Raw genomic sequence first — 45,528 nt, 5'->3', positions numbered from 1 at the left:
AAACAGCAGCCCCCTGCACGGCAGGGGGCTGCTGTTTTTTTGTTCGCAAGAAAAATCAGTCCAGAATCTGGTCGATGAAGCCGCCGCCCAGTACCAGGCCGCCGCCGTAGAACACGGCGCTCTGGCCGGGGGCGGGGGCGCGGGCAGGCTCTTCAAAACGTACCAGGCCCTTGCCGTCGTAGTGGCAGGGCACGGGCTTCGCGGCGCTGCGGATCTTCACCAGATAATCCCCGGCGGGCAGTTCGCCCCCGGCGGCGCAGCACACGTCCCGCAGGGTCATGCCGGAGAAGAACTCCTCACCGGCCCAGCCCAGCTCCACATCGCCGTTTTCCCGGATGGCCTTCACGAAGGCGGGCTTGCCCAGTGCCAGGCCCAGGCCCTTGCGCTGGCCCAGGGTGTAGTGCATTACGCCCTTGTGGGGGCCCAGGTCCTTCCCGTCCGGCGCGATGAAGCGGCCGGGCTTATCCTCCAGACCCCGGCCCCGGATGAAGGCGGCGTAGTCGCCGTCCGGAATGAAGCAGATCTCCATGCTGTCCGGGCTGTCGGCACAGGGCAGACCCAGGTCGCGAGCGATCTGGCGGATGTCCTCCTTTTCAAACTCACCCAGCGGCAGGCACAGGCGGGACAGAATGTCCTGCCCCAGGCGGTAGAGCATGTAGCTCTGGTCCCGGGCCACGCTGGCGGGCTGGGCAATGTGGTACTGCCCGGCGGCGGTCTGCTCCACCCGGGCGTAGTGGCCGGTGGCGATGAAGGGGATGCCCAGCTCATCGGCACGGGCGGCCAGCAGCTTGAGCTTTACGGTGGGGTTGCACAGCACGCAGGGGTTGGGGGTACGTCCGGCGCAGTAGGCCTGGCAGAAGGGCTCCACCACCTGGCGCTCGAACTCCTCGCCCGCCTCGATGATCTCCAGCGGAATACCCAGGGCAGCGGCTGCCTTGCGGGCCTCCTCCACCGCTTTGTCGTGGGCGGGGGAGAAGCGGATCACCGCGCCGGTCACCGCAAAGCCCTGCTCCCGCAGAATGTGCACGCACACCGCGGAATCCACACCGCCGGACACGCCCACCAGCACCTTGTCCTGCTTCTCAAAGGTGGAAAAATCGTTGCCGGGGAATAAAATATCGCTCATAATCGTTGCTCCTTATTATGCTCGGAATAGTCGTCAGGCCTGGCGGCCGCCGTACTTTTTGCTCTGCTCCACCGCCAGCCGGTCACAGCGCTCGTTCTCCGGGTGGCCGGCGTGGCCCTTGATCCATTTGTAGTGGATCACATGCCCCTCGCACAGGTCCAGAAGACGGCCCCACAGGTCCGGGTTGAGGGCGGGGGATTTGTCGCTCTTTTTCCAGCCCCGGGCCCGCCAGCCCTTGGCCCAGCCCTTTTCCAGCCCGTCGATCACGTATTTGGAATCGCTGCACAGGGTGATTTCGCAGGGCTCCTTCAGCTGTTCCAGCGCCCGGATAAAGGCGGTGAGCTCCATCCGGTTGTTGGTGGTCTCGGCCTCGCCGCCGGAAAGCTCCTTTTCAAACTGTTTATAGCGCAGCACCGCGCCCCAGCCGCCGGGGCCGGGGTTGCCGCTGCAGGCGCCGTCGGTAAAAATCTCGATCTGTTTCATTGCTGTCCTCCTGCCCGCGGAAAGGCGGGCGTTCTGTTCCGGGCGCAAACAGCCGGTCGACGCCCAATGGCATTATTATACCGGGTTTGTCCGTTGGCGGCAAGTGTAAGCGGACCCGGGCCCGCCTATACTGAACAAAGACCCCACCCCGGATTATTTTGCCCCGCTCCGGGCACTTTGTTGACAGAAAGCATACAAAGAGGGTATAATAAAACTAACTTTAGGTTGGAGAAGTTTGCCAGCCTTGGCCGAGCAGCGGCCCGTCGCCGCCGCTCTGTGTGCGTGATCCGTCCGGGGCCCGGTCGCATTGAACAAATGGACCCGTCGTGCCCAACACCACAAGCATTTTCAAACTGAATCAATCGTGCGCCCGGCCGTTTTTGCATCGGAACGAAAAACGGGTTTTTCCGGCGTACGCAATTTTACGGAGGAGATCTATGACTCAACAGAAAAACGCAAAGGAAAAAGAACCCAAAAAACCGCGCGCTGCCCATAAGCCGGCCGCGCCCAAGGCCGAGAACGCGGGCGCGCAGCAGCCCGCCCAGCGCCGCCGCCCCTTCTATTCCCGGGGCCGCAAGCCCGCTGCCAAGAACCACGCCAAGCAGGAAGAGGCTGTGCCGGTGCACATCATTCCCCTGGGCGGCCTGGGCGAAGTGGGCAAGAACATCACCCTGTATGAATGCCAGGGCGATATGCTGATCGTGGACTGCGGCCTGGTCTTCCCGGACAGCGACATGTTCGGCATCGACCTGGTCATCCCGGACTTCACCTATGTGGTGCAGAACAAGGATAAGATCAAGGGCGTGGTCATCACCCACGGCCACGAGGACCACATCGGCGCGCTGCCCTACCTGCTCAAGCAGGTGAATCTGCCCATCTACGCCACCAAGCTGACCATCGGCCTGATCAAGAACAAGCTGGAAGAGCACAATCTGCTGGGCCGCACCAAGCTGGTGGAGATCCATCCCCGCCACAAGTTCAAGCTGGGCTGCTTTACCATCGAGCCCATCCATGTGAACCACTCCATTCCGGACGCGGTGGCCCTGGCCATCGACTGCCCGGCGGGCGTGATCATCCAGACCGGCGACTTCAAGATCGACTACACCCCGCTGTCTGCCGGGCCCACCGACCTGGTGACCATTGCGGAATACGGCAAGAAGGGCGTGCTGGCCCTGCTGAGCGACTCCACCAACGCCGAGCGGCCGGGCTTTACCGCCACCGAGCACAAGGTGGCCGACAGCTTTGCCAACCTGTTCCGCCGGGCGGACAAACAGCGCATCATCATTGCAACCTTCGCATCCAACATCTACCGGGTGCAGCAGATCATCGACCTGGCGGTGGAAAACGGCCGCAAGGTGGCGGTGTCCGGCCGGAGCATGGCCAACAATACCCAGATGGCCCTGGAGCTGGGCTACCTGCATGCGCCGGAGGGCGTGCTCATCGACCTGGAGCAGATCAACAAATATCCGCCGGAGCAGATCGTGCTGATCACCACCGGCAGCCAGGGCGAGCCGCTGAGCGCTCTGTCCCGCATGGCAAGCGCCAGCCACCGCAACGTGCGTGTGGGCCCCGGCGACTTCATCATCATCTCCGCCACCCCCATCCCCGGCAATGAAAAGATGGTCACCAAGGTGGTGAACGGTCTGCTGCTGCTGGGCGCGGAGGTCATTTATGAATCCATGTACGACGTGCATGTGTCCGGCCACGCCTGCCAGGAGGAGCAGAAGCTGATGCTCACGCTGGCGGCGCCCAAGTACTTCCTGCCGGTGCACGGCGAGTACAAGCAGCTGAAAAAGCATGCCATCACCGCCGAGAAGCTGGGCATCCCCCCGAAGAACATCCACATCGCCGAGATCGGCCAGGACATCATCCTCTCGGCCGACGGTCTTTCCACCGGTGAGCCGGTGCCTGCGGGCGCCGTGATGGTGGACGGTCTGGGCGTGGGCGACGTGGGCAACGTGGTCCTGCGGGATCGCCGTCATCTGTCTGAGGACGGTCTGGTGATCGTGGTGGCCACCGTCAACTCCCGCACCGGCCAGGTGATGGCTGGGCCGGATCTGGTCTCCCGCGGCTTCGTGTATGTGCGCGAGAGTGAGCAGCTGATGGATGAGGCACGCCGTCTGGTGACCCAGTGCTTTGAGAAGTGTGCCGCCGAGAATGTGCGGGACTGGAACAGCGTGAAGACCCGCGTGCGGGAGGCTCTATCGTCCTACATCTACCGCAAGACCAAGCGCAGCCCCATGATCCTGCCCATCCTCATGGAGGTCTGACCCCAAACGCAAAGGAGGCTGTTGGGCCATGGATCTGAAACCCCGTTTCACACTGGAGGTATTCGCCGGAGGGATGGTGGTGCTGAGTGCGCTGCTGGCCATTCTGGTGGGCCTGCTGGAGCCGCGGCTGCTCTGGGTGCTGATCCCTCTGGCGGCCCTGGTGGCGCTGGCTGTTCTGCTGCTGGCACGGCGGATGCGCCGTGGGTTTGCCCGGGTGCTGCAGTGCGAGAGCTTTGAAAACAGCCAGGCCCAGCTGAGCCTGGGCGCGCTGGCGCTGCCGGTGGCGCTGCTCAGCGGCAAGACCCTGGTGTGGTACAACACCCCCTTCCGCCAGCGCATTCTGGCGGACGAGGACCGCCTGCTTGCTCCGGTGGGCAAGGTGCTCTGCGGGCTGGACCTGCATCAGTGCGGCGAGCCCGCGGGCCAGGTGCTGGAGCACGAGGGCCGCAAATACAATATCTTTGCGTCGGCCACCGCCGGGCGGGAGGCACTTACCGTGCTGTACCTGGTGGACGAGACCGATCTGCGCCAGCGGGCGGCGGAATACGAAGCCACCCGTCCGGCGTATATGATCATCGAGATCGACGCCTACGCCGAGCAGCTGGCCGAGCTTAAGGACTCGGAGAAGGCCCGGGTGCTGGAAGGCATCAACCGGGTGCTGGAAACCTACATCGGCCGCACCACCGGTTTTCTGCAGCGGGTGAGCAACGCCCGCTACATAGCGGTGGTGGAGGAACGCCACATGAAGGAAATGGTGGCGGCAAAATTCGATGTGCTGGACAAGATCCGCGCCCTGGAGGGCGAGGTGAACGTGACACTGTCCATCGGCGTGGGCCGGGGCGGCGACACTCTGCGCCAGTGCGAGGAGATGGCCCGTCAGTCGCTGGACATGGCCCTGGGCCGGGGCGGCGACCAGGCGGCGGTGAAAACCCCCGAGGGCTTTGCCTTCTACGGCGGCGTGTCCCGCAGTGTGGAAAAGCGCAGCCGGGTCAAGAGCCGCATCGTGGCCAAGGCTCTGTGCGATCTGATCCGCCAGGCGGACAGCGTGCTCATCATGGGTCACCGGATGAGCGACCTGGACTGCGTGGGTGCGGCCATCGGTGTGCTGCGCATCTGCAAAGGGCTGGACGCCCCCGCCGCCATTGTGGTGCGGCGAGAGGCCACGCTGGCCCAGAGCGTGCTGGAGGAATTCCAGGCCGCGGGCCTGGGCGAGGACTTCATCTCGCCGGAGGTGGCGCTGGACGGCATGACCGACAATACCCTGCTTTTGGTGGTGGACACCCACATCAAGGGTCTGCTGGAAAGCGGCGATGTGTACCGCAAATGCCGTCAGGTGGCGGTGATTGACCATCACCGCAAGGCGGTGGGACACATCGACAACGCGGTGCTGTTCTTCCATGAACCCTATGCCTCCTCCACCTGTGAGCTGGTGAGTGAGCTGCTGCAGTACGTGGAGGGGCAGCAGTTCCGCCCCACCTCTCTGGAGGCGGAGGCCCTGCTGGCCGGCATCATGCTGGATACCCGCAACTTCGGCATTCACACCGGCGTGCGCACCTTTGAGGCGGCGGCCTATCTGCGCCGCATGGGCGCCATGACCGAGCGGGTGAAGCTGCTGTTCAATTCCAGCCTGCAGGAATACACCGCCAAGTCCAATCTGGTGGAAAACGCCGATATCTATATGGGCTGTGCGGTGTCGGTCTCCGGCGAGCTGCCGCCGGATATGGCGGTGGCAGTGCCCCAGGCGGCCAACGACCTGCTCACCATCCAGGGGGTGGGAGCAAGCTTCGTGGCGGTGCAGCAGGGCAGCGGGGTGAACATCTCGGCCCGCAGCATGGGCGCCGTGAACGTGCAGGTCATCATGGAGCAGCTGGGCGGCGGCGGTCATCTGACCATGGCGGGCGCGCAGCTGAAGGATACCACCATCGACGAGGCGGAAAAGCGCATCCGTCAGGCCATTGCCCGCTACCGGCAGGAGCAGGCCGAGGAAGAGGCACGCTCCGGCAAAAAACGATAAACCCGGCCCCCGCGGCCGGCCAAAATACGCGGCGCTTGTAAGCAGGCACCGCGCACATAAGGAGAGAGATACCAATGAAGGTCATTCTGAAGCAGGATGTGAAGAACATCGGCAAAAAGGACGAGATCCACGAAGTGTCGGACGGCTACGCCCGCAACTTCCTGTTCCCCCGGGGCCTGGCCGCCGAGGCGGACGCCAGCGCACTGAACCTGGTGCGCACCAAGAACGAGGCCAAGGAGCATCACGCTGCCGAGGCTCTGGCCGCTGCCCAGCAGCTGGCCGCCACCATCAAGGACAAGACCGTTGTGATCAAGAGCAAGGGCAACGGCGGCCGTCTGTTCGGTAAGATCACCTCCAAGGAGGTGGCCCAGCACCTGAGCCAGATGGTGGGCACCGAGATCGACAAGCGCAAGGTGGAGCTGGAGCGGGACATCAAGGAGTTCGGCACCACCAACGCCACCGTGAAGCTGCACCCCGGCGTGACCAGCACCTTTAAGGTAAAGGTCGAGGAGCAGTAAAAAGCGGAACTGCTGCGCCCAGTGGGGCGGCCATGGGGAAGAATGGCCCCGAAGGCTGCGCCCGCTGGGCGCTGCTTGCTGAAAGGCAGGCGGCGGCAAAAAGTTGCAAAAGCCTGCCTGAAAAACCAACCGTAGCGAAAGGGAACGATGCCTGATGCAGGATACAAATTTTGAGCTGGACAGCATGAACCTGGCCGAGCCGTATAATATGGAGGCGGAGCAGTCGGTGCTGGGCGCTGCCCTGCTGGACAGCGAGCGGGTGATGCCCGCGCTGATCAATACCCTCAAGCCGGAGATGTTCTACTCCCGCCAGAATGCCGAGATCTTCAGCCAGATGGTGGAGCTGTATTCCGGCACCGAGCAGCTGGACGCGGTGACCCTGATCGACGCGGTGGCCTCCACCGGCGTGTTCGAGAGCATGGAGGCCGCCAAGGTCTACATTGCCCGTCTAGGTGAGGTGGTGCCCTCCATCAGCAACTTCTCCGCCTATGCTCGCATCGTGGAGGAGAAATACCTCACCCGCCAGGTGATGCAGCTGGCCCAGAACATTCTCAAGCAGTCCAGCGCCCAGCCGGACGCAGATATGCTGCTGGAGAGCGTGGAGCAGCGCCTGACCGACATCCGCTCCAACCAGAAGCGGGAGGAGCTGACCAAACTGTCCGACGCGTTCCTGGAGACCATGGCCACCCTGCAGAAGATCGCGGGCCCCAACAAGGACAAATACGCCGGTATCCCCACCGGCTTTACCTATCTGGATTCCATCCTCACCGGTCTGGGCCGGTCCGACCTGATCATCCTGGCCGCCCGCCCCGGTATGGGCAAGACTAGCTTTGCGCTGAACATCGCCACCAACGTGGCAAAAAAGAGCCACATCCCGGTGGCCATCTTCAGCCTGGAAATGAGTAAGGAGCAGCTGACCAACCGTATCCTCTCCGCCGAGGCCGGTGTGGACAGCCACTCCTTCCGCTCCGGCGCGCTGAGCGGCAACGACTGGGACGACCTGGCCCATGCCATGGACGTGCTGCACGATGTGCCCATCTTCATGGACGACACCTCCGGCATCACCATCCCCGAGGTGAAGGCCAAGATCCGCAAGATCAACCAGGACCCGGAGAAGACCCCCATCGGCCTGGTGGTCATCGACTACTTACAGCTGATGACCAGCGGCAAGCGCACCGAGAACCGTGTGCAGGAGATCAGTGACATCACCCGAAACCTGAAGATCATGGCGAAGGAGCTGAACGTGCCGGTCATAGCCCTGTCCCAGCTGTCCCGTGCGGCGGAAAAGAGCAGCGGCCGGTCCGACCACCGGCCCCAGCTGTCCGACCTGCGTGACTCCGGCTCCATCGAGCAGGACGCCGACATCGTGCTGTTTTTGTACCGCGAGGGCTACTACACCTCCATGAGCGGCGAGAGCCTGGAGGAGAGCGATTCCAGCACCGCCGAGTGCATCATTGCCAAGAACCGTCACGGCGAGACCGGCAAGGTGGACCTGGGCTGGGACGGCGCGCACACCCGCTTTGTGAACGTGGATTACAACCATGCGGGATGAGTATACGGAGCCGCAGGCCTTTGAGGAGCAGGTGCTGGAGAGCATCCGCAGTCTGAATCTGCTGCAGCCCGGCGACCGGGTGATCGCGGCGGTGTCCGGCGGGGCGGATTCCATGGCGCTTCTGCGCTTTTTCCTGCGTCGGGGCCGGGAGCTGGGCATCACGCTGGAGGCGGCTCACGTGAACCACGGACTGCGGGACGCGGCAGACGCGGACGAGGCCTTTGTGGCGGAATTCTGTGCAAAAGAGGGCGTGCCGCTGCACTGCCACCGGGCCGAGCGGCAGACCGAACGGCGCAGTGAGGAATGGGCAAGGCAGCTACGCTATGATTTCTTTGAACAGCTGACGGGAAAAGACCCGGCGGTGAAGATCGCCACCGCCCACACCCTCACCGATCAGGCGGAAACGCTGCTGTTCCGGCTGGCCCGGGGCACCGGGCTGGCGGGGGCGGCGGGCATTCCGCCGGTGCGGGGACCCTTCATCCGGCCGCTGCTGGAGCTGCCCCGCCAGGCAACCGAGGCCTATTGCCGGGCCACCGGCACCCCCTTCGTGCTGGACGAGACAAACGCCAGCGACGAATACGCCCGCAACCGGCTGCGCAATCAGGTGCTGCCCCAGCTGGAGCAGATCAACCCGGAGGCCCAGCGGGCACTGGGGGAATATTGCCGCCGGGCCCAGGGCTGGCTGCAATATTTTCGCCGCCAGGGGGAACACTTGCTGCAAACGGCCCGCTGCGGCGACGGCTGGAGCGTTTCGGTGCTGCAAAAGGCGGACCCGGTGCTCCGGGCTGAGGCGCTGCGCTGCCTGGTGGAGGAAAAAACCACCCTGCGCCAGGCGGACCTGCCCAAGCTGGAGGCACTGATCGCGGGCAGCAGCCGTGCGGCCCAGCTGGCCGGCGGCGTGCGCGTTGAGCGGTGCGCCGGGGTGCTGCGCTGGGCGCAAGGCACCGAAGAGCAGCCCGCCCCCCCACAGCCCGCCGAGCCGGGGGAATACCGGCTGCCCGGCGGCTACCGGCTGCGGCTGGAGCTGGCGGAAGGCGAAGAATGTGAACAAATCAAAAAATTTGCCAGGGGCCGGAAAAAAGGCTTAACCAATTGTGTGGATTATGATAGAATAAGGAGTAGTTTGTCTCTGCGTACCCGCCAGCCGGGCGATCGGTTCCAGCCGGAGGGGCGCAGTGGGAGCAAAAGCCTGAAAAAATACTTCAACGAGGCGGGAACACCCGGTGCACAGCGTGCGCTGGCGCCCCTTCTGGCCCAGGGCAGTCAGGTGGTCTGGCTGTGGGGCGGCGGCGTGGCCCAGGGGTATGCCCCCACAAATGCCACCAGCCGCATCCTGGTGATCCGCCCGCTGGAACCAACCGACAAGGAGCAGTGAATAACAATGAGTCAGAGCAACGATATCCTGCAGGTATTACTCACCGAAGAGCAGCTGAAGGCCAAGTGCGCCGAGATGGGCGCCCAGATCACCAAGGATTACCAGGGCAAGAACCTGCTGCTGGTTACCGTGCTGAAGGGCGCGGTGGTCTACCTGGCCGACCTGATGCGCTGCATCGATCTGCCCTGCGCCATCGACTTCATGGTCGTTTCCTCTTACGGCAGCGGCGTGAAGACCAGCGGCGTGGTGAAGATCGTGAAGGACCTGGATCAGGACCTGTCCGGCAAGGACATCCTGATTGTGGAGGACATTCTGGACTCCGGCATGACCCTGAGCTATCTGAAGGGTCTGCTGCAGGGCCGCAACCCCGCCAGCATCCGCATTGCCACCCTGCTGGATAAGCCCAGCCGCCGCAAGGTTGACCTGCAGGCGGACTATGTGGGCTACGAAGTGCCGGACGAGTTCGTGGTGGGCTATGGCCTGGACTACGACGAAAAGTATCGCAACCTGCCCTACGTGGGCATTCTGAAGCCCGAAGTGTACACCAAATAACATGCGCACGGGAGCGCGAAGCAACGGCCGAACCGCGGCCGGGCTCCCGTGCGGAATAGGAGATGAAGTCTTTGCAGCGTAAACCAAAATTCAACGGCATGATCATCGTCGTGCTGCTGGCGCTGAGCGTGTTGGCTCTGAATCTGTGGAGCCTGATGAACACCTCCACCACCACCATGAGCTACTCCCGGGTGCTCAGCTACTTCCAGTCCCAGCAGGTGGTCGGTTTCGAGATGGACCTGAACACCGGCGACATCAAGCTGGCGCTGGTGGAGGGCGACGTGGAGCTGCCCTCCAACGCGGTGGATACCGGCAAGCAGCCAGCCACCCGCGGCCAGCTGGCCCAGGGCGGCATGTTTGATCTGATCCGCAGCCAGAGCCAGAGCACCACCGATGCCAAGGAGACCGTGGATCAGCTGCCCAGCGGCGAGGGCATCTGGCAGGTGGAATACCGCGTGCCCTATTTCAGCATTTTCTACGAAGAGGTGCAGCCCTACGTCCAGGCCTACAACGAGGCCCATCCGGACGCCCCCATGTATCAGGATTACACCCCGGTGAAGAGCAGTGTGCCCATCTGGGACATCATGATGATGGTGGTCATGGTGGGCAGCATGATCTTCATTTTCTACGTGATGTTCAAGGGCAACCAGGGCGGCAACATCATGAATGTGGGCCGTGCCAAGGTGAAGGACCAGAACGACGACAAGCGCAAGACCACCTTTGCCGATGTGGCCGGTGCGGATGAGGAAAAGGCCGAGCTGGAAGAGATCGTGCAGTTCCTCAAAAACCCCAGCCAGTTCAACAGCCTGGGCGCCCGCATCCCCCACGGCGTGCTGCTGGTGGGCCCTCCGGGTACCGGTAAGACTCTGCTGGCCCGTGCCTGCGCAGGCGAGGCGGGCGTGCCCTTCTACTCCATCTCCGGCTCCGATTTCGTGGAGATGTATGTGGGCGTGGGCGCCTCCCGCGTGCGCGATCTGTTCGACAAGGCCAAGAAGACCGCGCCCAGCATCATCTTCATCGATGAGATCGACGCGGTGGGCCGCCAGCGCGGCACCGGTCTGGGCGGCGGTCATGACGAGCGCGAGCAGACCCTGAACCAGATGCTGGTGGAGATGGACGGCTTCGGTGCAAACGAGGGCGTTATCGTCATCGCGGCCACCAACCGTGCCGACATCCTGGACCACGCGCTGCTGCGCCCCGGCCGGTTCGACCGTCAGGTCTATGTGGGCCTGCCGGACGTGAAGGGCCGTGAGGAGATTCTGAAGGTACACACCCGCAAGAAGCCTCTGGCTCCGGATGTGAACCTGAAGACCATTGCTCAGTCCACCGCCGGTTTCGCCGGTGCGGACCTGGAGAACCTGGTGAACGAGGCGGCCCTGCTGGCTGCCCGCCGGGGCAAGAAGGCCATCACGGAAAAGGAAATTGAGGAAGCCTCCATCAAGGTGGTGGCCGGCCCCGAGAAGAAGAGCCGTGTGGTCACCGAGAAGGAGAAGAAGCTCACCGCATACCACGAGGCAGGCCACGCCATCACCAGCTGGTTCTGCCCCACCAACGACCCGGTGCATCAGATCAGCATCATTCCCCGCGGCCAGGCGGGCGGCTACACCATGTACCTGCCCGACAAGGACGCCAGCTACGTGACCAAGACCGCTATGCAGGAGCGCATCGTGAGCCTGCTGGGCGGCCGCGTGGCCGAGAGCCTGGTGCTGGATGATATCTCCACCGGCGCGTCCAACGACCTGGAGCGCGCCACCCAGACCGCCCGCAGCATGGTTACCCGCTACGGCTTCTCCGAGCGGCTGGGCCCTGTGGTGTACGGTTCCGACCCGGAGGAGACCTTCCTGGGCCGTGATTTCAGCCAGGGCAAGGGCTATTCCGATTCTATCGCTGCCGAGATCGACAGCGAGATCCGGGACATCGTGGACGAAGCCTACGAGAGAGCCCGCCGCATCCTGAGCGACAACATGGATAAGCTGCATGTGGTGGCCGCCGAGCTGATCAAACGGGAGAAGCTGTCCGGCGAGGAGTTCAAGACCCTGATGGAGGGCGGCACCCTGCCCGAGGCCGAGCAGTCCGCACCGGCGGCAGCACCCGCCGAGCCTGCGCAGCCCGCAGAGCCCGCCCAGGCTGCTGAGCCTGCACAGCCCGCCGAACCTGCCCAGCCCGCTGAACCTGCGGAGACTGCCGAGCCTCTGCCGGAGCAGCCGGACCAGGGCGAAAAGCCCGAGGGCTCCCTGTAACAGGAAAGGAGTAACGCTCTTATGGAAGAGAATTTCGACCTTTTGGCCCAATCCCGCGCCAACTATTACACCAAGGGCAGCCCCATTCAGTTCGTGAAGGTGGAGCTGCTGAAGGGTGACCAGAGCGGCGACATCGCGGTTTGCCTGTCCTTCAAAAACATTTCCAGCCAGCCGGTCACCGGCCTGCTGGTGGAGTTCAAGTGCAAGGACCGCACCGGCACCGTGGTCTGCCAGGACCGGTTTGAATACCAGGGCCTGAACGCCGCCAATGGCCAGATTTTCGGCTCGGACGATGCGGTTTACATCAGTCAGGCTCCCGTGGGCAGTGTTGAAGTGGACCTGCTCGAGGCCTACCTGGCCGACGGTACCGCTCTGGATCTGACCGGTTATGTGCGCACCCGCCTGCCTGCGCCGAAAAAGCTGCCGGAGGACCTGGCCCAGAAGCTGAGCGAGCGCACCGGCAAGGAGGGGCTGCAGTTTGTGCCCCAGGTGCTGGATCAGGGCTGGTACTGCGCCTGCGGTGCCTTCCATCCCCGTGAGGAAAGCGGCGTGTGGTGCAGCGAGTGCGGCTCCGACCGCATCCTGCTGCAGAACACCCTGTCCAGCATGCTGCAGGCGGCGCAGACCGCCCCGCATCCTGCGGCGGACCAGCAGCCCACCCGCATGGTACCCCCGGTTCCCCCGGAGGAGCCCACCCGCGCGGTGCCCCCGCTGCGCAACCAGCCGGACCCCAGCTACGATGTGCCTCCGCTGCATCCCGACGAAGAGGATGACTCGGACATGACCCTGGCCGATGGCCGGGGCCGCGGCCGCTATGCTGCTTCCCGTCTGGGCTTCCATGAACAGGATGCCTATGAGGACGAGAACGGCTACGAGGAGGAGTACGAGGAATACGAGGACGAGGAGATGGACCCCCGGGACGTGATCGCAGAAAAGATCATCCGCTGGGCCCCGCCCATCACCGCCGTGCTGTGTGCCATCGTGGCGCTGATCGGCTTTCTGCTGGCCTGATTTCGGCGCTGAATCATCGAAAAAGAAAAAAGACCTTCCGCATTGCAGTGCGCAGTGCGGGAGGTCTTTCTTTCGCTGTGGAAGAGGTTCAGTGCATGGGCAGACCGGCCACCGAACGGCGTGGAACGCCTGAGAAAAGAAGCGAAATGCAGAGCCGAAAGTCCGGAAAACCGCTGCCCGATGGCCTGCAAACGGCCCGGCAGAGCGCTCCGCCGGGCCCGGCCTGCCTTGACATTTTCCGCCGGGGCGTGGTTAAATAATATGGTATGCATTCAAGAAAATAAGAAAATCCCCGGTGCGCGAGGGCTTGCCTGCGGCGCAGACAGAGGGGGAGAACGGGGGAGAGAAGCCCCAAAACCAACAGGAGGTAGAACAGGTTGGCCAAAAAACAGGAATATGGCAACGACAGTATTTCCAGCCTGAAGGGCGCGGACCGGGTGCGCAAACGCCCTGCCGTTATCTTTGGCTCGGACGGCGTGGAGGGCTGTGCCCATTCCATCTTCGAGATCCTTTCCAACTCCATCGACGAAGCCCGCGAGGGCTACGGCGAGAAGATTCTGCTCACCCGCTTTGCGGACGGCAGCATCCAGGTGGAGGATTTTGGCCGGGGCATCCCGGTGGACTATAACCCCAAGGAGCAGCGCTACAACTGGGAGCTGGTGTTCTGCGAGATGTACGCCGGCGGCAAGTACTCTGCCGGGGAGGACAACTACGAGTATTCCCTGGGCCTGAATGGCCTGGGCCTGTGCGCCACCCAGTACGCCAGCGAGTGGATGACCGCCGACATTTACCGGGACGGCTTCCACTATCATCTGGACTTCAAGCAGGGCGAGCCCGCGGGCGAGATGGTGAAGGAGCCCTTCAAGGGCCGCCGCACCGGCAGTATCATCCGCTGGAAGCCGGACACCCAGGTGTTCACCGACGTGAACGTGCCCACCGAGTATTTCACCGACACCATGAAGCGGCAGGCAGTGGTCAATGCGGGCCTGGATCTTGTCTTTGTGGACCAGACCGGACCGGAAAAGCAGACCATCGAGTTCCGCTATGAAAAGGGCATCGAGGACTATGTGAACGAGACCGTGGGTCTGGATTACATCACCCCCACCCGCTACTGCGAGTCTACCGCCACCGGCCGGGACCGGGAGGACCAGCCGGACTACCGGGTGAAGATGAGCGCCGCCTTCTGCTTCTCCAACAAGGTGCAGATGCTGGAATACTACCACAACTCCAGCTGGCTGGAGCACGGCGGCAGCCCGGACCGTGCGGTGCGCACCGCCTTTGTGAACCAGATCGATAACTTTTTGAAGACCAAGGGCCTGTACAAAAAGAACGAGAGCAAGATCACCTTTGCCGACGTGCAGGACTGCCTGGTGTATGTGTCCAGCACCTTCTCCACCCGCACCAGCTACGAGAACCAGACCAAAAAGGCCATCACCAACAAGTTCGTGGCCCAGGCCATGACTGAGTTTTTGAAGCACAATCTGGAGGTCTACTTCCTGGAGAACCCGGAAGAGGCCCAGAAAATCTGCCAGCAGGTGCTCATCAACAAGCAGAGCCGCGAGCATGCGGAAAAGACCCGCCAGAGCATCAAGAAGACGATGACCAGCCAGATCGACATCGCCAACCGGGTGCAGAAGTTCGTGGACTGCCGCACCAAGGATGTGAGCCGCCGCGAGCTGTACATCGTGGAGGGTGATTCCGCCATGGGCGCGGTCAAGACCAGCCGGGACTCCGAGTTCCAGGGCATTATGCCGGTGCGCGGCAAGATTCTGAACTGCCTGAAGGCGGACTATGACCGCATTTTCAAGTCCGATGTTATCACCGATCTGATCAAGGTGCTGGGCTGCGGCGTGGAGCTGGGCGGCAAGGCCAAAAAGGACCTGGCCACCTTCAACCTGGAAAACCTGCGCTGGAACAAGGTGGTCATCTGTACCGACGCCGACGTGGACGGTTACCAGATCCGCACCCTGATCCTGACCATGCTCTACCGGCTCACCCCTACCCTGATCAACGAGGGCTATGTGTACATCGCCGAAAGCCCGCTGTACGAGATCAATACCAAAAACAAGACCTACTTTGCCTACACCGAGCCGGAAAAGGCGAACATCCTTTCCCGCATCGGCAAGGAGAAGTATACCATCCAGCGCTCCAAGGGTCTTGGTGAGAACGACCCGGAGATGATGTGGCTCACCACCATGAACCCGGAGAGCCGCCGTCTGATCAAGGTGAACCCGGAGGACGTGGAGCACACCGCCGCCGTGTTCGATCTGCTGCTGGGCGACAACCTGGCCGGCCGTAAGGAGCACATTGCCCAGCACGGCGTGGAATACCTGGACGACCTGGATCTTTCGTAAGGGGAGGAGAGAAGAGCAATGGCAAAAAAACAGACCAAACGCGCCACCCCCGCCCGGCCCCAGCTGGGCGATAACGTGGAGATCCTGGACGCGGGCGTTGTAATTCAGAGCCCCATCACCGAGACCCTGGAAAAGAACTACATGCCCTACGCCATGAGCGTCATCGTCTCCCGCGCATTGCCGGAGATCGACGGCTTCAAGCCCGCCCATCGCAAGCTTTTGTACACCATGTACGGCATGGGCCTGTTAAAGGGCGCCCGCACCAAGAGCGCCAACATCGTGGGCAGCACCATGCACCTGAACCCCCACGGCGACGCGGCCATCTACGAAACCATGGTGCGCATGGGCCGGGGCAACGAGAGCCTGCTGGTGCCCTTTGTGGATTCCAAGGGCAACTTCGGCAAGGCCTACAGCCGGGATATGGCCTACGCCGCCAGCCGATACACCGAAGCCAAGCTGGAAGCAGTGTGCGAGGAGCTGTTCCGGGACATCGACAAGGAGACCGTGGACTTTGTGCCCAACTACGACGGCACCACCACCGAGCCCACCCTGCTGCCGGTGACCTTCCCCACCATTCTGGCCAACAACACCCTGGGCATCGCCGTGGGCATGGCCTCCAACATCTGCTCCTTCAACCTGGCGGAGCTGTGCGAGACCACCGTGGCCCTGATGCGCCACCCGGATCACGACCTGCTCACCACCCTGCCCGCTCCGGATTTTGTGGGCGGCGGTGAGATTCTGTACAACGAGGCCGAGCTGCGCAAGATCTACGAGACCGGCCGCGGCAGCGTGCGGGTGCGCGCCCAGTACCGTTACGAGAAGGACGGCAACATGCTGGAGATCACCCGCATTCCTCCCACCACCACGGTGGAGGCGGTGATGGACAAGATCGCCGAGCTGGTGAAGACCGGCAAGATCAAGGAAATCAGCGACATGCGCGACGAGACCGACCTGAACGGCCTCAAGCTGACCATTGATCTGAAGCGCGGCCAGGACCCGGACAAGCTGATGCAGAAGCTGTTCCGCACCACCCCTTTGGAGGACAGCTTTGCCTGCAACTTCAACCTGCTCATCGGCGGCCAGCCCCGAGTGCTGGGCGTGCGGCAGATTCTGAACGAGTGGGTGGCCTTCCGGGTGGAATGTGTGCGCCGCCGCACCTATCACGACCTGCAGGGCAAGCAGAAGCGCCTGCACCTTTTGAAGGGCCTGGAGGCCATTTTGCTGGACATCGACAAGGCCATCCGCATCGTGCGGGAGACCGAGGAGGACGCCGAGGTGGTGCCCAACCTGATGATCGGCTTCGGCATCGACGAGACCCAGGCCGAGTACGTGGCCGAGATCAAGCTGCGCCATCTGAACCGGGAATACATCCTCAAGCGCACCCAGGAGATTGCTGACCTGGAGGCCGAGATCGCCCGCCTGGAGGACATTCTGAAATCCGAGGCCAAGATCCGCCGCATCATCATTGACGAGCTGAACGCGGTGGCCAAGAAATACGGCCAGCCCCGCCGCTGCACGATTCTGTACGACGTGGAGACCGCGGACTCCACCGCCGAGGAGGAGAGCCTGCCGGATTACCCGGTCACCGTCTTCTTCACCCGGGAGGGCTACTTCAAGAAGATCACCCCCCAGTCGCTGCGCATGAGCGGCGAGCAGAAGCTCAAGGAGGGCGACGAGGTGGTGCAGCAGATCGAAACCCGCAACGACGCCTGGCTGCTGTTCTTCACCGACCAGCGGCAGGTGTACAAGTGCCGCGCGGCGGATTTTGCCGACACCAAGGCCAGCGTGATGGGCGAGTTCGTGGCGGCCAGCCTGGGCATGGACGAGGGCGAGCTGCCGGTCTACATGGCGGTCACCCTGGATTACAAGGGCTACATGCTGTTCGCCTATGCCAACGGCAAGTTCGCCAAGATCCCCATGAACAGCTACGCCACCAAGCAGAACCGGAAAAAGCTGCTCAAGGCCTACAGCGACAAGGAGCAGCTGGCCTGCATGGTGCAGCTGCCCGAGGAGACCGAGCTGGCGGTTCGCACCAGCGGCGGCCGGATGCTGCTGGCCCACACCACCCAGATCGCCGAAAAGCAGACCCGCGACACCGCGGGCGTGGCGGTGATCACCCTGAAGAAAAACCAGCACATCGAATGGGTCAAGCCCGCCGCTGAGCTGGAGCTGGCCAACCCCCACCGTTACCGGGTGCGCAGCCTGCCCGCCGCAGGCGCTCTGGTGCGGGAGGAGGACGTGGCTGAGCAGCTGCAGCTGGGCCAGTAAAACCGGGTAAAACCCTTGCATTTTGCGGGTCTGTGTGGTATCATCATACTTGCATATTAGCGTGTATAAAAAGCGGAGGAGCGTTTACACTATGAGTATCATCGAGATCATCAGCGGTGTCGTGCTGATTCTGGCCGCCATCGTGATCGTATTTTTAACCCTGTCCCAGGAGTCCAAGGGCCGCGGCCTGTCTGGCGCCATCGCCGGTGAGGGCGGCATGATGGAAGCCGGCCGTACCCGTGCCAAGGACGTGAAGCTCGCCAAGTACACCAAGATCGTGGGCATCGTTTTCTTTGTTGTCATGATCGCGGTCAGCGTGCTGAGCGTTATGAGCATGAACTAACAAGCAAGAGGGCCCGCATTGCGCGGGCCCTTTTTGTCTTTACATGGCCCGGCGCGAGGGGCGCAGGGCCCAGAGAGGGAGGGAAACGCCATGTCCATTCGATCCAAAATCCTGCGGGAGCTGGAGAAAAAGCCCAGGCGTCTCAAAGAACTGAAGGACAAGCTGGGCAACGACAAAAAGGTGCAGCAGACCGTGGAGGAGCTGCAGAAAAAGGGCAAGATCCGCCAGAAGAGCGGCGCCTATTTCCTGGCGAAGGACACCAAGGCCGAGGGCACGCTGGAGTGCGTGCTGGTCAAGCTGGGGCCCAGCTTTGGCTTTGCCGCGCCGGAAAACGACCAGAAGGGCGATATCTTCATTCCCGGCCGGGCGCTGTGCGGCGCACTGCCCGGCGACCGGGTGCTGGTGAAGCTGTTCGACCGGCCCAAGGTGCCCGGCTCCCGGGAGGGCGAGATTCTGGCAGTGGTGCAGCCCCGCAAAAACTTTGTGGGCACCATTGTGCGGGAGAAGGAGCGGCTGTATCTTTTGCCGGACGAATGCCCCTTTGTGCGTTTGCAGGTGAAAAAGAGCGCCGCGGGCGGCGCATCGGACGGCGACAAGGCAGCGGTGGAGCTGCTGAGCCGGGGCGAGGACTATGAGGACCACCGAGTGGGTGTGGCACTGCGCTTCGGTAGTGCCCAGGCCGCCAAAAACTGCGCCAAGGCCCTGCTGTATGCCGCCGGTGTGGGCCGGCACTTCCCTGAAAGGGTGAAGGCCGAGGCCCGCAAGCTGGAGGGCATCCAGCCCTCGGACCTGAAAAAGCGCACCGATCTGCGCAGCTGGCCCATCTTCACCATCGACGCCGCCTCCACCAAGGACATCGACGATGCCATTTCGCTGCTGGCGGTGGAAAACGGCTGGGAGCTGGGGGTGCACATCGCGGATGTGAGCCATTATGTGAAGCCGGGCAGCGAGCTGAACAAGGAGGCCATGCGCCGGGGCACCTCCATCTATTATGCGGACAGCGTGATTCCCATGCTGCCCCGCCAGCTCTCCAACGGGCTGTGCAGCCTGAACCCGGGCGAGGACCGGCTGGCTTTCTCCTGCATCATGCAGCTGACCGAGGATGGACAGCTGCGGGATTTCCGGTTTGAAAAGACCGTGATCCGCAGCCGGGTCAAGGGCGTTTACAGTGAGCTGAACCAGCTGCTGGCCGGGGACGAGACCCCCGAGCTGGTGGAAAAATACGAGGAGGTGTGGCCTCAGCTGCCTCTGATGCAAAAGCTCTATGAGCAGCGGGCAAAGCTGCACCGGGAGCGGGGCGGCATCGAGCTGGAGACCGAGGAGGCCAAGCTGGTGCTGGACGAGGAGGGCCGCTGCGTGGACATCCAGCGGCGCAGCCGCGGGGTGACCGAGTGCATGATCGAGGAATTCATGCTGCTGGCCAACCAGTGCGCGGCACAGCTGGCCCGCCGCAATCAGCTGCCCTTCGTCTACCGGGTGCACGAGGCCCCCAACCCGGAGCGGGTGGAGCGGCTGACCGGTATGCTGCGGGTCTGTGGCCTGCCGGACCATTTTGCCGGTGAGGCGCCCACCCAGAAGGAGCTGGCCGCCCTGCTGGATTCCACCCGGGGCACCGACCTGCAGCCGGTGGTGCACACCGGTGTGCTGCGGGCCATGGCCAAGGCCTGCTATGAGCCCGAGCCCAAGGGCCATTACGGCCTGGCGCTGGAGGATTACACCCACTTTACCAGCCCCATCCGCCGTTATCCGGACCTGGCCATCCAACGTATCCTCAGTGACTGGCTGGGCGGCACCAGCCTGGAGGAGCTGAACCGGCGCTATGCCTGGTTTGCCCGGGAGGCCAGCGCCCAGTCCAGCGCCTGCGAGGTGGCGGCCATGCAGCTGGAGCGCTCCACCGAGGCCTGCTATAAGGCGGAATACATGCACGCCCATCTGGGCGAGGTGTTCGAGGGCGTGGTCTGCGGCGTGGCACCCCAGGGCATCTATGTGGAGCTGGAGAACACCGTGGAGGGCCTGGTGCACGCCGAGAGCATCTGCAAGGGCGAGCCCCAGCTGATCGAATCCATGCGTCTGAAGGACCCGGTGAGCGGCCGCCAGTGGAGCCTGGGCGACCGGGTCCGTGTCCGGGTGGACCGGGCGGACGTGGCTCTGGGCCGGGTGGATTTTGCCCTGGAAGAAACCGAGTAACCCCAAATGCGGGCGGACCAAACAGGCCCGCCCGTTTTCTGTGACGGATGTCCTTGCCCGTTCGGGCCCCGGTTGTGTTAGAATGGGACACAGAGGAAAGAGCGGCAGAATCCGCCGCACCACCCCCAACAAAGGAGAAGCATTGATGAAGCGTACCCCCTTGAAGGTGGCCATTGCGGCCATTTGTTTTGTGAATCTGCTGTATATGATCCCGTCGGTGGCAGTGTCCGGCATGGTGGCTGCCTTTCCGGACCAGCCCCAGAACACGGTGCTGCTGTTGCTCACGCTGCCCAACCTGACCGGCATCGCGGGCATTGTGGCCGAGCCCTGGCTGGAGAAACGGTTCAGCCGCCGCCAGCTTTCCATCACGGCGCTGGCTGTGTTTTTCGGCTCGGGCCTTGCAAGCTTTGTGCTGCGGGAAAATCTGCCCGCCCTGATCGCCGCCAGCGTGGTCATGGGCGCGGCCTACGGCATGCAGGCCACCCTCTATCCGCTGCTGGTGAACGACGGTTTTGAAGGCGAGGAGCGCAGCCGGGTGATGGGCATGGTCACCGGTATGCTGCAGCTGGGCCGTGTGGCCGCCACTCTGGTGGGCGGCGTGCTGGCCCGCAGCGGCTGGTACAATGTGTACCTGTGCTTTCTGGCGGTGCTGGTGCCGCTGGTGCTGGCGGTGCTGTTCCTGCCCCGTCAGAGCCACAGCCAGGAGCTCCCGCAGGAAGAAGGCGACTGGTTCAGCCTGTCCGGCGCGGTGCGTCTGGCAGTGGAGGGCTTTGCCTTCGCGGCTTTGTTCTATATGGTAAACACCCACCTTTCCCTGTATGTGGAGGGCTACGGCCTGGGCGATACCGCCCTCACCGGTGTGATCAGCGCGGCGGGCTGCGTGCTGGCGGGGCTGATTTCCACCGGCTTTGCCTGGTTCGAGCGCCGCACCGGCCGCTTTACCATGACCTGGGCCTTCGGCATTCTGGGTGCGCTGTATCTGGCGGGCAGCCTGTGGATCAGCCTGCCCGGCGCAGTGCTGTGCGTGGCGGGTGCGTTTCTGGGCATGGGCCTGTTCAGCCCCAACCTGATGCTGGGCTTCTCCCGCTGCGCGGGACCCCGCCGCCTGGCCGCCGTCACCGCCGCAGTGCTCACGGTGGTGAACGTGGGCTATTTCGCCTCGCCCTACATCACCGGCTTTCTGGCAGGCTTTGTGGGTGAGAACCCGGCGGATGTATTCCGCGTCGCGGGTGTGCTGGGCCTTGTCTGTGCGCTGGGCTCGGCGCTGGCCAGCCGCAAGCCCCAGGCGCCGCTGCAGGCCGCGCAGGAGCAGATGAGGTAAAGGATGGAAAACAGGCAGGACCGGCTGGAACAATACTGGAAGCAGCTGGAGGATTTTGGGCTGGAGCGGAAGGATTACCCGGATGCCCGCCTGCGCCAATACCGGCGGGGGGATTTCCTCTGCCGTCAGGGCTGCCCCATGGAGGAGCTGCTCTTCGTGGTGGAGGGCCGGGTGAAGGTGTGTGCAGTTACCCCGGCGGACAAGACCCTGCTGTTCTGCTACAACGGGCCCGGTACCCTGGTGGGTGAGGTGGAGCTGATGACCGGCGAGGCCGTCACCACCAGCCTGCAGGCGGACAGCACCGTGCGCTGCGTGGCGCTGCCCATGCAAAAATACGCCGCCAGCCTGCGGGGGAACATCCGGTTCATGAACCGGGTGGCCCACATGCTGGCCCAGATCGTGGCCCGCAACGCGGTGAACGATACCCTCAATATTCTGGCACCGCTGGAAGCCCGGCTGCGGGCCTATATCGCCCGAAGCCAGCGGGAGGGCGTGTTCACCGGCCGACTCACCGAGACCGCCGAATATCTGGGGGTGAGCTACCGTCACCTTCTGCGCACCATGAACGAGCTGTGCGCCCGGGGCATCCTGGAAAAGACCCGGGGCGGTTACCGCATCCTGCAGCCGCTGGAGCTGGACCGGCAGCAGGAGGAAGGGGAATGGAGCGTTCCCCGCACCAAAGAGTAAAAAATAACCGCTTGCTTTGCAACACACAAAGCGAGCGGTTATTTTTTGTATGCAGACGGAATCGAACCGGGTCTACCGGGCCATACTGGAAGCATATCCATAAACAGGAAGGATTCGAAGGGAGTGGATCGCCAATGATGGAAGCTGCCGCCAAACGGCCACCCGCCCTGCAGCGGGTGGCCCGGGCCCTGACCGAGGACCGGCAGGAGCGGCTGGACCGGGAGGCATGCCGGGTGCTGCCGTTAGAAGAGCAGCTGCGTCGCTGCCTTGCGCAGATGCGTCAGAACCAGATGTGCTTTGATCTGGAGACGGAACCGGAATTGATCGACGCGCTGATCTATGAGTATCAGGCCATCCAAAGCCGCTACCGCTACTACCAGCGCAAGGCCCGGGCCCAGGGGCTGCGGGCCATTCTGTGACGGCGCTGGCCCTGGGAGCAGCCGTGCTGCTGGTGGCGGTGGGGCTGGCCGCGGGGCGCAGCCGCCGCCCGCTGCGCACGGCTCTGAGTGCGGCGCTCACCGGAATGGGGGCGCTGGGGGCGGTGAACCTGCTGGCGCCGGTCACCGGGGTGAGCCTGGCGCTGAACTGGGCCACCAGCTTCATGGCGGTGGTGCTGGGCGCGCCGGGGGTCATCACCCTGCTGCTGCTGGACCTGCTTTTAGGGCTTTGAACGTCAAAAAGGGCGTGTTTCCCAAACGGGAAACACGCCCTTTTTGATAGAAAACGACCGGACCGTAAGCCGGGTTCTGTATTAAACGGCAATCTGTCTAGACCCTGCGTTGCCGCAGGGTTCATGCCACCTCCGGGGCGCGCGGGGAGCGCTGTATGCCCCATACGGGTGTTGCTTCTGGTAGGGTTTACATAGCCGCAAAGTCGCCAGTGCGCTGGTGAGCTCTTACCTCGCCTTTCCATCCTTACCGCAAAACGCGGCGGTTTCTTTCTGTTGCACTATCCCTGGGGTCGCCCCCGGCTGCCGTTAGCAGTTACCATTCCCCTGTGAAGCCCGGACTTTCCTCAAAGCGAACGCAATGCCGCCCCGCTGCCGTATGTTCCACTCGTTTTCCGTTCCATATTGTATCACACAACGGCTTTGGGCGCAAGCCCGGACCGAAAACCCGGCCCTTTTGGGAAAAGTATGACTGATTTGCCAAAGCGTTTTGTGAATTTGCACAAAAAATATTGGCCGGGGTGCCGGAAAAACTGCTTTGCCGGGAAAAGTTTTTTCTTGCAAACACTTTAATACGGTTTTATAATAAAATGCATAGCAGTGCAGCAGGGCTTTGGCCCTGATCGATAAACGCGATAGATCTGATCCGCTGCCTATCAATGATGATCGTTTGAAAGGGGAAGTACGTTATGTTCAAAAACGATTACCTGGCCCGTGTATATGCACAGGTGGAAGCCCGCAACCCCAACGAGCCTGAGTTCCTGCAGGCTGTGCGCGAGGTTCTGGAGAGCCTGCAGACCCTGGTGGAAAAGCACCCGGAGTATGAGAAGAACGGCGTTCTGGAGCGCATGGTGGAGCCCGAGCGCTTCATCCAGTTCCGTGTTTCCTGGGTGGACGACGCCGGTAAGGTCCAGGTGAACCGTGGCTACCGCGTTCAGTTCAACAGCGCCATCGGCCCCTACAAGGGCGGCCTGCGCCTGCATCCCAGCGTGAACGCCTCGGTCATCAAGTTCCTGGGCTTCGAGCAGACCTTCAAGAACAGCCTGACCGGCCTGCCCATGGGCGGCGGCAAGGGCGGCTCCGACTTCGACCCCAAGGGCAAGAGCGATGCGGAGATCATGCGCTTCTGCCAGAGCTTCATGACCGAGCTGAGCAAGCACATCGGCCAGTTCACCGACGTTCCCGCCGGCGATATCGGCGTGGGCGGCCGTGAGATCGGCTACATGTACGGCCAGTACAAGCGCCTGCGCAACGAGTTCACCGGCGTGCTCACCGGCAAGGGCCTGAACTGGGGCGGCAGCCTGGCCCGCACCGAGGCTACCGGCTACGGCCTGTGCTACTTCACCCAGGAAGCCCTGCAGTGCATGCGGTCCGACAGCTTCGAGGGCAAGACCGTTGTGATCAGCGGCAGCGGCAACGTGGCCATCTACGCCTGCCAGAAGGCCACCGAGCTGGGCGCCAAGGTAGTCGCCATGAGCGATTCCACCGGCTATGTATACGATCCCAACGGCATTGATCTGGACCTGATGAAGGACATCAAGGAGGTCCGCCGCGCCCGCATCGTGGAGTACGCCAACGCCAAGGAGAGCGCTACCTTCACAGAGGGCTGCAAGGGCATCTGGACCATCCCCTGCGACATCGCCCTGCCCTGCGCCACCCAGAATGAGCTGGACGGCGAGAGCGCCAAGGCTCTGGTTGCCAACGGCTGCACCGTGGTGTGCGAGGGCGCCAACATGCCCAGCACCCCCGAAGCCATCGAGATCTTCCTGGCCAACAACGTGCTGTATGGTCCCGCCAAGGCGGCCAACGCCGGCGGTGTTGCCACCAGCGGCCTGGAGATGAGCCAGAACAGCCTGCGCCTGTCCTGGACCTTCGAGGAAGTGGACGAGCGCCTGAAGGGCATCATGAAGGGCATCTTCCACGCTGCCTACGATGCTTCCGTAGCCTGCGACGCCCCCGGCAACCTGATGGTGGGCGCCAACGTGGCCGGCTTCATCAAGGTGGCCGACAGCATGATCGCTCAGGGCATCGCCTACTAATCATTGCATTTTCTTTGGGGCACCCCGCGCGGGTGCCCCTTTTTGTTTGCCCGACAGTGCGGGAAAATGCTATAATGCCAGTACAACAGCAAAACCAACGAAAGAGGGAAAGGACCCCATGGAACTGAGCTTTATTGTGCCGCCCCGCTTTGAGGGCGGCTGCCTGCGGGATTTTCTGCGGGCCAGCGGCGTGTCGGCCACGCTGATCAAGGCGGTGAAAAACGAGACCGGCGGCTTCTGGGTGGAGGACGGCCCCGCCCGTACCTGTGACACGGTGCACGCCGGGCAGATGGTCACCTTTGTGCTGCCGCCGGAAAAGCCCACCACCGTGGAGCCCCAGGACATCCCGCTGACCATCGCCTACGAGAGCCAGCACGTGATGGTGCTGGAAAAGCCCGCGGGCATGGCAGTGCATCCCACCCTGAATTATGCGGACGGCACGCTGGCCAATGCCTATATGGGCCTGCTGCGTCAGCGGGGGCAACAGAGCATGTTCCGGCCGGTGAACCGCATTGATAAGGATACCTCCGGCCTGGTGCTCTGCGCCAAAAACGCCTATGCCGCTCCGCTGCTGGCCAAAGGGGTGAGCAAGGTGTACCGGGCGGTACTGGAGGGGTGCCCGACCCAGAAAGAGGGGCAGATCGACGCGCCCATCGCCCGGGCGCCGGGGAGCATCATCCTGCGGCAGGTGGCTCCGGAGGGCAAGCCCAGCCACACCCGCTATCAGGTGGAGCAGGAGAAAAACGGCCTGTGCCTGGTGGCGGCGGTTCCGATCACCGGACGCACCCATCAGCTGCGGGTGCACTTTGCCCACATCGGCTGCCCGCTGGCCGGGGATGAGCTGTACGGTGGAAGCCGGGAGCGCATCGGCCGTCAGGCGCTGCACTGCGCCCGGATGGAGTTCACCGAGCCGGGCACCCAAAAAACCGTGGTGGTGGAAAGCCCGCTTCCGCCGGATATGCAGAGCCTGCTGGAATAAAATCACAAGGGCGGCGCGTCCCCGCAGAGGGGCTGCGCCGCCCTTTGCTCTGCCGAAAAAAGTTTGAAAACCCTGTGAAAATGGCTGCCCGCCGGTTGCCTTTTGTTCTACAAGTTGTCTATAATGATATTGTACAATTTGTAGAAGAAAGGCGGAGGGCGCTTTTTTATGGCACAATGCGTGGAAAACAAAACCCCGAACGGGCAGAAAAACGGCAGAGAGCGGTGGCTCCGGCTGCGGGCGGCGGCGGTCCGCCTGGCAAAGCGGCTGCGCTTTGGCCGGGGTGCGGCGGTGCTGGGGCAGTTTCTCTACGATGTGGGGTTCTGGGGAGAATATACCGCCCGGCGGCTGGTACGGGGAATCTGGAAGGCCTGCTGCTTTCTGGGGCGGCGCTGCGTCCTGGTCTGGAAGCGGGCATCCGGTCTGGTAACCGGCGCGCTGAAAACCGGTGTGCAGGATATGACCGCGCCGTTCACCCGCATGGCCAGCGGTGCGAAAAACATCCGCGCCCATGTGCAGGAGGAAAAGCAGGCAGGCACGGCCCATGCGGCCAAGGAGGGCCTGCGGTACTTTGCCCTGGGCGTACACAGATATTTCCCGCTTTTGGGCCGTGCGGCTGCCTATGTGCTGCCGGTGGCGGCGCTGGCGGTGTTCGGCTATACGGTACATACCGTGCTGGAATACAACTATGTTCTGGCGGTGGAAGTGAACGGCAGCGTGGTGGGCTATGTGCAGACCGAGCAGGTGTTCGACTCCGCCAGGGAAGAGGTGGCCCAGCGCATCAACTATGCGGGCGCGGGGGAAGAGAGCTGGACCGTGGAACCCTCCTACCAGATTGCGGTGGGGGAGCAGGTGCTGGACGAAAACCAGATGGCGGATGCCATTCTGCAAAGCTCCAGCAATGAAATTCAGAACGCCACCGGTCTGTATGTGAACGGCGAACTGGTGGCGGTGACCACCGAGGGCGACCGGCTGCGCCAGGAGCTGGACAGCATGACCTCCCCCTACGAGGACCCGGACAACCCGAATCTGACCGTGGCCTTCAACAAGGAGGTGCGCTGCGAGGACAGCATTTATTTCACCAGCACCCTGGTGCCGGTGGAACAGATCATCGAGAAGCTGCACGGCGAGGAGCAGGGGGCGGTGTATTACACCATCCAGGACGGGGATACCCCCTGGACCGTGGCGGGCAGCTTCGGCATCAGTGTGGACGAGCTGCAGGCACAGAACCCGGACCGGGATTTTTCCTCCAGCTCCGGCTTCCCGGTGGGCGGGCAGCTGACCATCAGCCAGGCCATGCCCTACCTGCAGGTGAAGCGCACGCTGGTGAGCACCTATCAGGAAAGCATTCCCTACGACACCGAGGAGCAGCAGGACCCCACCCTGCCCATGGGCACCGTGCAGGTGGTGCAGGAGGGGGCCGAGGGCGTGGCCGAAATCACCCAGCAGCAGGTGTTCTACGGGGATTCCGACACCCCCAGCGAGACCACGGTCATCGATCGGGTGGTGGTGCAGCAGCCGGTGACCCGTATCGTGGCCATGGGCCAGTACGTCCCGGCGGAAAACATCGCCTACCTTTCCGACGGCAGCACCCTGATCTGGCCGGTGCCCGCCTACCGGGGCATCAGCCGGTGGATGCTGGGCGCGGGTGGCAAGATTCACGGAGGCGTGGATATCCGAGCCAATTACGGCACCGAGATTCTGGCGTCGGCCTCCGGCCAGGTTACGGTGGCAGGGTATCACTGGAGCTACGGCAACTATGTGGTCATCAACCACGGCAACGGTTACCAGACCCTGTACGCCCATGCCAGCAGTCTGGCGGTGCGGGCGGGGCAGACCGTGACGCAGGGCCAGGTGATCGCCTATGTGGGGTCCACCGGTATATCCAGCGGAAACCATTGCCATTTCGAGATTCGGCTGAACGGTGCGCGCCAGCAGCCGAGAGACTTTTTCCCAAATAAATAATTTTAGGCAACCCCGCACAATTCACGCCTGACGGCTCAGGCGGCGTATCGCGCCAAAATTTTCCGTGCTATTTTCCAAAAATGCTCGCCAAGCCACCAAGGCTTGGCTGTGCTTTTTGGTTCATATCACAAAAAATTTCCGGCGCGCTCCACTACCTGGAATTGTGCGGGATTGCCTTTGCTTTTTGCTTGTATTTTTCCACCGGATTTGAAAGGAGTGTGAAAAAAACTGCCAAATCCTTGCCCTTTTGCCCCTTTTCGCGCTATAATGGGGGATGTATAAAAGCAAGGAAGGAGGGCGGTCAGGCTGGCGATTTTGGAAAAGACCCCGGAAACGGAAGAAAAGAACAACCAACAAGAGCAGCAGACCGGCTCCCCCTCTCCCGGCAAAGGCCCGGGCAGATGGGAAGCGATCAAACAGAAAATCCTGCAGAAGGCTGGCCCCTGGATCGAGCGGGCCAAACGGCACCCGGAAACAGCGGTGCTGGGGCAGTTTTTATATAACGTAGGCTTTTGGGGCGAATATACCGCCCGGCGGATGGTGCGTTTCGCATGGAACTGCATCCGGAAGGCGGGCGAGCGTATTGCCTGGATCTGGGGCCGGGTGGCAGGCCTGGTCAAGGGCGCGCTGAAAACCGGCGCGCAGGACCTGACGGCACCCTTTGCCCGCATGGCAAACGGCGCGAAGAACATCCGCGCCCGGGTGCAGGAGGAAAAGCAGGTAGGCACAGCCCACGCGGCCAAGGAGGGCCTGCGGTACTTTGCCTCCGGCGTACACAAATATTTCCCGCTTTTGGGCCGTGCGGCTGCCTATGTGCTGCCGGTGGCGGCACTGGCGGTGTTCGGCTATACGGTACATACCGTGCTGGAATACAACTATGTTCTGGCGGTGGAAGTGAACGGCAGCGTGGTGGGCTATGTGCAGACCGAGCAGGTGTTCGACTCCGCCAAGGAAGAGGTGGCCCAGCGTATCAACTATGCGGGCACCGACCGGGAAGGCTGGACCGTAGAGCCCTCCTACCAGATCGCCGTGGGCGAGGATGTGATGGATGAAAACCAGATGGCGGCCGCCATTCTGGAAAGCTCCAGCGACGAGATCCAGAACGCCACCGGTGTTTACGTGAACGATGAGCTGGTGGCGGTGACCACCGAGGGCGATGTGCTGCAGGCGGACCTGGACAGCATGACGGCCCCCTATGAGGACCCGGACAATCCGAACCTGACGGTGGAATTCACCAAGGATATCCGGCTGGAAAACAGCCTCTATTTCACCGACACCATTGTGCCGGTGGAGGATATCATCGAAAAGTTCCACGGAGAAGAGCAGGGCGCTGTTTACTACACAGTGCAGCAGGGTGATACCCCCTGGACCGTGGCAGGCAGCTTCGGCATCAGTGTGGACGAGCTGCAGGCGCAGAACCCCCAGCAGGATTTCTCCAGCAGCTTCTATGTGGGCGATGTGCTGACCATCAGTCAGGCCATGCCTTATCTGCAGGTGAAGCGGACCCTCATCAGCACCTATCAGGAGACCATCCCCTACAGCACCGAGGAGCAGGAGGACAACGAGCTGGCCTTCGGTTCCACCAAGATCATTCAGGATGGTGCGGAGGGCCTGGCTGAGGTGACCCAGCAGCAGGTGTTCTACGGCGATTCCTCCACCCCCAGCGAGACCACCATCATCGACCGGGTGGTGGTGCAGGAGCCGGTGACCAAGATCATTGCCAAGGGCAAGAAGCTTGCCAATGGCGACCTGGCCAGTACCGGCAGCGGCAGCCTCATGTGGCCGGTGCCCGGCTACAGCTACGTGAGCCGCTGGATGAGCAGCTACCACAAGGGCGCGGACATCTGCGCCCCCTACGGTACCCCCATTTACGCAGCGGACAGCGGTGTTGTGACCACTGCAGGCTACCATTACAGCTACGGCAACTACGTCATCATTAACCACGGCAACGGCTACCAGACCCTGTACGCCCATGCCAGCCGGTTGAACGTGCATGTGGGCCAGGCGGTAAGCCAGGGCGATGTGATCGCCTATGTGGGCTCCACCGGTAATTCCACCGGTAACCACTGCCACTTTGAGGTGTATGTGAACGGCGTGCGCCGCTCCGCCCGTGAGTGGTTCCCCTACAAATAAGTGGAAAACCGGTTGAAAACCCGCAAAAAGGCTTGCACTAAGCCGAAAAAACTGCTATGATTAACCTCGGACTTTTCTGGGATTCCCCAGTAAAGTCCGGGGTTTTTTTGCGGAAATTCCGGTGCTTGGTTAAAAAAGGTGCCTTTCTGCGAAAAACATTGTTTGAACCAAAACATAGTTCCCGGATACGTGTGCGCAGCTGGCGCATAGAGGTTACAAAATGCGTAAATACTACTCTCAAACCTTTCATTCCGCGGAAATCCGGTGTATAATATAACAGTTGTGATGCAGTTGAAGCAGAACGCCTCAAAGCGCGCAAAGGAGAGTTATCGTGGAGAAATTTGTTATCAACGGGGGTAAGCCCCTTCAGGGTGAAGTGACCATCAGCGGTGCAAAGAACGCGGTGGTAGCCATTTTGCCCGCCACTATCCTGGCAGCCGATAAATGTGTGATCGAGAACGTGCCCGCCATCAGCGACGTGGCCGTCTCGCTGGAGATCCTCACCGCCCTGGGCGCTAAGGTGCGGATGCTCAATAAAAATACCTACGAGATCGACACCACCCACATCAGCAGCACCGAGGTGCCGGACGATCTGTCCCGTCAGATGCGGGCGAGCTATTACTTCCTGGGTGCTTTGCTGGGCCGTTTCGGTTCCGGCCAGGTCGCCATGCCCGGCGGCTGCAACCTGGGCCCCCGTCCCATTGACCAGCACCTGAAGGCCTTCAGCGCCCTGGGTGCGGGCGATTCCGTGGAGTACGGCATGATCAAGGTGAGCGGCAGCCCCCTGAAGGGCGCGCATGTGTTCTTTGACAATGTGTCGGTGGGCGCCACCATGAACGCCATGCTCAGTGCTGTGCTGGCCGAGGGCCAGACCGTGCTGGAGAACGTGGCCAAGGAGCCCCACATCGTGGACCTGGCCAACTTTTTGAACATGATGGGCGCCGACGTGCGCGGCGCGGGCACCGACGTGATCCGCATCCGCGGCAAGAAGAGCATGCACGGCTGCACCTATTCCATTATCCCTGACCAGATCGAGGCCGGCAGCTACATGGTGGCCGCCGCCATCACCGGGGGCAACGTGCTCATCAAGAACGTGATCCCCAAGCATCTGGAGCCCATCACCGCAAAGATGGAGCTGGCTGGCGTGACCGTGGAGGAATATGACGACTCCATCCGGGTATGCCGTACCGGCGACCTGCTGCCCTTGAAGATTAAGACCATGCCCCATCCGGGCTTCCCCACCGATATGCAGCCTCTGATGACCGTGCTGCTCACCACTGCCAAGGGTACCTCCATCGTGACCGAGGGCATCTGGGAGAACCGCTTCCGCTATGTGGATGAGCTGGTGCGCATGGGCGCGAACATCCAGGTGGACGGCCAGGTGGCCGTGATCGAGGGGGTGCCCGAGCTGCAGCCTGCGCCGCTGCGCGCTTCCGACCTGCGGGCAGGTGCCGCGCTGGTCATGGCCGCGCTGAGCGCCAAGGGCACCAGCGAGGTTTCGGAGATCGCGCACATCGAGCGCGGCTACGAGGATCTGGTGGAAAAGCTGCAGGGTCTGGGCGCAGACATCCGTCGGGTGGAAAAGCCCGCTACCGGTCTGCCGCAGGCACTGTAACCCACATCTGACCGAAGAAGAAAAAGGCCGCGGAGCTGCGTTTTCCGCGGCCTTTTGTATACATATAGGAGAATTCATGGCATTTTTTACTTCTCTTTATTCCGGTTCCTCCGGAAACTGCTCGGTGGTGCGCTGCGAAGGCAAGTATCTGCTCATTGATATGGGCAAAAGCTGCCGCACCACCCTGAACGCCCTGAAGGAGATGGGGCTGGCCGTGGCGGACATGCAGGGCATTCTGGTCACCCACGAGCATTCCGACCACATCCAGGGCCTGCGGGTGTTTTTGAAGCATTATAATGTGCCGGTCTACGGCTGCAGCGCCACGCTGGACAACCTGCTGGACATGGAGCTGGTGCCCCCGGCGGCTGAGCTGATCGCCATCGAGGGGCGGCCGGAGGAGATCGGCGGCTTTGTGGTGGAGGCGTTTCCCACCAGCCACGACGTGCCCTGCTGTGGTTACCGCATCCGCACGCCGGACGGCGGGATCATGGCCATCGCCACCGACCTGGGCGTGCTCACGCCCCAGGTGCACCAGGCGCTGGCCGGGGTAAAGCTGGCGGCGCTGGAATCCAACTACGACCGTAACTGCCTGATGATGGGGTCCTATCCTTATCATCTGAAGCGGCGCATCCAGTCCGACCGGGGCCACCTGGACAATGCGGAGTGTGCCGCCAAGGTGCTGGAGCTGCTGCAGGACGGCTGCGAGAAGATCGCCCTGTGCCACCTGAGCCGGGAGAACAACACCCCTGAGCTGGCGCTGGCCACAGTGCGGGAGGCGATTCTGTGCGCGGGACTCAAGCCCGGCGAGAATGTGGTCATCCAGGCCCAGAAGCGCAACGAGCCCAGTGATTGGATGGAGTTTTAACGAGTATGCAAAAGATCGATTTGATTTGTATCGGCAAGCTGAATGCCAGCTATTTTGCCGCGGGCGTGGCCGAGTACCAGAAGCGGCTGGGAGCCTTCTGTGAATTCCGCATCATCGAGCTGCCGGAGGAGACCATCAGCGAGAAGAACGCCAGCCAGGCAGTGATCGACAAGGCTCTGGAGAAGGAGGGCCGGGCAATTTTGGCCAATGTGCGCAAGGGCGCGGCCCTGGTGGCGTTGTGCGTGGAGGGCAAGCTGGTTTCCAGCGAGGAGCTGGCAGCGGCCATTGCGGACCGGGCCATGAGCGGCGCGGGGGATATGGCCTTTGTGATTGGCTCCTCCCATGGTCTGGCCCCTATGGTAAAGCAGGCGGCGGCCATGAAGATCAGCCTGGGACGCATCACGCTGCCCCACCAGCTGGCCCGTCTGGTGCTCACCGAGCAGCTCTACCGGGCGTTTGCCATCAACAACCATATTAAGTATCATAAGTAACAAAAGCGGCCTGCCGGAACCGGCAGGCTGCTTTACGTTTCAAAAGTTTCCGTTTTTGAAAAATTCACAGTTTCGTGGTACAATAACAAAAACCCGGCCCGCACTGCAACAGCGCGCAGGGCCATCACAGAGAGGAGAATCCCCCTTGAATAAAAAATGGATCGCCGCCGCGCTGGCGGTGTGCCTGGCGGCGAGCTTTACCGCCTGCAAAAAAGCAAACGATGGCTACGATGTGACCGAGATCGGCCCGGAAAAGACCAGCGCGCCTTCCACCGTGCAGCCCCAGGCCAGCGCAGCGCCAACCGCTACCCCCAAGCCCCAGGCGGGCTTTGTGGTGGGACCGGTGAAGGATATCGACATCGTGACCTCGCTGGCGGACTATTCTGCGCCCTCTCAGACTCAGCTGAGCCTGGAGGAGCGGGAACAGCTGGCCTTCTTCACTCAGAACGGAAAAACCGGCGTGATCGACTTGAAGGGGAATATCGTGATCCCGGCGGAAAAGGATGTGCACTGGTGCCCGGTGTGCGGTATCACCAACGAGGGCGAGACCGAAATTTATAATGCCAAGGGTGAGGTGATCGGCTCCGGCGGGCATGGCCAGTTCGAGAGCCCCATCTATTACGACACCAAGACCAAGGCCCTGTACCTGGAAAACATGGAGACGCTGGTCTCCTGGAACCAGGAGATGTTGAACACGCTGGAGCCGGTGATCGCCACTGTGGTGACCATCACCCCCACCACCCAGGAGGATGCAAACTGGAAGGGGAGCTTTTTGAACGACGAGTCCGCCCCGGTGATCGTGGGTGAGACCGAGGGCTATATGCTCTTCAAGCCGGACGGCACTGCACTGAACAATCAGGTCTATGAAGAAATCCAGCGGGCCAGCACCGGCACCTTCGCGGTGAAGCAGAACGGCCTGTGGGGCTATGTGAACCAGGAGACCGGCGAAGAGATGGTGAAGTGCCAGTATCTGGAGGCCCTGCCCTTCAACGGCGACCGGGCCGCGGTAAAGGCAGAGAGCGGCTGGGGTTACATCAGCCTGACCGGCCGCCAGAAGACCAGCATGGACTTCCTGGGCGCGGCCAGTGCAGCGGATGAGTCCACCGCATGGGTGCGCACCGCCGAAGGCTGGGGCGTGGTGAATCTGAGTGATTATCCCCCGCAGGCCAGCTGAGCAGAACGGAATTAAAAAAGCAAAAGCCCACCGGTGAAAATTCGCGCCGGTGGGCTTTTCTGCTGCGGAATGGGGGGCAACCTGAAACAAAAGAAAAAGACCTGAAACCGAAGTTTCAGGTCTTTCTGGTGGAGATAAGCGGGATCGAACCGCTGACCTCTTGAATGCCATTCAAGCGCTCTCCCAGCTGAGCTATACCCCCAGATATTTGCTGCCGTTTTGCGACTGCTTGATTATTATAGCAGGAAATGTGGGACGTGTCAACAGAAAAAGAAAAGTTTTTTCAATAAAATGAAAAAAAGCGAACGGCCCTTCAGAAAGGGACAAACGGTAGCCTTTTCACGGTGGAATGTCTGCTGCCCCGGATTGGTTTTCCACCATGAAGAGGATTCATGGTGGAAAAGAAAAAGACCTGAAACCGAAGTTTCAGGTCTTCTGGTGGAGATAAGCGGGATCGAACCGCTGACCTCTTGAATGCCATTCAAGCGCTCTCCCAGCTGAGCTATACCCCCAGATGTTCGCTGCCGTCTTGCGACCGCTTGATTATTATAGCAGGACTTATGCCAATCGTCAATACCAAATTTGAAAAAATTTTACTTTTTTCGACGCAGGGCCGGAAAAGCTCCAGTTGTGCTGTTTGGAGCAAAGCGGTACCAGGGGGAATGGGCCAAGGTTACAAAAATCCCGTGCAAGGATTTGATGGACGGTTATGGTGACATCCTGTATGATAATACCATAAGGTTAGTTATTGCTAACTGTGGGAGATTAACCACCGGCTTCCGGGGATGCCGCTTTGCGGCGGGCCGGGGTCTGATCCGCTCCGATTCCATAACCTTCCATAACGAAAAACGCCAGAGGGCGGCGCCGGTTTTGTTTCCGGCGCCGCCCTCGGCGTTTATAGCATATGCGGAACAATCAGAACAGCCGCTGGCCCTGCACGTACTTGGCGCAGGGAGCGCCGTCGCCCAGGTAGACCATCCGCTCCAGCCGCTCGGGCAGGCTGCACAGCCGGGTGGTGGGCAGGTTGGAATCGTCCATCACAATGGCGTCGAACTCATAGCCGGGCTCAAAGCTGCCCACCTTGCCGAAGAAGGCGCCGCCGCCCTTGGTGGCCAGATACAGCACATCGGGCATGGTCAGGGCGGGAGTGCTCTGGTCCACCAGACGCCAGCGCAGCTTGGAGCACTGGATGGCGTCGGTCATGGCACGGAAGATGGACAGATGCGCGCCGCCTGCCACGTCGCTGCCCAGCCCCACCTTCTGGCCCTCCAGCAGGTAGCTCTTGATGGGGGCAATGCCGGAGGAAACGTTCATGTTGGACTGGGGGCAGTGGGCGATGAACACGCCGTTGGCCTTCATGCGGGCACGCTCTTCCGCGCCGCTCCATACGCAGTGGGCCATCACGGTGGGGCACTCGCCGCCGAACAGACCAAACTGCTCATAGGCCTCGCCGTAGAACCGGGTGCCGGGGCACAGCTCGCTCACCCACTTGATCTCGGAAAGGTTCTCCGACAGGTGGGACTGCATGGGCACGCCGAACTCCTTCTGCAGCTTGCCCAGACCGGCCATCAGCTCGTCGGTGCAGCTGGGGGTGAAGCGGGGGGTGAGCATGGGTTTGCTCTTGGTGAAGGCGGCGCTGTCCAGCAGCCACTGGCGGGTCTCCGCCAGGGATTCCGCGCAGGTTTCCCGCAGGATGTCAGGGCTGTTGCGGTCCATGTTCACCTTGCCCACATAGCAGCACAGGCCGGCCTTCTCCAGCAGCTCCATCAGCTTGAGGGTTGCGGGCCGGTGAATGGTGGCAAAGATGCAGGCGCGGGTGGTGGCGCTGTGCAGCAGCTGCTGGGTGAAGATGCCGTAAGCCTTCTCTGCATATTCCGGGTCAGCAAACTTGCTCTCTTCGGGAAAGGCGTTGGCCTCCAGCCACTGCAGCAGCTCCATGTCCATGCCCAGGCCCCGGTAGGCGTACTGGCTGGCGTGCACGTGCAGATCCACCAGGCCGGGCAGGATCAGCTTGCCGCTGTGGTCCTCCACGGGCAGGTCCTTGTACTGCTCGGGCAGCTGGGCGAACACGCCCGCCACCTTCTGCTCCACGCATACCAGATAACTCTCGGGATAGATGGCCAGCTGGCCGGGAGCGGGGGTGAAGAAGATATTGCCCTTCAGGGCAAACGAGGTCTTGTTCATGAAGTACTCCTTATAATTACATTATATATGCAAAAAAACATCTTAGAAAACGGCCGCCGAATATTATAACGGAATTCACGCAAAAGGGCAAGGGGAAAATGCAACAGAAAATCTCTTGCATTTATGGTGGTTTTATTATATAATAGCACTGTTCGGACAGAGCCAAAACGGTGCGCTGTTCGGCATACGGATGCGGGCCCTGTGCGATGGGGCCCCATGAACCATGTCAGGCGGGGAACCGAGCAGCATTAAGTGGTCTGCCCTGTGCGCCGCAGGCAGCCTGCATCCGTATGCCAAGCAGCGCAAAGGCAGGCGCATTGGCGCTTGCGGGCCTGTCCGTTTTTTGTACCGGCAGAAAGGAGGGCACGGCAGGATGTATCGGGCGCTTTACCGCAAATGGCGGCCCCGCACCTTCGAGGACGTGGTGGGCCAGCAGGGCATTGTGTCGGCCCTGAAAAACCAGATCGCCACCGGCCGGGTGGGCCACGCCTACCTGTTCACCGGTACCCGGGGCACCGGCAAGACCACCTGCGCCAAGATCTTCGCCAAGGCGGTGAACTGTCAGGACAAGACCAGCCCGGACCCCTGCGGCGTCTGCCAAATCTGCAAAGGCATCGATGACGGCTCCATCCTGGACGTGGTGGAGATCGACGCCGCATCCAACAACGGCGTGGACAACATCCGCGACCTGCGGGACGAGACCGCCTATACCCCCAGCGCCTGTGCCTATAAAGTATATATCATCGACGAGGTGCACATGCTTTCCATTGCGGCGTTCAACGCGCTGCTCAAAATCATGGAGGAGCCGCCCAGTCATGTGATCTTCATTCTGGCCACCACCGAAATTCACAAGGTGCCGGCCACCATTCTGTCCCGCTGCCAGCGGTATGACTTCGGCCGCATCAAGCCGGAGGACATCGCCGCCCGGGTGAGCTACGTGGCCGCCCAGGAGCAGCTGGAGCTGACCGAGGGCGCGGCGGCGCTGATCGCCCGCCTGGCGGACGGCGCGCTCCGTGACGCGCTGTCCATTCTGGACACTTGCGCCGGTGTCTCCACCCAGATCGACGAGGAGCTGGTGCGGCGGATGGCCGGTGTGACCGACCGCAGCTACCTGTTCCGGATCAGCGAGGCGCTGCACAACAAAAACGCCACCGAGGCTCTGGCCGAGGTGGCCCAGCTGCGCCAGCAGTCGGTGGACATGAAGCGCCTGTGCGAGGAGCTGATCGCCCATTACCGCAACCTGATGCTGGCGGCGCTTCCCGGCGGCAAGGCCCTGCTCAGCGGGGTGGCCCCGGAGGAGGAAGCCCAGTATCTGCAAACTGCCGAAACCATCCGCCAGGGCGAGAGCGTGCGGGCCGTGCGCCTGCTGGGCTCCGCGCTGGAAAAGATGGGCCGGGGGACCGACCAGCGCATCGAGCTGGAGTTGGCCCTCTTTGCTCTGACCGAAACACCGCAGGCTGCCCAGCAGCCGGTGCAGGCCGCCCCGGTGCAGACAGCAACGGCCCAGCAGCAGGCCCCGGCCTTTGGCCAGCAGAGCGCGGCCCCCTTTGCGGCAGCACCCTTTGCCGCCGCCGATCCCGCTCCCTTCGCGGTGCGCCAGCCGGAAGCCTCGGCCCCGGCGGCAGCCGCCCCCAAGGCGGCAGCGCAAAGTGCCGCGCCCCAGAGCCAGGACCTTCCGCCCTGGGAGCTGGATGCGCCCCCTGTGAGCGCAAAGGAGGCCCGGGAAATGGCAAAACCGGCGGACGCGCCCATTGCGGCGGCCCAACAGCCGGAACCCCTGCCCTGGGAGGCAGAGCCTATCCAGCAAAAGGAGGTTCCGCCCCCGGTGGAGCAGGCCCAGCCCAAGCGGCAGAGCCTTGCGGCCCCCGCCAAGGGCGAGCCGCCCCAGCCCTTTGAGCCCTGGCCCCAGGTGGTCGCCCTTCTGGAAACCCGGGACCGGCAGCTCTATTCCCACCTTCACAAGTCCCGCGCCGTGTACGATGGCCGCCGGGTGCTGATCGAAGGCGGTCCAACCTTCCGAGACTTCATCCGCGTGAACAAGGAATCCCAGGAGATCTTGAAACAGATCATCCAGGAGGTGACCGGCGTGCGCTGCGGCATTGGCCCTTATGTGGACAAGTCCAAGGCAAACGGTGTGTCTCACACGGTGGAGGATACTTTAAAAGAACTCGCGGCCCAAGGGGTCGACGTGGTCTACAATGACAAATAAGCTAAGGAGAGAACAACCATGAAAGCAAGACTGCCCCAGGGCTTTGGCAAGCCCGACGTGAACGCCCTGATGCGCCAGGCCCAGAAGATGCAGGAAGAAATGAAGGCCAAGCAGGAGGAGCTGGAGAACACCGAGTACCAGGCTTCCGCTGGCGGCGGCATGGTTCAGATCACCATGACCGGCAAGCACGAGATCACCTCCATCAAGATCAATCCTGAGATCGTGGACAAGGACGACATCGAGATGCTGGAGGATATGGTGGCCGCTGCCGTGAACGAGGCTGTTCGCGTGGTGGACGCTGACTCCGACAAGGCCATGCAGGAGCTGACCGGCAACGCCAACTTCCCCGGCCTGTAAGGAGCGATCAGCATGGGATACAACGCCGCGCCGCTGGAGCGGCTGGTGGAACAGTTTTCCAAATTCCCCGGCATCGGGCGCAAAGGCGCCACCCGCATGGCCTATCAGGTGCTGAGCATGCCCGCCGCCGAGGCGGCCGAGCTGGCCAAGGCCATTGAGGAGGCGCATACCAAGCTGCACCGGTGCAAAATCTGCCAGGATTACACCGAGAACGACCTGTGCAAGGTCTGTTCCTCGCCCAAGCGGGATCATTCGGTGATCTGCGTGGTGGAAAGCCCCCGGGATGTGACCGCCTTCGAGCGTACCCGGGAGTATAATGGATTGTACCACGTGCTGCACGGCTTGATTTCGCCCATGGATGGCATCGGCGCCGATCAGCTTTGTGTGAAGGAGCTGCTGGCCCGCCTGCATGACGGCGAGGTGAAGGAGGTCATCATGGCCACCAACCCCACCGTGGAGGGCGAAGCCACCGCCATGTATCTGGCGAAGCTCATCAAGCCCCTGGGCATCAAGACCACCCGCCTGGCCTATGGCCTGCCGGTGGGCTCCAGCCTGGAATACGCCGACGAGACCACTCTGTATAAGGCGCTCAGCGGCCGGGGAGAGCTGTGACCGGCTTGACAAAGCCGGTCGCAGCGGGTTATACTTTGTAAACAGAAACCAAGGGCGCACAACAGAGGAGGTGACGAAATGCCCGAGCAGGTGAAAACCAAACAGATCGCCGCCAACCGGCAGGCACGGCACGAGTATTTCGTCATGGAAAGCCTGGAAACGGGCATCGAGCTGGTGGGCACCGAGGTGAAAAGTCTCCGCATGGGCCAGGTGAACATGAAGGACTCCTGGGTGGATGTGGAGAACGGGCAGCTGATCGTGTACGGAATGCACATCAGCCCCTATGAAAAAGGCAATATCTTCAATCGGGACCCGTTGCGGCCCCGGCGGCTGCTGGCTCATAAAAATGAGATCCGCAAGCTGGCGCAGGAGATCAAATTGCAGGGCTATACCCTGATTCCGCTTTCGCTTTATTTCAAGCATGGCAGGGTAAAGCTGGAGCTTGGCCTGTGCAAGGGCAAAAAGCTGTACGACAAGCGGGCCACCGCGGCCCAGCGCGCCGCCCAGCGGGACATTGACCGGGCCATGAAAACACAGCGGCGGTAAGGCCGCAAACCAAAAGCGCACATTCGCTTTCCGGGCGGAATTTCCGCCCTTTTATGGGGATGTAAAGGTTTCGACGGGGAGAGGAAAGCGCGAGCAGCGGGTAGTGGATGGGGGCCACACTCTAAACGCCTCCGAAAAAATAGCTAACAACAATAAATTAGCTGTCGCTGCCTAATTATAGGCGGCTGTCCTGCCTGTCTTAGTACCGAACAGGGCCAGGGCATCGATTAGGTACTGAACGTGAGCAGCCTTAAGCTTTGCGGGCGGCCATGAACTCATGAAGCTACCAATGTGTCGGCCTGTTTGCCGGCCTGGCACAAAGGAAATGTTGTAGACAAACTGCACCCGGAGATACTCTCGTGGACTTCTTTTCGGACGCGGGTTCGATTCCCGCCATCTCCACCATAAAACGCCCGAATGCCGATGGCATTCGGGCGTTTTCCTTTTTCACTGTTCACTCTTCTCTTTTCACTTGTTTTGCGTACCTGCACGGAAGCTTTCGGTTGGGTTCAAAGCGCCCTCTTTTGCGCAATCAGCTGTGCAAACTCTTTTTCCAGCTCTTCTTTATCCGAACAGTTCGGGAGTGACAGCCGCGAAATCACTTCGGCCAGCCGCAGCTCCAAAAGAACTTTATCAATTTTCTTTTCGGATTTTGCCTCGGCCTGCTTATTCTCCCAGGCAGTAAGGTTACCATCAAAGGCGAGGAGCTTTCTGTCCTCGATCCGCAGAATCCGAGTGGCGCAGGCATCCGAAAACGCCCGGTCATGGGAGACAAACAGGATGGTTCCTTCGTAGTCCTGCACCATTTTCTGCAGCGCCTCAATGGCGGGCATGTCCAGAAAGTTCGTGGGCTCATCCAGCAAAAGCAGGTTGGCAGGGGAACCGAACAGCTTGGCAAAGGCAAGTTTGACCCGTTCGCCGCCGCTCAGGACACCCGTTTTTTTGAACACATCCTCCCGGCGGATCAAAAGCCGGGCCAGAATACCACGCATAGTGCTTTCGCTCTGGACCGAGGTTTCCATCACGTTTTCCAAAACCGTTTTGTCCGGGTCCAGGGCATCCAGGCTTTGTTGGAAGTATCCGATTTTTGCTTTGGGAACCAGGCGGATTCCCGGTGCGCCGGAGCGGATCAATTCCATGAGGGTGGTTTTTCCTGCTCCGTTCGGCCCGATCAGGGCTGTTTTGCTCCCGTTAGGAAGTGAGAACGAGGCGTTTTCAAAAATAAGACTGTTCCCATAGCCGAAGGTGAGCTGGCTGCCGGTGGCGATTTCCCGGTTGGCGGGTGGATCGGTGAGAGAAAAATCAATGTGAACCAGGGCCGCTTGCTGCGGCTTTTCTTTTACCTCCAGCTGTTCCAGACGGGATAAGATCGTCTTCCGGGCGCTGTCCAGCTTTTCCGTTTTTTCGCCTGCCGCTCGCTTGTGAAGACGGGCTTCGGAATTTCCCATGCGGCTGGGCGCTTTTTTCACGCTCTGGCTGGCCTGGTTCCGCTGGCGGGCCGCTTTCTCCAGCCGGACTTTTTCGCTGCGGTATTGCTGGTACTCAAATTCCTGCCGCTGGAAGGCTTCCTCCCGTTGCTTCTGATACGCGGTGAAATTGCCGGTGTAAAAATGAAGCTGCCCCTCCCTTACCTCAAGGATGCGGGTACACAGCCGGTCCAGAACGGCACGGTCGTGGCTGACCAGCAGCAGGGTGGGATATTGTTCCAGCATCCGGCAGCAGAGCTCCACGCCCTCTGCGTCCAGATTGGCGGTGGGTTCATCCGCAAAGGTCAAAAGCGAATCCGGATTCATGGCCGCCAGCCCCAGGCGGGTCATCTCGCCGCCGCTCAGCCGTTCGCGGGAAAGCTTGCCCGAAAGGCCCAGCTCGCGGCATTTTTGCGGGTCCGCCTGTGCCGCCGGTGCCCGGAACTGCTTGAAATAATTCACCGGCACTGCTCGCGTTACGGTTCCTTCGTCCGGAACCAATTCGCCGGACAGAATATTCAAAAGCGTGGTTTTACCCGCGCCGTTGGTCCCTACGATCCCGATGCGGTCCCCCTCGTATACAGTGAGCTTTTCAAATTCCAGAATTTTTTGCTCTCCGAAATACTGGACGATATGATGTGCAGACAACAGAATTTTGGACATAAAAATACCTCCTTAGCCTTGCAGAAGGCGCCGGAGGGGCGGTTTGGACGCAAAAAAGCCTGGAAATACACGAAGCCGCACATTTCCAGGCCGTTTCCACATAAAACGGAAAGGCCCAGCAATATCCGCCCGGTTCCAGCACAAACAAAGGGTACAAAGACCCCTTCTGCAGTTCAGAATTTGTTTGTGTGAAAACGTTAGCGAATACGCATCCTGGCAATACCTTTCCCTTTCTTTTTTATTTGCTCTAAGCATAGCACAGTTGCCGGGTTTGGGCAAGCGGTTTTTCCACGGTTCCAGCAAAGGAGCGGTGCGGCTGTGCTGTTCCGCTTGCAAAGAAAAAGCTTATAAGGAATTGAACAGATCAACGATCTCCTGGGGAAGAGAGCTGGTGTTCAGCAGCACCAGGCCATCGTGGGCGAGGGCGGAAAAGTCACCGAAGCCTTCCAGAGTTACGATGCCTTCGGATTCCGCCTTTTTGTATGCATCGGATTCCGGGTCAAACTGGTACAGCTCGATCTTATAGCCCTCGCATTGATATTTGTATCCGGCTTCGCCGCCGATGTACGTTGCATCCATGGTGACACGCTCGGAGAAGGAGATTCCAAGGTCGGAAAGTCCGGCCTCAAAGCGAGTGAAGGCATCGGAATCCGGAGTTGCAAGGTCCGGCGCAGAGACAGATGCGTCTTTCAAATCAGAGGCGGAAGAATCGGACTCGGTAACATAAAAATAATCGGAGCGGATGACGCTGGAGGATTCCGGCGAGGAGGCGGCTTCGCTGGAGAATGCAGGTGCGGAGGAGACGGCGCTGGAGGATTCCGGGGCAGAAGCCGGTGTGCTGGAAGCCGGAGCCAAGCAGGCGGGCAGCGTCAGGGCCAGAACCGCAGCCAGAAGAATGCAGGATGTTTTCACAAAAATCACCTCAATAGAAAAATGAAATGCCGGAGCAAACAGGGCGCAGGCAGCAAAAGCGAGATGGTCCCCCAATGTTCTTGCTCATCCTGCAAACTTTTTGCCGGAAGGGGCAACCCGGAAGCCGTTAAGCAGACTTGTTGGATAACCAGGAATATATCATTATCCATAGTGTACTACAATTGGATGATGATTTCCGGCGCCTTCTAGGAGGGGCTGCGAGGCGGATGGTAGATTGCAGATTGCGTAAACCCGGAGCAGCTTTTATAATAAAGGTAACTGCCGCGAGCGAACAAGCGGCCGGATTCCGGAAGCGGGAGGGAAGAGAATGCGAAAACAAATGGATTTTAAAACGGCGGTTTTTGTTTTGGTAGGGATCGTTTTGCTCCTCCAGGTGATGGGGACTCTGGGCATTGGAGCCAAGAAATCTTCCGCGCATCTGCAAATCGGCTATTGGGAAAAAAGCAGTGCCCAAAGCTGGTCGGCGGATTATATTTTATGGGATGGCTGGCAGCAGCGAACCCTGCACCCAACCACGCAGCCCGCTACGCTTCACGTAACGGTGCAGACCGATGCGGGCAGCTGCGCGCTCCAGATCAAAAGCACCGATGGAGAAATTCTATTTGAACGGGAAGACCTCCCAACCTCGGCCTTTGATGTGGACATACCCGGAGATGTGGTGGTGCGCTTCACCGCTGACCAGCACAAAGGCGGCTTTTCCGCGGAAATCTTGGAGTGACCGTGTGTTCCTCCCCAGTGATTGAACCCAGCAAGATCATACCAAAACGCCTGCCCGGCAAGTGTAATCCGGGCAGGCGTTTTTGATATAGCGGCAGAACGAATAGCCTCAGGCAGCCGTGCCGGAGAGCCGGGCAATTTTCCGGCCCGCCAGATGCTGGAACAGGGCGATCACACGGTCCACGCCCACCACGGCCAGAACTGTGCCCGGTCCGATGCCCACCAGATGCCCGCTGAGCAGCAGGCCCAGCAGAATGGTAAGGGTGATGTTGCACAGGTCAAAGCAGTTCTTGGTAAAGCCCACGCTCCAGTGGGTGCAGTCCGAAAGGGTCTGGACGATACCATCGCCCGGGTTGGGAACGATCCGCATGGAGAGCGACATGGCCGCCCCCACACCGGTGCACAGGATGGCCAGCAGCAGCACCACAAGGCGCAGGGGGAGCCGGTCGGTCCAGCCTGCAGCACCGGCGGCAAGATCCGGGAAAAAGGCGCCGAACAGGTTGAGAAACCGGGTGAATACCAGACTCAGAGGAATCTGCAGCACGTCCATCAGCAGTACAAAGCGGTAATCGGTTTCGGGGTGCTGCTTTCACTGAATGCCGTGCAGGACCAGCTGGGCCAGCACAAACACACAGTAAAGAAACATGGTGGTGTTGCCGAAGTTCAGCCCAAAGATCTGGGCAACGCTGTAGGAAACCGAAATAATAGGGGAAACGCCCAGCCCGGCCTTGGTGTTCAGGGTCAGGCCCAGGGCCAGAATCAGAAGCCCCAGAACATAAAAGAAAATGCGGTAGGAAATCTGCTTGTTCAATGAAATGCTCTTCTTTCTTGCTTGGAATCAAAGCAACGGCCGCTGTCTTGTGGTAGGTGCAAACAAAAAGCAGCTTCGCACCGAAAAACGGTGCGAAGCTGCCGGGGATGAACCGGTAGAACGGACAGGCCGATCAGCGCATGTCGATGTTCAGCTTGTGCTTCAGGTTGCCCAGAATCTTGTTCATGAAGCGGTCGATGTCCTTGGGAGTGAGCGCCTTGTCTTCGGGAACGAAGAAGATCTTGAAGGCCATGCTCTTCTTGCCTTCGCCGATCTGCTCGCTGCGGTACACGTCGAACAGCTCCACGTCGCCCACCTGCTTGCAGGCGGAGCGGATGGTCTCCACCAAGGTGCCGCAGGTCATGCCTTCTTCCACCACCAGAGCCAGGTCACGGGTCACGGCGGGGAACTCGGAAATGGGCTGGTAGCGCATGCTCTCGGGCAGCAGAGCGCACAGGGCGTTGTAGTCGATCTCGCCCAGGAAGATCTTGTGGTTGGCCTTGCTGTCCTTGGGCAGCTTCAGCTCGCCGGTCACCTGATTGGCCAGCTTGCCGAACACGCCCACCCGCTTGCCGTTGCACAGGATGTAGGCGGAGATGCCGGGATGCAGGTAGGGCACATCCTCGGCGCGCTCGTAGTCGAAATGCACGCCGAAGGCCTCGGCCAGGGCCTCCACGCTGCCCTTCACGGTGAAGAAGTCCTCCTCGTCACCGAAAGCAGCGAAGCCCAGGTGGGGAATCTCATCCGGCAGCTGGGTCACGGGCAGCTCCTTGGGTGCGTACACGTTGGACAGCTCAAACA

The 45,528-nt window shown here is 61.4% G+C and carries 37 protein-coding genes, 2 tRNA genes and 3 other RNA genes (1 of these 42 only partly in view); 31 read left to right on the top strand and 11 right to left on the bottom strand.

Annotated features, from left to right (window positions below; all coding sequences use genetic code 11):
* Positions 1-55: 55 nt before the first annotated feature.
* The gene (gene mnmA, locus PH256_RS02935) at positions 56-1,126 is read right to left on the bottom strand and encodes a tRNA 2-thiouridine(34) synthase MnmA (protein WP_270912908.1); all 1,071 of its coding nucleotides are present in this window, start codon (positions 1,124-1,126) and stop codon (positions 56-58) included.
* 33 nt (positions 1,127-1,159) lie between these two features.
* Positions 1,160-1,609, bottom strand: a complete 450-nt coding sequence (rnhA, locus tag PH256_RS02930) for a ribonuclease HI (protein ID WP_087181994.1) — start codon at positions 1,607-1,609, stop codon at positions 1,160-1,162.
* 437 nt (positions 1,610-2,046) lie between these two features.
* Between rnhA and PH256_RS02925 the strand changes: the two genes are divergently transcribed.
* From PH256_RS02925 to PH256_RS02850, 16 genes are all read left to right on the top strand, one after another.
* Positions 2,047-3,879, top strand: coding sequence for a ribonuclease J (locus PH256_RS02925; protein ID WP_087184442.1), 1,833 nt, complete (start codon positions 2,047-2,049; stop codon positions 3,877-3,879).
* Between the two features lie 28 nt (positions 3,880-3,907).
* Entirely contained in the window at positions 3,908-5,893 is a 1,986-nt protein-coding gene (locus PH256_RS02920; RefSeq protein WP_270912907.1) for a DHH family phosphoesterase, read from the top strand.
* Positions 5,894-5,967: 74 nt separating this feature from the next.
* Positions 5,968-6,411: a 50S ribosomal protein L9 gene (rplI, locus tag PH256_RS02915; RefSeq protein WP_087295048.1), complete on the top strand. Its 444-nt coding sequence runs from the start codon at positions 5,968-5,970 to the stop codon at positions 6,409-6,411.
* Positions 6,412-6,565: 154 nt separating this feature from the next.
* Positions 6,566-7,963, top strand: a complete 1,398-nt coding sequence (dnaB, locus tag PH256_RS02910) for a replicative DNA helicase (protein ID WP_087181990.1) — start codon at positions 6,566-6,568, stop codon at positions 7,961-7,963.
* A complete protein-coding gene (gene tilS, locus PH256_RS02905; RefSeq protein ID WP_270912906.1) occupies positions 7,953-9,338 on the top strand; it encodes a tRNA lysidine(34) synthetase TilS in 1,386 nt (461 codons plus the stop codon). Before dnaB ends, tilS begins: the two co-directional genes overlap by 11 nt.
* Before the next feature lie 6 nt (positions 9,339-9,344).
* The gene (hpt, locus tag PH256_RS02900) at positions 9,345-9,890 is read left to right on the top strand and encodes a hypoxanthine phosphoribosyltransferase (protein WP_087184438.1); all 546 of its coding nucleotides are present in this window, start codon (positions 9,345-9,347) and stop codon (positions 9,888-9,890) included.
* Between the two features lie 71 nt (positions 9,891-9,961).
* Positions 9,962-12,130: an ATP-dependent zinc metalloprotease FtsH gene (ftsH, locus tag PH256_RS02895; protein ID WP_442866645.1), complete on the top strand. Its 2,169-nt coding sequence runs from the start codon at positions 9,962-9,964 to the stop codon at positions 12,128-12,130.
* Positions 12,131-12,151: 21 nt separating this feature from the next.
* On the top strand, positions 12,152-13,141 hold the full coding sequence (locus PH256_RS02890) for a hypothetical protein (RefSeq protein WP_270912903.1): 990 nt from the start codon (positions 12,152-12,154) through the stop codon (positions 13,139-13,141).
* A 377-nt stretch (positions 13,142-13,518) separates the two neighbouring features.
* Positions 13,519-15,495: a DNA gyrase/topoisomerase IV subunit B gene (locus tag PH256_RS02885; protein ID WP_087184435.1), complete on the top strand. Its 1,977-nt coding sequence runs from the start codon at positions 13,519-13,521 to the stop codon at positions 15,493-15,495.
* 18 nt (positions 15,496-15,513) lie between these two features.
* The gene (locus PH256_RS02880) at positions 15,514-17,763 is read left to right on the top strand and encodes a DNA gyrase subunit A (protein WP_270912902.1); all 2,250 of its coding nucleotides are present in this window, start codon (positions 15,514-15,516) and stop codon (positions 17,761-17,763) included.
* A gap of 91 nt (positions 17,764-17,854) precedes the next feature.
* Positions 17,855-18,106, top strand: a complete 252-nt coding sequence (gene secG, locus PH256_RS02875) for a preprotein translocase subunit SecG (RefSeq protein WP_058967158.1) — start codon at positions 17,855-17,857, stop codon at positions 18,104-18,106.
* A gap of 90 nt (positions 18,107-18,196) precedes the next feature.
* Entirely contained in the window at positions 18,197-20,293 is a 2,097-nt protein-coding gene (locus PH256_RS02870) for a ribonuclease R family protein (RefSeq protein ID WP_270912901.1), read from the top strand.
* A gap of 145 nt (positions 20,294-20,438) precedes the next feature.
* Positions 20,439-21,614: an MFS transporter gene (locus tag PH256_RS02865; RefSeq protein ID WP_270912900.1), complete on the top strand. Its 1,176-nt coding sequence runs from the start codon at positions 20,439-20,441 to the stop codon at positions 21,612-21,614.
* Between the two features lie 3 nt (positions 21,615-21,617).
* Positions 21,618-22,301 (top strand): cyclic nucleotide-binding domain-containing protein, encoded by a 684-nt coding sequence (locus PH256_RS02860; RefSeq protein ID WP_270912899.1) that lies wholly within the window; start codon positions 21,618-21,620, stop codon positions 22,299-22,301.
* 134 nt (positions 22,302-22,435) lie between these two features.
* Positions 22,436-22,720, top strand: a complete 285-nt coding sequence (locus PH256_RS02855; protein ID WP_087184430.1) for a DUF2508 family protein — start codon at positions 22,436-22,438, stop codon at positions 22,718-22,720.
* Positions 22,717-22,971: a pro-sigmaK processing inhibitor BofA family protein gene (locus PH256_RS02850; protein WP_270912898.1), complete on the top strand. Its 255-nt coding sequence runs from the start codon at positions 22,717-22,719 to the stop codon at positions 22,969-22,971. The genes PH256_RS02855 and PH256_RS02850 overlap by 4 nt, the downstream gene beginning before the upstream one ends.
* Positions 22,972-23,021: 50 nt before the next feature.
* Here the strand turns inward: PH256_RS02850 and rnpB are convergent.
* Positions 23,022-23,359: RNase P RNA component class A (gene rnpB, locus PH256_RS02845), an RNA gene on the bottom strand.
* Between the two features lie 298 nt (positions 23,360-23,657).
* Between rnpB and gdhA the strand changes: the two genes are divergently transcribed.
* The 8 genes from gdhA to PH256_RS02805 all read left to right on the top strand — a co-directional run bounded on the left by gdhA (position 23,658) and on the right by PH256_RS02805 (position 34,229).
* On the top strand, positions 23,658-25,007 hold the full coding sequence (gene gdhA / locus PH256_RS02840) for an NADP-specific glutamate dehydrogenase (RefSeq protein ID WP_270912897.1): 1,350 nt from the start codon (positions 23,658-23,660) through the stop codon (positions 25,005-25,007).
* 118 nt (positions 25,008-25,125) lie between these two features.
* Positions 25,126-25,986, top strand: coding sequence for an RluA family pseudouridine synthase (locus PH256_RS02835; protein ID WP_270912896.1), 861 nt, complete (start codon positions 25,126-25,128; stop codon positions 25,984-25,986).
* A gap of 168 nt (positions 25,987-26,154) precedes the next feature.
* Entirely contained in the window at positions 26,155-27,951 is a 1,797-nt protein-coding gene (locus PH256_RS02830; protein WP_270912895.1) for a LysM peptidoglycan-binding domain-containing M23 family metallopeptidase, read from the top strand.
* A gap of 315 nt (positions 27,952-28,266) precedes the next feature.
* Positions 28,267-30,084 (top strand): peptidoglycan DD-metalloendopeptidase family protein, encoded by a 1,818-nt coding sequence (locus PH256_RS02825; protein ID WP_270912894.1) that lies wholly within the window; start codon positions 28,267-28,269, stop codon positions 30,082-30,084.
* A gap of 331 nt (positions 30,085-30,415) precedes the next feature.
* A complete protein-coding gene (locus PH256_RS02820) occupies positions 30,416-31,699 on the top strand; it encodes a UDP-N-acetylglucosamine 1-carboxyvinyltransferase (protein WP_087185288.1) in 1,284 nt (427 codons plus the stop codon).
* Positions 31,700-31,775: 76 nt separating this feature from the next.
* Positions 31,776-32,564: an MBL fold metallo-hydrolase gene (locus tag PH256_RS02815; protein ID WP_270912893.1), complete on the top strand. Its 789-nt coding sequence runs from the start codon at positions 31,776-31,778 to the stop codon at positions 32,562-32,564.
* 5 nt (positions 32,565-32,569) lie between these two features.
* Positions 32,570-33,055, top strand: coding sequence for a 23S rRNA (pseudouridine(1915)-N(3))-methyltransferase RlmH (gene rlmH / locus PH256_RS02810; protein WP_087181971.1), 486 nt, complete (start codon positions 32,570-32,572; stop codon positions 33,053-33,055).
* A 145-nt stretch (positions 33,056-33,200) separates the two neighbouring features.
* Positions 33,201-34,229 carry a WG repeat-containing protein gene (locus PH256_RS02805; RefSeq protein WP_270912892.1) on the top strand — a complete coding sequence of 343 codons (1,029 nt, stop codon included), beginning with the start codon at positions 33,201-33,203 and terminating at the stop codon, positions 34,227-34,229.
* Between the two features lie 126 nt (positions 34,230-34,355).
* On the opposite strand, the gene PH256_RS02800 is transcribed toward PH256_RS02805, so the two are convergent.
* The 3 genes from PH256_RS02800 to PH256_RS02790 form a co-directional block, all read right to left on the bottom strand.
* A tRNA-Ala gene (locus tag PH256_RS02800) sits at positions 34,356-34,431 on the bottom strand.
* A gap of 234 nt (positions 34,432-34,665) precedes the next feature.
* Positions 34,666-34,741, bottom strand: a tRNA-Ala gene (locus PH256_RS02795).
* Positions 34,742-35,144: 403 nt separating this feature from the next.
* Positions 35,145-36,413, bottom strand: coding sequence for an amidohydrolase family protein (locus PH256_RS02790; RefSeq protein ID WP_270912891.1), 1,269 nt, complete (start codon positions 36,411-36,413; stop codon positions 35,145-35,147).
* A gap of 190 nt (positions 36,414-36,603) precedes the next feature.
* Here PH256_RS02790 and ffs point away from each other — a divergent pair.
* The 6 genes from ffs to ssrA all read left to right on the top strand — a co-directional run bounded on the left by ffs (position 36,604) and on the right by ssrA (position 40,542).
* Positions 36,604-36,702: signal recognition particle sRNA small type (ffs, locus tag PH256_RS02785), an RNA gene on the top strand.
* Between the two features lie 84 nt (positions 36,703-36,786).
* Positions 36,787-38,622: a DNA polymerase III subunit gamma/tau gene (dnaX, locus tag PH256_RS02780; protein WP_087185284.1), complete on the top strand. Its 1,836-nt coding sequence runs from the start codon at positions 36,787-36,789 to the stop codon at positions 38,620-38,622.
* An 18-nt stretch (positions 38,623-38,640) separates the two neighbouring features.
* Positions 38,641-38,979: a YbaB/EbfC family nucleoid-associated protein gene (locus tag PH256_RS02775; RefSeq protein WP_058965836.1), complete on the top strand. Its 339-nt coding sequence runs from the start codon at positions 38,641-38,643 to the stop codon at positions 38,977-38,979.
* A gap of 12 nt (positions 38,980-38,991) precedes the next feature.
* Positions 38,992-39,591: a recombination mediator RecR gene (gene recR / locus PH256_RS02770; protein WP_087185283.1), complete on the top strand. Its 600-nt coding sequence runs from the start codon at positions 38,992-38,994 to the stop codon at positions 39,589-39,591.
* Between the two features lie 78 nt (positions 39,592-39,669).
* Positions 39,670-40,137: an SsrA-binding protein SmpB gene (gene smpB / locus PH256_RS02765; protein ID WP_058965841.1), complete on the top strand. Its 468-nt coding sequence runs from the start codon at positions 39,670-39,672 to the stop codon at positions 40,135-40,137.
* A 55-nt stretch (positions 40,138-40,192) separates the two neighbouring features.
* Positions 40,193-40,542, top strand: a transfer-messenger RNA (tmRNA) gene (ssrA, locus tag PH256_RS02760).
* 104 nt (positions 40,543-40,646) lie between these two features.
* On the opposite strand, the gene abc-f is transcribed toward ssrA, so the two are convergent.
* The gene (gene abc-f, locus PH256_RS02755; RefSeq protein ID WP_270912889.1) at positions 40,647-42,266 is read right to left on the bottom strand and encodes a ribosomal protection-like ABC-F family protein; all 1,620 of its coding nucleotides are present in this window, start codon (positions 42,264-42,266) and stop codon (positions 40,647-40,649) included.
* Positions 42,267-42,611: 345 nt separating this feature from the next.
* Positions 42,612-43,178, bottom strand: a complete 567-nt coding sequence (locus tag PH256_RS02750; protein WP_270912888.1) for a hypothetical protein — start codon at positions 43,176-43,178, stop codon at positions 42,612-42,614.
* 328 nt (positions 43,179-43,506) lie between these two features.
* Here PH256_RS02750 and PH256_RS02745 point away from each other — a divergent pair, with 328 nt between their 5' ends.
* Positions 43,507-43,917 (top strand): hypothetical protein, encoded by a 411-nt coding sequence (locus PH256_RS02745; protein ID WP_270912887.1) that lies wholly within the window; start codon positions 43,507-43,509, stop codon positions 43,915-43,917.
* A gap of 108 nt (positions 43,918-44,025) precedes the next feature.
* Here the strand turns inward: PH256_RS02745 and PH256_RS15250 are convergent, their stop codons facing one another.
* From PH256_RS15250 to pheT, 3 genes are all read right to left on the bottom strand, one after another.
* A complete protein-coding gene (locus PH256_RS15250; protein ID WP_333766235.1) occupies positions 44,026-44,466 on the bottom strand; it encodes a DUF6198 family protein in 441 nt (146 codons plus the stop codon).
* 39 nt (positions 44,467-44,505) lie between these two features.
* Positions 44,506-44,727: a hypothetical protein gene (locus PH256_RS15245; RefSeq protein ID WP_333766234.1), complete on the bottom strand. Its 222-nt coding sequence runs from the start codon at positions 44,725-44,727 to the stop codon at positions 44,506-44,508.
* 133 nt (positions 44,728-44,860) lie between these two features.
* Positions 44,861-45,528: the 3' end of a phenylalanine--tRNA ligase subunit beta gene (gene pheT, locus PH256_RS02735; RefSeq protein WP_270912886.1), read on the bottom strand. The gene runs 1,774 nt beyond the window's last position; only the last 668 of its 2,442 coding nucleotides appear in the window; the start codon falls outside the window, past its right edge; the stop codon is at positions 44,861-44,863.

Source organism: Allofournierella sp. CML151, from assembly GCF_027853465.1.
In the GTDB taxonomy this organism is placed as follows: Bacteria; Bacillota; Clostridia; order Oscillospirales; family Ruminococcaceae; genus Allofournierella.
The sequence above is the reverse complement of the archived record's forward strand: the minus strand, read 5'-3'. Positions and strand labels throughout refer to the sequence as shown.

Bases quoted from the DNA above. Each gene is read 5' to 3' on its own strand.
- PH256_RS02865 (WP_270912900.1), top strand. From the start codon at position 20,439: ATGAAGCGTACCCCCTTGAAGGTGGCCATTGCGGCCATTTGTTTTGTG.
- gdhA (WP_270912897.1), top strand. From the start codon at position 23,658: ATGTTCAAAAACGATTACCTGGCCCGTGTATATGCACAGGTGGAAGCC.
- PH256_RS02830 (WP_270912895.1), top strand. From the start codon at position 26,155: ATGGCACAATGCGTGGAAAACAAAACCCCGAACGGGCAGAAAAACGGC.
- PH256_RS02835 (WP_270912896.1), top strand. From the start codon at position 25,126: ATGGAACTGAGCTTTATTGTGCCGCCCCGCTTTGAGGGCGGCTGCCTG.
- PH256_RS02790 (WP_270912891.1), bottom strand. From the start codon at position 36,413: ATGAACAAGACCTCGTTTGCCCTGAAGGGCAATATCTTCTTCACCCCC.
- PH256_RS02860 (WP_270912899.1), top strand. From the start codon at position 21,618: ATGGAAAACAGGCAGGACCGGCTGGAACAATACTGGAAGCAGCTGGAG.
- dnaB (WP_087181990.1), top strand. From the start codon at position 6,566: ATGCAGGATACAAATTTTGAGCTGGACAGCATGAACCTGGCCGAGCCG.
- secG (WP_058967158.1), top strand. From the start codon at position 17,855: ATGAGTATCATCGAGATCATCAGCGGTGTCGTGCTGATTCTGGCCGCC.
- abc-f (WP_270912889.1), bottom strand. From the start codon at position 42,266: ATGTCCAAAATTCTGTTGTCTGCACATCATATCGTCCAGTATTTCGGA.
- hpt (WP_087184438.1), top strand. From the start codon at position 9,345: ATGAGTCAGAGCAACGATATCCTGCAGGTATTACTCACCGAAGAGCAG.
- dnaX (WP_087185284.1), top strand. From the start codon at position 36,787: ATGTATCGGGCGCTTTACCGCAAATGGCGGCCCCGCACCTTCGAGGAC.
- PH256_RS02870 (WP_270912901.1), top strand. From the start codon at position 18,197: ATGTCCATTCGATCCAAAATCCTGCGGGAGCTGGAGAAAAAGCCCAGG.
- PH256_RS02890 (WP_270912903.1), top strand. From the start codon at position 12,152: ATGGAAGAGAATTTCGACCTTTTGGCCCAATCCCGCGCCAACTATTAC.
- tilS (WP_270912906.1), top strand. From the start codon at position 7,953: ATGCGGGATGAGTATACGGAGCCGCAGGCCTTTGAGGAGCAGGTGCTG.
- PH256_RS02880 (WP_270912902.1), top strand. From the start codon at position 15,514: ATGGCAAAAAAACAGACCAAACGCGCCACCCCCGCCCGGCCCCAGCTG.
- PH256_RS02815 (WP_270912893.1), top strand. From the start codon at position 31,776: ATGGCATTTTTTACTTCTCTTTATTCCGGTTCCTCCGGAAACTGCTCG.
- PH256_RS02925 (WP_087184442.1), top strand. From the start codon at position 2,047: ATGACTCAACAGAAAAACGCAAAGGAAAAAGAACCCAAAAAACCGCGC.
- PH256_RS02775 (WP_058965836.1), top strand. From the start codon at position 38,641: ATGAAAGCAAGACTGCCCCAGGGCTTTGGCAAGCCCGACGTGAACGCC.
- mnmA (WP_270912908.1), bottom strand. From the start codon at position 1,126: ATGAGCGATATTTTATTCCCCGGCAACGATTTTTCCACCTTTGAGAAG.
- smpB (WP_058965841.1), top strand. From the start codon at position 39,670: ATGCCCGAGCAGGTGAAAACCAAACAGATCGCCGCCAACCGGCAGGCA.
- rplI (WP_087295048.1), top strand. From the start codon at position 5,968: ATGAAGGTCATTCTGAAGCAGGATGTGAAGAACATCGGCAAAAAGGAC.
- PH256_RS15250 (WP_333766235.1), bottom strand. From the start codon at position 44,466: ATGGACGTGCTGCAGATTCCTCTGAGTCTGGTATTCACCCGGTTTCTC.
- rnhA (WP_087181994.1), bottom strand. From the start codon at position 1,609: ATGAAACAGATCGAGATTTTTACCGACGGCGCCTGCAGCGGCAACCCC.
- PH256_RS02745 (WP_270912887.1), top strand. From the start codon at position 43,507: ATGCGAAAACAAATGGATTTTAAAACGGCGGTTTTTGTTTTGGTAGGG.
- PH256_RS02920 (WP_270912907.1), top strand. From the start codon at position 3,908: ATGGATCTGAAACCCCGTTTCACACTGGAGGTATTCGCCGGAGGGATG.
- recR (WP_087185283.1), top strand. From the start codon at position 38,992: ATGGGATACAACGCCGCGCCGCTGGAGCGGCTGGTGGAACAGTTTTCC.
- rlmH (WP_087181971.1), top strand. From the start codon at position 32,570: ATGCAAAAGATCGATTTGATTTGTATCGGCAAGCTGAATGCCAGCTAT.
- PH256_RS02855 (WP_087184430.1), top strand. From the start codon at position 22,436: ATGATGGAAGCTGCCGCCAAACGGCCACCCGCCCTGCAGCGGGTGGCC.